46 protein-coding genes, 1 rRNA gene and 1 other annotated feature are annotated in these 54436 nt (G+C 41.8%); of the genes, 31 read left to right on the top strand and 16 right to left on the bottom strand.

The window, feature by feature from the left end; all coding sequences use genetic code 11:
* Positions 1-242: 242 nt before the first annotated feature.
* The 6 genes from brnQ to F9817_RS15770 all read left to right on the top strand — a co-directional run bounded on the left by brnQ (position 243) and on the right by F9817_RS15770 (position 6933).
* Positions 243-1559 carry a branched-chain amino acid transport system II carrier protein gene (gene brnQ, locus F9817_RS15790; RefSeq protein WP_161157131.1) on the top strand — a complete coding sequence of 439 codons (1317 nt, stop codon included), beginning with the start codon at positions 243-245 and terminating at the stop codon, positions 1557-1559.
* Positions 1560-1849: 290 nt separating this feature from the next.
* Positions 1850-2948, top strand: a protein-coding gene (gene prfB, locus F9817_RS15785; protein WP_161157130.1) for a peptide chain release factor 2 whose coding sequence is annotated in 2 segments (ribosomal slippage) — positions 1850-1924 and positions 1926-2948 — 1098 coding nt in all. Because the reading frame shifts where the segments join, the coding sequence is not laid out codon by codon here.
* A gap of 34 nt (positions 2949-2982) precedes the next feature.
* Complete coding sequence (lysS, locus tag F9817_RS15780) at positions 2983-4515, top strand: lysine--tRNA ligase (protein WP_161157129.1); 1533 nt, start codon at positions 2983-2985, stop codon at positions 4513-4515.
* A 299-nt stretch (positions 4516-4814) separates the two neighbouring features.
* Complete coding sequence (gene vpsR, locus F9817_RS15775) at positions 4815-6152, top strand: cyclic-di-GMP-binding transcriptional regulator VpsR (RefSeq protein WP_161157128.1); 1338 nt, start codon at positions 4815-4817, stop codon at positions 6150-6152.
* Positions 6153-6422: 270 nt separating this feature from the next.
* Positions 6423-6548 carry a hypothetical protein gene (locus F9817_RS24305; RefSeq protein WP_268982040.1) on the top strand — a complete coding sequence of 42 codons (126 nt, stop codon included), beginning with the start codon at positions 6423-6425 and terminating at the stop codon, positions 6546-6548.
* Positions 6549-6678: 130 nt separating this feature from the next.
* Positions 6679-6933 (top strand): DUF1127 domain-containing protein, encoded by a 255-nt coding sequence (locus tag F9817_RS15770; RefSeq protein ID WP_161157127.1) that lies wholly within the window; start codon positions 6679-6681, stop codon positions 6931-6933.
* A gap of 387 nt (positions 6934-7320) precedes the next feature.
* Here F9817_RS15770 and F9817_RS15765 read toward each other — a convergent pair whose 3' ends face one another.
* Positions 7321-8355, bottom strand: coding sequence for an NADP(H)-dependent aldo-keto reductase (locus tag F9817_RS15765; protein WP_161157126.1), 1035 nt, complete (start codon positions 8353-8355; stop codon positions 7321-7323).
* Positions 8356-8575: 220 nt separating this feature from the next.
* Here F9817_RS15765 and F9817_RS15760 point away from each other — a divergent pair, with 220 nt between their 5' ends.
* A complete protein-coding gene (locus F9817_RS15760) occupies positions 8576-8878 on the top strand; it encodes a DUF6482 family protein (protein ID WP_161157125.1) in 303 nt (100 codons plus the stop codon).
* A 12-nt stretch (positions 8879-8890) separates the two neighbouring features.
* Here F9817_RS15760 and mutH read toward each other — a convergent pair whose 3' ends face one another.
* Positions 8891-9556 carry a DNA mismatch repair endonuclease MutH gene (gene mutH / locus F9817_RS15755; protein WP_161157124.1) on the bottom strand — a complete coding sequence of 222 codons (666 nt, stop codon included), beginning with the start codon at positions 9554-9556 and terminating at the stop codon, positions 8891-8893.
* A 596-nt stretch (positions 9557-10152) separates the two neighbouring features.
* On the opposite strand from mutH, the gene rppH reads away from it, so the two are divergent.
* The 7 genes from rppH to F9817_RS15720 all read left to right on the top strand — a co-directional run bounded on the left by rppH (position 10153) and on the right by F9817_RS15720 (position 17052).
* Complete coding sequence (gene rppH / locus F9817_RS15750) at positions 10153-10671, top strand: RNA pyrophosphohydrolase (protein WP_161157123.1); 519 nt, start codon at positions 10153-10155, stop codon at positions 10669-10671.
* A gap of 9 nt (positions 10672-10680) precedes the next feature.
* Positions 10681-12918, top strand: coding sequence for a phosphoenolpyruvate--protein phosphotransferase (gene ptsP, locus F9817_RS15745; protein ID WP_161157122.1), 2238 nt, complete (start codon positions 10681-10683; stop codon positions 12916-12918).
* Between the two features lie 12 nt (positions 12919-12930).
* Entirely contained in the window at positions 12931-13725 is a 795-nt protein-coding gene (locus F9817_RS15740) for a sulfite exporter TauE/SafE family protein (RefSeq protein ID WP_161157121.1), read from the top strand.
* Between the two features lie 33 nt (positions 13726-13758).
* Complete coding sequence (gene lgt / locus F9817_RS15735) at positions 13759-14577, top strand: prolipoprotein diacylglyceryl transferase (protein WP_161157120.1); 819 nt, start codon at positions 13759-13761, stop codon at positions 14575-14577.
* A 9-nt stretch (positions 14578-14586) separates the two neighbouring features.
* Positions 14587-15438, top strand: a complete 852-nt coding sequence (locus tag F9817_RS15730) for a thymidylate synthase (protein ID WP_161157119.1) — start codon at positions 14587-14589, stop codon at positions 15436-15438.
* A gap of 169 nt (positions 15439-15607) precedes the next feature.
* Entirely contained in the window at positions 15608-16498 is an 891-nt protein-coding gene (nhaR, locus tag F9817_RS15725; protein WP_161157118.1) for a transcriptional activator NhaR, read from the top strand.
* A gap of 251 nt (positions 16499-16749) precedes the next feature.
* Positions 16750-17052: an ArsR/SmtB family transcription factor gene (locus F9817_RS15720; protein WP_161157117.1), complete on the top strand. Its 303-nt coding sequence runs from the start codon at positions 16750-16752 to the stop codon at positions 17050-17052.
* Between the two features lie 127 nt (positions 17053-17179).
* On the opposite strand, the gene rpsT is transcribed toward F9817_RS15720, so the two are convergent.
* Positions 17180-17440 (bottom strand): 30S ribosomal protein S20, encoded by a 261-nt coding sequence (gene rpsT, locus F9817_RS15715; RefSeq protein WP_161157116.1) that lies wholly within the window; start codon positions 17438-17440, stop codon positions 17180-17182.
* 259 nt (positions 17441-17699) lie between these two features.
* On the opposite strand from rpsT, the gene murJ reads away from it, so the two are divergent.
* The 6 genes from murJ (at position 17700) to ispH (ending at position 25295) form a co-directional block, all read left to right on the top strand.
* Complete coding sequence (gene murJ, locus F9817_RS15710) at positions 17700-19262, top strand: murein biosynthesis integral membrane protein MurJ (RefSeq protein ID WP_161157115.1); 1563 nt, start codon at positions 17700-17702, stop codon at positions 19260-19262.
* 70 nt (positions 19263-19332) lie between these two features.
* On the top strand, positions 19333-20268 hold the full coding sequence (ribF, locus tag F9817_RS15705; RefSeq protein WP_161157114.1) for a bifunctional riboflavin kinase/FAD synthetase: 936 nt from the start codon (positions 19333-19335) through the stop codon (positions 20266-20268).
* A 62-nt stretch (positions 20269-20330) separates the two neighbouring features.
* The gene (gene ileS, locus F9817_RS15700) at positions 20331-23174 is read left to right on the top strand and encodes an isoleucine--tRNA ligase (RefSeq protein WP_161157113.1); all 2844 of its coding nucleotides are present in this window, start codon (positions 20331-20333) and stop codon (positions 23172-23174) included.
* A gap of 15 nt (positions 23175-23189) precedes the next feature.
* Positions 23190-23696: a signal peptidase II gene (gene lspA / locus F9817_RS15695; protein WP_161157112.1), complete on the top strand. Its 507-nt coding sequence runs from the start codon at positions 23190-23192 to the stop codon at positions 23694-23696.
* Between the two features lie 173 nt (positions 23697-23869).
* Positions 23870-24301: an FKBP-type peptidyl-prolyl cis-trans isomerase gene (gene fkpB / locus F9817_RS15690; RefSeq protein WP_161157111.1), complete on the top strand. Its 432-nt coding sequence runs from the start codon at positions 23870-23872 to the stop codon at positions 24299-24301.
* 31 nt (positions 24302-24332) lie between these two features.
* Positions 24333-25295, top strand: coding sequence for a 4-hydroxy-3-methylbut-2-enyl diphosphate reductase (gene ispH, locus F9817_RS15685; RefSeq protein WP_161157110.1), 963 nt, complete (start codon positions 24333-24335; stop codon positions 25293-25295).
* A 77-nt stretch (positions 25296-25372) separates the two neighbouring features.
* Here the strand turns inward: ispH and F9817_RS15680 are convergent, their stop codons facing one another.
* Positions 25373-26845 (bottom strand): carbon starvation CstA family protein, encoded by a 1473-nt coding sequence (locus tag F9817_RS15680; RefSeq protein WP_161157109.1) that lies wholly within the window; start codon positions 26843-26845, stop codon positions 25373-25375.
* A 236-nt stretch (positions 26846-27081) separates the two neighbouring features.
* On the opposite strand from F9817_RS15680, the gene F9817_RS15675 reads away from it, so the two are divergent.
* Positions 27082-27420, top strand: coding sequence for a DUF2799 domain-containing protein (locus tag F9817_RS15675; protein ID WP_161157108.1), 339 nt, complete (start codon positions 27082-27084; stop codon positions 27418-27420).
* A 29-nt stretch (positions 27421-27449) separates the two neighbouring features.
* On the top strand, positions 27450-29288 hold the full coding sequence (locus F9817_RS15670; RefSeq protein ID WP_161157133.1) for a cation:proton antiporter: 1839 nt from the start codon (positions 27450-27452) through the stop codon (positions 29286-29288).
* 44 nt (positions 29289-29332) lie between these two features.
* Here the strand turns inward: F9817_RS15670 and murQ are convergent, their stop codons facing one another.
* Together murQ and F9817_RS15660 are read right to left on the bottom strand one after the other, a co-directional pair.
* Positions 29333-30259, bottom strand: a complete 927-nt coding sequence (murQ, locus tag F9817_RS15665) for an N-acetylmuramic acid 6-phosphate etherase (protein ID WP_161157107.1) — start codon at positions 30257-30259, stop codon at positions 29333-29335.
* A gap of 17 nt (positions 30260-30276) precedes the next feature.
* Complete coding sequence (locus F9817_RS15660) at positions 30277-31389, bottom strand: anhydro-N-acetylmuramic acid kinase (RefSeq protein ID WP_161157132.1); 1113 nt, start codon at positions 31387-31389, stop codon at positions 30277-30279.
* 105 nt (positions 31390-31494) lie between these two features.
* Here F9817_RS15660 and nagZ point away from each other — a divergent pair, with 105 nt between their 5' ends.
* Entirely contained in the window at positions 31495-32478 is a 984-nt protein-coding gene (nagZ, locus tag F9817_RS15655; RefSeq protein ID WP_161157106.1) for a beta-N-acetylhexosaminidase, read from the top strand.
* Between the two features lie 5 nt (positions 32479-32483).
* Here nagZ and btsR read toward each other — a convergent pair whose 3' ends face one another.
* Both btsR and F9817_RS15645 read right to left on the bottom strand, forming a co-directional pair.
* Positions 32484-33206 carry a two-component system response regulator BtsR gene (btsR, locus tag F9817_RS15650; RefSeq protein WP_161157105.1) on the bottom strand — a complete coding sequence of 241 codons (723 nt, stop codon included), beginning with the start codon at positions 33204-33206 and terminating at the stop codon, positions 32484-32486.
* The gene (locus F9817_RS15645) at positions 33199-34896 is read right to left on the bottom strand and encodes a sensor histidine kinase (RefSeq protein ID WP_161157104.1); all 1698 of its coding nucleotides are present in this window, start codon (positions 34894-34896) and stop codon (positions 33199-33201) included. Before F9817_RS15645 ends, btsR begins: the two co-directional genes overlap by 8 nt.
* Positions 34897-35139: 243 nt before the next feature.
* On the opposite strand from F9817_RS15645, the gene F9817_RS15640 reads away from it, so the two are divergent.
* Positions 35140-36216 (top strand): 3-deoxy-7-phosphoheptulonate synthase, encoded by a 1077-nt coding sequence (locus F9817_RS15640; RefSeq protein ID WP_161157103.1) that lies wholly within the window; start codon positions 35140-35142, stop codon positions 36214-36216.
* 13 nt (positions 36217-36229) lie between these two features.
* Complete coding sequence (gene tyrA, locus F9817_RS15635) at positions 36230-37357, top strand: bifunctional chorismate mutase/prephenate dehydrogenase (protein ID WP_161157102.1); 1128 nt, start codon at positions 36230-36232, stop codon at positions 37355-37357.
* Between the two features lie 52 nt (positions 37358-37409).
* On the opposite strand, the gene F9817_RS15630 is transcribed toward tyrA, so the two are convergent.
* A complete protein-coding gene (locus F9817_RS15630; protein WP_329604794.1) occupies positions 37410-37772 on the bottom strand; it encodes a PilZ domain-containing protein in 363 nt (120 codons plus the stop codon).
* Positions 37773-37942: 170 nt separating this feature from the next.
* Positions 37943-39610 carry an energy-dependent translational throttle protein EttA gene (gene ettA / locus F9817_RS15625; protein WP_161157100.1) on the bottom strand — a complete coding sequence of 556 codons (1668 nt, stop codon included), beginning with the start codon at positions 39608-39610 and terminating at the stop codon, positions 37943-37945.
* Between the two features lie 285 nt (positions 39611-39895).
* Between ettA and F9817_RS15620 the strand changes: the two genes are divergently transcribed.
* Positions 39896-41839: a transglycosylase SLT domain-containing protein gene (locus F9817_RS15620; protein ID WP_161157099.1), complete on the top strand. Its 1944-nt coding sequence runs from the start codon at positions 39896-39898 to the stop codon at positions 41837-41839.
* 54 nt (positions 41840-41893) lie between these two features.
* Positions 41894-42196: a trp operon repressor gene (gene trpR, locus F9817_RS15615; protein ID WP_161157098.1), complete on the top strand. Its 303-nt coding sequence runs from the start codon at positions 41894-41896 to the stop codon at positions 42194-42196.
* Positions 42197-42244: 48 nt separating this feature from the next.
* Here trpR and yjjX read toward each other — a convergent pair whose 3' ends face one another.
* The 6 genes from yjjX to bamD all read right to left on the bottom strand — a co-directional run bounded on the left by yjjX (position 42245) and on the right by bamD (position 49134).
* A complete protein-coding gene (gene yjjX / locus F9817_RS15610; RefSeq protein WP_161157097.1) occupies positions 42245-42775 on the bottom strand; it encodes an inosine/xanthosine triphosphatase in 531 nt (176 codons plus the stop codon).
* A complete protein-coding gene (locus F9817_RS15605) occupies positions 42738-45095 on the bottom strand; it encodes a putative bifunctional diguanylate cyclase/phosphodiesterase (RefSeq protein ID WP_161157096.1) in 2358 nt (785 codons plus the stop codon). The genes yjjX and F9817_RS15605 overlap by 38 nt, the downstream gene beginning before the upstream one ends.
* On the bottom strand, positions 45079-46122 hold the full coding sequence (locus F9817_RS15600; RefSeq protein ID WP_161157095.1) for a polyamine ABC transporter substrate-binding protein: 1044 nt from the start codon (positions 46120-46122) through the stop codon (positions 45079-45081). Before F9817_RS15600 ends, F9817_RS15605 begins: the two co-directional genes overlap by 17 nt.
* A gap of 184 nt (positions 46123-46306) precedes the next feature.
* Positions 46307-47482, bottom strand: coding sequence for a prephenate dehydratase (gene pheA, locus F9817_RS15595; protein ID WP_161157094.1), 1176 nt, complete (start codon positions 47480-47482; stop codon positions 46307-46309).
* A 14-nt stretch (positions 47483-47496) separates the two neighbouring features.
* Positions 47497-47618 (bottom strand) — a sequence feature (Phe leader region).
* A 105-nt stretch (positions 47619-47723) separates the two neighbouring features.
* On the bottom strand, positions 47724-48038 hold the full coding sequence (hpf, locus tag F9817_RS15590) for a ribosome hibernation-promoting factor, HPF/YfiA family (protein ID WP_161157093.1): 315 nt from the start codon (positions 48036-48038) through the stop codon (positions 47724-47726).
* 367 nt (positions 48039-48405) lie between these two features.
* Positions 48406-49134: an outer membrane protein assembly factor BamD gene (gene bamD / locus F9817_RS15585; RefSeq protein ID WP_161157092.1), complete on the bottom strand. Its 729-nt coding sequence runs from the start codon at positions 49132-49134 to the stop codon at positions 48406-48408.
* A gap of 158 nt (positions 49135-49292) precedes the next feature.
* Here bamD and rluD point away from each other — a divergent pair, with 158 nt between their 5' ends.
* The 4 genes from rluD to F9817_RS15565 form a co-directional block, all read left to right on the top strand.
* The gene (gene rluD, locus F9817_RS15580; protein WP_161157091.1) at positions 49293-50267 is read left to right on the top strand and encodes a 23S rRNA pseudouridine(1911/1915/1917) synthase RluD; all 975 of its coding nucleotides are present in this window, start codon (positions 49293-49295) and stop codon (positions 50265-50267) included.
* 24 nt (positions 50268-50291) lie between these two features.
* On the top strand, positions 50292-51020 hold the full coding sequence (gene pgeF / locus F9817_RS15575) for a peptidoglycan editing factor PgeF (RefSeq protein ID WP_161157090.1): 729 nt from the start codon (positions 50292-50294) through the stop codon (positions 51018-51020).
* Positions 51021-51140: 120 nt separating this feature from the next.
* The gene (gene clpB, locus F9817_RS15570; RefSeq protein ID WP_161157089.1) at positions 51141-53714 is read left to right on the top strand and encodes an ATP-dependent chaperone ClpB; all 2574 of its coding nucleotides are present in this window, start codon (positions 51141-51143) and stop codon (positions 53712-53714) included.
* A gap of 491 nt (positions 53715-54205) precedes the next feature.
* Positions 54206-54436: ribosomal RNA gene (locus F9817_RS15565) — 16S ribosomal RNA — on the top strand; the annotation flags it as partial.

Raw genomic sequence — 54436 nt, 5'->3', positions numbered from 1 at the left:
TTCTATTTGGGTGTGTTTTTATCTTAAAATTAACCAGAATTTTATTCTGAATATAACCCAATTATTTAGATATATAAACTGGCTTTTAGCTAAAAATGTAAATTAATCTAGCGATTTTTTCTTTGGGGTTGCTAAAAATTATCAATTTGTTCATTATTCTGTCCTTCATATAAGTGATGTAAATCACAAATTATTCACTGTGTTGCACACAACATCTAACAAAAATTTACTAAGGATTATCTGTGAATCAGCGTTTAAAATTAACAGATATTATTGCTATTGGTTTTATGCTTTTTGCATTCTTTTTGGGTGCAGGCAATATTATATTTCCACCAATGGCTGGACAATTAGCCGGTCACAACCTTTTGCCATCAATGGGTGGCTTCCTTTTGACTGCTGTTGGTCTTCCTCTCTCTGGTATTATCGCCGTGGCTATTGCTGGTGGTAGCTGGGAACATCTAACGAAAGATCTACCAGTTAAAGTATCGACATTAATGGCGTCACTGATCTTTATTATTATTGGTCCTGCGTTTGCCGCTCCGCGTACAGGTCTGGTTGCGTATGAAATGGCAGTTAAACCATTACTAAGTAATCCTGATAAAGTGTCGCTGGCCATCTTCTCCGTAGTTTTCTTTGCTATCGCTATGTTCTTCTCTTGGTCGCAAGGCAAATTGATCGACATGATTGGTAAGATTCTGACGCCTGTGCTGTTTTTATGCTTAGCAATTTTAGCTATCGCCGTATTTGTGGCCCCTCAAGGGGATATTATGGTGGCACAAAAGGCTTATGCGATTGCGCCATTTACCACTGGTTTTTTTGAAGGCTATAACACGATGGATACCTTTGCGTCTTTGATGTTCGGTATCTTGGTGGTAGAAGGTTTAAAAGGAAAAGGCATCACAGATGCTAAAGCCACGACAAAATATTTAATCAGTGCTGCAGTCATCGCTGCTGCGGGGCTGGCATTTGTTTATATTTCTTTGTTTTACCTTGGTGCGACGAGTGGCAGTATCGCAGCTCATTCAGCTAACGGCGGTGAGATTTTAAGTATCTATATCCAAGCGCTGTTTGGCAGTTACGGTCAAATCGTTCTATCTATTATCGTGGCATTGGCTTGTTTGACTACGGCTATCGGTCTTCTTTCTTCTGTATCTGATTACTTTAGTGGAATTACACCAATCAGCTATCGTCAATGGGTCGTAATTATCGGTATTGTTTGTGCCGTTGTTGCTAATGTTGGTTTAAATCAGCTGATTTCACTATCTGTTCCAGTGTTGTTTGCTCTTTACCCTGTAGCGATTGCGCTTGTCGTGCTGGCTTTTGTTCGCAAATTCTTACCAAATCCAACACTGGCGTATCGTGTAGTCCTGCTGGTTTCACTGCTATTTGCTTTGGTTGATGCTGCTAAACAGATTGGTGTAAATGTTTCTGTATTTAACTTCCTTCCATTGTTCCAAGACGGTATGGGATGGGTGCTACCCACAGCGGCGGCTTTAGTGGTGGCTATGTTTTTAAGCCCTGAAGAAAAGTCAGAGAAAGTGAGTCAAGAAATCGCGTAATTTCTGACGACACAACATTGATTAATCTAAAGGCAGTGATGGTGATATCACTGCCTTTTTTATTTTCAGCGTAGAATGACTTTATCTTCAAATCAGTGTCTTGCCTAAGAGCTTATCGATTGTCGCAGAAGCTGTATCTTGAGGAGACTTGGGGATAACGGTTTATAAAACAATGAAAAGTGGCGCTAACTTAGGTGGAAAGGGCGAATTCCTCGATTTTTTCCTGTATCTTAAGGTTGTTTTTCAGTAGAATTCTGCGGTTAAATTCTATTCATAAATATTAAGAAAATATGTTTGAAATCAATCCAATTAAACATCGTCTTCAGGATGTGCAAGATCGCACTAATGTCCTGAGGGGGTATCTTTGACTATGACGCGAAAAAAGAGCGTCTTGAAGAAGTCAATGCAGAATTAGAACAACCAGATGTGTGGAATGAGCCTGATCGCGCACAAGCGTTAGGTAAAGAACGTTCTGCACTTGAAGCTGTCGTTGAAACCATTAATCTTTTAGATCAAGGGGTTGATGATGTTGATGGTTTACTTGAATTAGCTGTTGAAGCGGAAGATCAAGAAACTTTCGATGAGATTGGCCCTGAATTAGAAGAGTTGGAAAATAAACTCGCACAGCTTGAATTCCGTCGTATGTTCGCTGGTGATCATGATTCTTCTGATTGTTATGTGGATCTTCAAGCAGGCTCCGGTGGTACAGAGGCGCAAGATTGGACATCAATGTTGCTTCGAATGTATTTGCGTTGGGCTGAAGCGAAAGGTTTCAAGACAGAAGTTATCGAAGTTTCTGAAGGGGAAGTCGCAGGATTAAAATCTGCAACAATCCGAGTATCTGGTGAGTATGCTTATGGTTGGTTACGTACCGAAACTGGCGTTCATCGCCTAGTTCGTAAATCGCCATTTGATTCAGGCGGTCGTCGCCACACTTCGTTTGCTTCTGCGTTTGTTTATCCTGAGGTTGATGACAACATTCATATTGATATTAACCCGGCAGATTTGCGTATTGACGTATATCGCGCTTCTGGTGCCGGTGGTCAGCACGTTAACACCACTGAGTCTGCGGTACGTATTACCCACTTACCGACCAATATTGTTGTTCAATGTCAGAACGATCGTTCCCAGCATAAGAACAAAGATCAGGCGATGAAACAACTTCGTGCAAAATTGTTTGAGTATGAATTACAGAAGCAAAATGCTGAAAAACAAGCAAATGAAGATGCGAAATCAGACATCGGTTGGGGTAGCCAAATTCGTTCATACGTACTAGATGACTCCCGAATCAAAGATCTACGCACAGGTGTTGAAAACCGTAATACTCAAGCGGTTCTCGACGGTGATTTAGACAAATTTATAGAAGCTAGCCTTAAATCTGGCCTTTAAGCTTTTTACCGACAAATAACAGGATACATGCAAAATGACTGATGCTGTTCACAACGAAAAGAGCCAAGCTCAAATCGCGCAAGAAGAAAACAAACTAATTGCAGAACGTCGTAGCAAGCTGGAGCACATCCGTAAAGACTCAAAGGCGAATGGTCACCCAAATGACTTTCGTCGCGACAGTCTAGCGGGTGATCTTCAGAAAGAGTTCGGTGAAAAGACCAAGGAAGAGCTAGAAGAACTAAACCACATCGTTGCAGTTGCTGGCCGTGTTATGGCAAAACGTGGTCCATTCATCGTGCTTCAAGAAACATCTGGCCGTATTCAAGCATACGCGGCTAAAGATGTGCAAAAAGAGCTTAAAGCGAAATACCAAGGTTTAGATATCGGTGACATCATCGGTGTGAAAGGTGCGCTTCATAAATCAGGTAAAGGCGATCTTTACGTGAACATGGAAGAGTATGAATTGCTAACGAAAGCACTTCGTCCGCTCCCAGAAAAATTCCACGGCCTAACCGACCAAGAAATGCGCTACCGTCAGCGTTACGTTGACCTAATCGTGAACGAAGATTCTCGTAATGCGTTTATCGTTCGTTCTAAATTGGTGGCTGCAATTCGTCAATTCATGACAACCAAAGGCTACCTAGAAGTTGAAACGCCAATGATGCACGTGATTCCTGGCGGTGCAACTGCACGTCCATTCGTGACTCACCACAATGCATTGGATATCGACATGTACCTACGTGTTGCCCCTGAACTTTACCTAAAACGTTTGGTAGTGGGTGGTTTTGATCGCGTATTCGAAATCAACCGTAACTTCCGTAACGAAGGTCTTTCTGTTCGTCACAATCCAGAATTCACCATGATGGAATTCTACCAAGCTTACTCTGACTACAAAGATCTGATGGATCTGACAGAAGAAATGCTAAGCTCAGTGGCAATGGAAGTGCTAGGTGCAACTGCGGTACCTTACGGTGACGAAATGGTTGAGTTCGGCGGTCAATACGCACGTATGACCATGCTAGAAGCTATCAAGAAATACAACCCAGACCACGCTGAAATTCAAGCAATGACTGAAGATAGCGTGCAAGATCGTGACCTAATGGTTCGTATAGCGAAATCTGTGGGTGTTGAAGTTGAATCATTCTGGACTTGTGGTCAGCTTCTTGAAGAAACCTTCGGTGAAACAGCGGAACCTCAACTGATTCAACCAACCTTCATCACTGGCTACCCAGCAGACATCTCTCCACTGGCTCGTCGTAGTGATGACAACCCATTCTTCACTGACCGTTTTGAATTCTTCATCGGTGGCCGTGAAGTGGCAAATGGTTTCTCTGAGTTGAACGATGCAGAAGACCAAGACTCTCGTTTCAAAGCACAAGTTGCGGCGAAAGATGCGGGTGATGACGAAGCAATGTACTACGATGCAGACTATATTACTGCGTTAGAACATGGTCTTCCACCAACAGCGGGTCAAGGTATCGGTATCGACCGCCTAGCTATGTTATTTACTAACTCACACACTATCCGTGATGTGATTTTGTTCCCAGCAATGCGTCCGCAGCACTAATCACCAGCCTTTAAAAATATAAGGCAAACACCTCGTTGATAACCGTCTTCTGTCAAGAAGGCGGTTTTTTTGTTTTCGCATGATAATCGGTAAATATATGGGAGTTTATCTAGCTATCTATCTGTCTATGCAGAAAATTTAGAAAAACTTAGTTTTTGTGTGGAAAAGTCAGTAATTGCCTACTAGTCTTAAAAGTGAGACAGATATCTGTCTCAAGTCTCGTTATTGTAACGGTTTACCGTTAAATACAAATGCCAAAAGTTAGATAGCAACATTTAGTTTAAAAAAGGAACTGATTCATGGGGAACAACTTTCGGATGGATTCAGCACCGGGTTCATTAATTCTCGTCGGGGGAACATACGAACCTTGGTTGTCAGTGCTTGAACAAGCAGGATGGAGCTGTAAGCTGTGTTCGGATCTGCGCAAGGCTGATACGCTTTTTACAGAAACCGGTCCGTGTATTGGGATTGTTGATTTGAGTCAAGACGAGTTTAGTCTTAACGGAATCGCAAACCTGGTGAGTAGCCACAAACAAGTGCGTTGGCTCGCTTTCATTCGAGAAACTCAATTGAGTTCCGATACTATCTGCCAATTTATCGTTAACTTCTGTATCGACTTTTTTACCGCTCCTATTCCAGATGCTCAGCTGCTAAGTACTATTGGTCACCAACTGGGAATGCTTAAATTAGAGAAGAAGGTATGGCCGAGCTATGGCTCAATAGGCAATATGGGGCTATTGGGTGAATCGACAGCGGTGAAACGCTTAAGAGATCAAATCAAACGGATTGGTCCAACCGATGTGAGTATTTTGATTTATGGCGAAAGTGGCTCAGGTAAAGAAACGGTTGCCAAAGCTATTCATAAAACATCGTCACGAGCACAAAAGAACTTTATTTCGGTGAATTGTCGAGCGATGTCTGAGCAGCGCCTAGAAAGTGAATTATTTGGTATCGGTAATGCAGATCCTAATACCATCCTTCCACTGCAAGCCGATGGTGGCACCATCCTACTCAATGATATTTTGACCTTACCAAAACAGCAGCAGATTAATTTATTACGTTTTCTGCAAGAAGGCATTATTGAAACTCCGGAAGGTTCTAAAGAAGTCGATGTCCGCGTATTAGCGGCTAACTCATCGGATATTGAAAAGGCATTAATTGATGGAGATTTTAATGATGAACTCTATCATTACATTAATGTACTGAGGATCAATGTTCCTAGTTTGAAAGAGCGAGCGGCTGATATTTCGCCATTAGCGACGCATTTCTTACAAATCTATTCTAAAGAATATAATGCACAGGCTCGCAGTTTCTCAGAGGACGCCTTAAGAGCTTTAACTCGTTATTACTGGCCTGGCAATGTTCGTGAATTGATGAATCAAATTAAGCGTGTTGTGTTGATGTCTGATAGCGTCATGCTTAAAGAAGATGACTTAGATCTGCCCAAGCGTATTGATGGTAAGCGTAGCTTGAAGAGCATTCGTGAACGCTCTGAACGCGATGCATTACTGTTAGTTCTGGAGTCTAACGCTGGACAAGTTTCTTTAGCCGCAAAAGAATTAGGAATATCTCGGGCCACTATGTATCGGCTATTAAATAAACATAAATTAATATCTGATACTCATTACACGTCATAGTTGATTACTTATATCACTAAAATATAAATAGTTAACGTTATATAACAATATTAATTTTATCTTTTGCAGAGTATTGCACTGATTTATTAGTGAAACGCTCTGCATATCCCCTGAATTAAGGGCTTTTTCTGATTATTCATGGAGTGATTGGTTGTTTTTTGGATAACTGATGATTATCGGTTGAATAATCATCGTTGTGGGTTATTATTTATTCGTGAGCTTAACTCACTGAATTTAAATATTTTTGGATTAATTTTCGCTAGGAGGCGCATGATGAAACGATTTACCGCAATCAAACCGCATGCGTCTGCAATTAAACGTTCACCCAAGAACGTTCTTACCTGTCAGTTAGTTTCTAAGCTAGCGATGGATAAGGGTAACTACGCCGAAGATTAGTCCGTAACCTCTTTTTAGGCTGCGGAAACAAGCAGCTGAACAAGGGGTTATTGTATCTATAGCTTTTCCCTTTATTAGGCTTTCGCCTGTTTCCCCAGCATCCTTAACCATTAAATGCTGGAGAGCAATAATGTCTCAATCAATCTATCTAAAAATTGCTGTATTGTTTGTTCGCGCGGATCTACGCCGTGAAGAACGTCAATGGCGACGTCAAGTTCGTCGTAGTGCCTATGATGTACCATGGGATAATGCCTATTTACTGCGCGATATTGGTCTTGAACCTGATGGTCGAGCTATTGGTACAGTCAGTATTCCGGACTCTGTTAAAGCCGAACGTCGTATTCGTCATATCCGTCGGGTTTTAACATCGCGAATACCGACGTGATCGTCAGCCAATCTCGAGGAGAATGACATCATTATCGAGGTTGGCGTTATAGAAATAGGGCTAGCATTTGCTAGCCCTATTTGATTGATCGTGTATTCATTTATACCCAAGTAACCTCAAGATGCTGTTTCAGCGAGAATGTATTCGCTCTTAGGCAAGGCTTTGATTTGAAGACATAGTCATTCTACGTTGAAAATCAGTAACACAGCATAAGAGCGAATAAAACTCGCCCTTCGGGAGCTCATCAACAAACCTATTTCTGCGCTCAATCACGTTGAAAGGGAATAGCCATTCCTACCGTGATTGGGCTTGACCTAGGCTCGTTGATGAAGCTCTGAATCCTGCATCTTGAGGTCATTTGGGTATACTTATGGGTAAATAAAATATCTATGGACAAGGGTTAGAATAAACCGCTGCTATTTCATCGATTTTTTGTAGTAACTCATTACTCAAAGTAACATCTAAGCTATCGATATTTGCTTTCAATTGTTCCATGGTGGTTGCACCTATAATGTTACTGGCAACAAATGGACGTTGATTCACGAATGCTAGTGCCATTTGAGCGGGATCAAGGCCAAACTCGTTGGCTAAATTGACATAGGCTTCAGTGGCTTTAATACCTTGTGGTGTGAAGTAACGTTGGAAGCGTTCGAATAGGGAACACCGAGCGCCTTTAGGCCGTGCTCCATTAAGGTACTTACCACTTAAAATGCCAAACGCCATTGGAGAGTAGGCGAGTAACTTGACGCCTTCATAATGAGAAACTTCAGAAAGCCCCACTTCAAAGGTCCGATTTAATAAATTGTAAGGGTTTTGAATCGATACAACTTTTGGTAAATCGTGTTTATCGGCAAGACGAAGGTAAGACATCAAACCCCAAGGTGTTTCATTAGAAACACCGATATAACGAACTTTCCCCATTTTAACGACATCATTCAGTGCTTCTAATGTTTCAATCAGGCTCACTGAACTTTGTTCTTCTTGATCGGGGAAGTTCAAAGTACCAAACATATTCGTATTACGTTGTGGCCAGTGAACTTGATATAAATCGATATAATCCGTTTTGAGGCGGCGTAAGCTATCGTCAATAGCTTGATGGATATTCCGATGATCAAGTGCCATATTGTCGCGGATATGATTGACCCGACTAGGGCCTGATACTTTAGTCGCGAGAACAATTTTTTCACGCTTTCCCGATTTTTCTAACCAATTTCCGATGTACTCTTCTGTTTTTCCTTGAGTTTCTGTTTTAGGCGGTACGGGGTACATTTCTGCTGTATCGATAAAATTGATTCCACGTTCTAATGCGTAGTCCAGTTGTTGAAAAGCATCTGATTGACTATTTTGTTCACCAAAAGTCATGGTGCCAAGACAGATAGGGCTGATTTCTAAACTTGAGTTGGGCAGTTTTGTATATTGCATAGCACTTCCTTGTCACAAGGACAGATTCGAACGGTTGCTCACCGTAAAGTGAGTATCCGTTTGTTGGTATTGTTCTCTAGCCGTTTGATATATCGACTACTTTTTCAGCGTAGTACTCACTATAAGCGAATAACAAGAAAAAAAGAAAACAGAAATGTGCCCAGAGTCGATCTTTGGCACGTATAAATGTGTCGACACTGGTTTATGTTGGAGCGAAGAAATGGAAAAGGCACAATTTAATCAATGGTTACGCAATCAACAGAATGAGGATCAACCCAAAGTTTTTATCATGGGGTGCGCTGATGCTCGGCAGTACAGTATTTTAGTCGAACACAAACATCATTTAGAACCATTAAGAGATCGTGATGTAACGTTGCACTTTTCATCACTCGATGAAGCGAAATTACAGTTAATGAAGTTTGGTTTAAAAAGTGCTTACTTACGTTTGTCTACACCGTATGAGGAGTGTGGTATACCGGGAGATAACAAATACAGTGATATTCCGTTGCCATTGTACTCATAATTGTTTTCACGATTATGCGTAGTAATTTTGCAATATATTAGCCGTGAACTGAGTACGTAAATAAAAGCCACGTGGTAGGGTGCGAATCGGCTTGCCGTTTGAGCCATAGGCTTCGGTGAGTACCCGACCATTTGCTGCTTTAGGGCGTAGCTGCAGTACTTCACCATGCCGAGCGGTAACTTTATCGTACTGACCAAGAACAATGAATTCCATCAGTTCTTCCCAATCGGCTTTCAATTGAGCTTCTTCTTGTTCTGAAGGACTCCATATAAGCGGCATTCCGACACGACGTTGATTTAATGGAATTTCTCTTTCTCCTTCGACGGGGACCCACAATACTCGTGATAACTTATTACGGACATGACTTGTTTCCCACGTTAAACCGTGAATACCTGTGAGAGGGGCTACACAGACGAAAGTGGTTTCTAGTGGTGTTCCGTGATAACTGATCGGAATACTTTTCAGTTCGATCCCTAGATCGGCGAAATCTTGGGTTGGTTTACTGCCAGCTGTCGCGCCTAAATGCCACTCAAGTAGTTGTCCTACCCATCCTTTATCGCGACGTAGATCGTTTGGGACAGTCATTTGTGCTTCTTCAGCTAACTGTTCAAAGGAGCTTCCTGCAATCGCACGAGCTCTTTCCATCAGTTCTTGTTCGGATTGTGGTTCTGGTTTCATCTGTTCATTAATGTTTAACAATGTCTAGAGAGGATCGTACACGATTGCTGGTTGGTGTGAATAGGATCCTAAATAAAAAACTTATCCACAACTTAGGCACTGTTATGTGGTTAATTACTCTTTCCATGTATGAATAAACAGGGGTTTAGTCGGACGAAAATAGTTGAAATTTGCTAGCGTTGTGGTGCCCCTTTTTTATAAATGTGGATAACCCGCATATTGATGGATCTTTGTTCGATTTTTGTATTGAAATGATCTTTACAAAAAAGAGCACATATATCATGCCTTATTTTTGTTTTAACTTTATGTTTATTAATGATTATTTATATTTATTCTATATATTGGAATAGGATCTTTTTTGTTCGTATTGGTGTTTTTTCAATCGAAAAACAGGCTTCTTCACACACTTATTCACAGAAAACGTGAATAAATGTGGTCTAGGTCTCATTGCGTTGTTGATAAGTAATAATCGCTGCGAAAATGTGGAGTTTTTGCCATGTCGCCCATAAATATTGCCGGAAATTTACGAGTTAGTTTGCTCCGGCTGGGGATATGTGGAAAAATCACTGTAATTAAAATTTATTAGAGGTTTGCCAGTGATAGATGGCGATGGTTACCGACTTAATGTTGGTATCGTGATATGTAACAACCATGGTCAGGTATTCTGGGCGAAACGATATGGACAGCACTCGTGGCAATTTCCTCAAGGGGGGATTGACGATGGTGAGACTCCCGAGCAAGCGATGTTTCGTGAGCTTTATGAAGAAGTCGGTCTAACGAAAAAAGATGTGAAGATCATAGCGACAAGTCGTCATTGGTTGCGATATAAATTGCCCAAACGCCTTGTTCGATGGGATTCGCAACCTGTCTGTATTGGACAAAAACAGAAATGGTTTTTACTGCGTCTTGAATGTGATGAATCAAAAATCAACATGCAGAGCGGTTCAACCCCTGAATTTGATGGTTGGCGCTGGGTAAGTTACTGGTATCCAGTAAGGCAAGTCGTCTCTTTTAAGCGCGATGTGTATCGTCGTGCCATGAAAGAGTTTGTATCGATAGCGATGCCTTTCAAAGAACGTAAGGTGAAAGGTAAACGTAAATTCCGAAGAGGGTAATCTAACAGCATGCTTTCTCAGCTAAGGGATATAGTTGAACAGGTTTCTAAAGTTGAAGATGTCCACCTAGCTTTAGATACATTTGTTAAGCAGACATGTGCCGCAATGGGCACTGACTGTTGCACTGTGTACTTAGCTAATGAAGAGCAGCAACGTTTGGAATTAATGGCGACGCAAGGCCTAAAGTTCCAAGGTGATAAGATTCATATAGGCTTCGATGAAGGTTTGGTTGGGTTAGTAAAACGCTCAGCTGAACCTTTAAATGTCGCGGAAGCCTCAAAACATCCCAACTTTAAATATTTCAAAGAGCTTGGAGAAGAAGTTTACAACTCCTTCCTTGGCACTCCTATCATTCATCGTAAACAAGTTCTTGGTATTCTGGTTGTTCAACAGAAGAAACCACGCTTGTTTAGTGAAATGGAAGTTTCCTTCTTAGTTACATTAGCCGCTCAGTTGGCTGTTATCGTGACTCATGCTCAAACTCAGGGCCAATGGTTACTCTCTAAACAAAAAACAGTCAGTGGTATCCCTGCCTCACCAGGCGTGGCTATCGGCGATTTTTGGTGGGACGACTCTCAACCGCTTTTATCTGATGTATTTCCTGCATCCACCGTTGATATTAGCCGTGAGCAGGAATGGCTTAACCGAGCTATTGAAAACGCTTTAGCGGATTTTCGTAAAATGCGTAAGCGGTTGGATAGTGAAATACACAAAGAAACGTTAGCGATTTTTGATTTATTTACTCACTTGTTAAATGATCCTATGTTGCGTAAGGATCTTAAAGAACAAGTGCAAAAAGGCGATCGAGCTGACTGGGCGTTACGCCAAGTGGTCGAAGCGTATTCTAATCGTTTTGCTCGAATGTCCGATGTATATTTGCGTGAAAGAGCACAAGACATCCGTGAATTAGGTCAACGTTTACTCTACTTTTTATACAATTCTGAACAAGAGCAAAACCTTAAAAAGCCAATTATTTTAGTGGTACGTGAGCTAACTGCTTCACTGCTCGCTACTTTACCTAAAGATAAATTACTCGCGGTAGTTTCGCTTGAAGGTGCGGCAAACTCACATGCTGCGATTTTATCTCGGGCGTTAGGTGTCCCTGCGATTGTGGGAGTTAAACTTAATTTAAAAGAGTTAAACGGCAAGCGTGGCATTGTTGATGGTTACAGTGGCAAGTTATTTATTTCGCCTAATCGACAAGTATTACGTGAGTACAAAGCGTTAGCGAATGAAGAACGCGAACTGGCGAAAATAGTCAATAAGACCGTTTCTGAACCCGGAATTACCCAGGATGGTCAGCGTATCGAGTTATTACTCAATGCGGGGTTAACTGGTGAATCCAATGTTGCGATTAGTCAGGGAGTAGATGGGGTCGGGTTATACCGAACTGAAATTTCTTTCTTGATGCAGCATCGTTTCCCTTCAGAAGAAGAACAAATTCAGCTTTATCAAACTGTATTAGCGTCTTATCCTAAAAAACGCGTCGTTATGCGTACGTTAGATGTAGGCGGAGATAAACCATTACCGTATTTACCAATAGAAGAAGATAACCCTTTTCTTGGTTGGCGTGGGATCCGTTTTACACTCGATCATCCTGATATTTTCCTAATTCAGCTGCGCTCTATGCTTAAAGCGAGTGCGGAACATCAAAATCTTTCCATCATGTTACCGATGATATCTAACGTCAAAGAGCTTGATGATGCTTTAGGTTTATTACATCAAGCATACGAAGATGCCGTACAAGCTGATGAGCGCGTTGTCATGCCCAAAATTGGCATTATGTTAGAAGTGCCTTCTATGCTGTATTTATTGCCTAATGTTGCGAATAAGATCGACTTTGTGTCTGTCGGGACTAACGACCTGACACAATACCTTTTAGCCGTCGACCGGAACAATACGCGCGTTGCTGATGTCTATGATCCTATGCATCCAGCCGTATTAATGGTTTTGCAGCAAATTCAAAAGACCTGCGAACAGTATCAGCTACCAGTTTGTATATGTGGTGAGTTAGCTGGAGACCCAATGGGCTCATTACTGTTGACTGGACTGGGATTCACGTCATTGAGTATGAACACGTCGAATGTGGCCCGCGTTAAATATTTGCTGCGTAATTCCGATCTAAATGATCTGAAGAAACTCTCTGAGCAAGCCTTAATGCAATCATATGGAAAAGACATTTATAATATGATGTTAATGTACTTTGAAGAAAAAGGCTTTGCGGGTTTTGTGCGCGCAGGTAAATAATAGGAATACAGTTTGAACTTAGAATTGCTGGCTCTAATGTTGTGTTTAGGGTCTATTGTTGGTGTCCTTGCTGGTTTGTTAGGAATTGGTGGTGGGCTCGTTGTTGTTCCTGCCCTTGTGTTTATTCTTCCTTTTGCTGATGTTTCTCAAAATCTTGTCATGCATTTGGCATTAGCGACATCTTTAGCCACTATTATCGTGACTTCTGCTTCTTCCTCCTTTAATCATTTTCGGTTAGGTAATGTCGACTTTTTTGTCGTTAAATGGTTAATGCCCGGGGTATTAATCGGTGGTTACATAGGAGCAACACTGACTGAGTGGATTCCAACCCAATATTTACCGAAAGTATTTGGTGTGATTGTGTTTGTGTTAGCGGTGCAAATGTATCGTTCTATTAAAACGGTGACGCAAGGTTGCATGCCCAATGCCCTAATCACTTCACTTTGGGGAAGTGGTATAGGGATTATTTCTAGCCTAGCCGGAATAGGTGGAGGCTCACTATCTGTGCCATTTCTTAACCGGCACGGAGTAGAAATACGTCAGGCTGTTGGTTCTTCTTCCGTATGCGGTTTTGGTATTGCTTTGTCGGGAATGTTAGGGTTCATTTTCCATGGTTTTCATGTGGAAGGCTTGCCTAAATATAGTGTTGGATATGTGTATATACCTGCGCTGGTGGCGATTTCCATAACGTCAGTATTCACGACTCGTATTGGAGCAAAACTAGCAACCCGTTTACCAGCCCCAGTACTGAAGAAGTTTTTTTCATTATTTTTGATATGCGTTGCGACCAGTATGCTGGTGCAATAATCAGTTGTAGACTAGTAAAAGAGAGCTTTATTTATGTCGCAAGACTATTTCCATTTTCCCGATTTTGATCCTGTCATTTTTTCGATTGGACCCGTATCTGTGCGTTGGTACGGATTAATGTACTTGGTCGGTTTCCTCTTTGCTATGTGGTTAGCCAACCGTCGTGCAGATAAACCAGGAAGTGGTTGGACTCGAGAGCAAGTATCCGACTTACTGTTTGCTGGTTTTCTCGGTGTTGTCATCGGTGGACGTGTTGGGTATGTCTTGTTTTATAACTTAGGGCTTTTTATTGATAACCCACTGTACTTGTTTGAGGTTTGGACTGGTGGTATGTCATTCCATGGCGGGTTATTAGGTGTTATTACAGCAATGTTCCTATATGGCCGTAAACACAAGCGTTCGTTCTTTAGTATTGCCGATTTTATCGCACCACTTGTTCCATTTGGCTTAGGGGCAGGGCGCATGGGTAATTTCATCAATGGTGAACTTTGGGGCCGTATCACCGATGTTCCTTGGGCGATGATCTTCCCTGGCGGCGGTCCATATCCTCGTCACCCGTCTCAGCTCTATGAGTTTTGCTTAGAAGGTGTGGTGCTGCTGCTTGTACTCAATGTGTTTATTCGCAAGCCTCGTCCATTAGGTTCTGTTTCTGGTCTGTTTTTGATGCTTTATGGTATATTCCGCTCCTTTGTTGAATTCTTCCGTCAACCTGATCCGCAATTAGGCTTGTTTGATGGGGTTATTTCAATGGGACAGATACTCTCTATCCCTATGATTATTTGTGGATTAGCGTTGATTATCTGGTCATACAAACGTGGTGTATACAAAGATGCACCCGCAGTAGAAAAGTAAGGGTTAAATGTGAAACAGTATTTAGAGCTTTGCCAACGTATCGTTGATGAAGGGCAGTGGATTAATAATGAACGTACCGGTAAACGTTGTCTAACGGTTATCAATGCGGATTTAACCTATGACGTTGCTGCTAATCAGTTTCCATTGGTGACAACCCGAAAAAGCTTTTGGAAAGCAGCAGTCGCAGAGTTGCTCGGTTATCTACGAGGCTATGATAATGCTGCAGATTTTCGCAAGTTGGGGGCGAAAACATGGGATGCCAACGCTAACCAAAATGATGCATGGCTAAATAATCCTTACCGTAAAGGTGAAGATGATATGGGGCGTGTATACGGCGTTCAGGGACGCTCTTGGGCGAAACCTGATGGTGGCCATATTGATCAACTGAAAAAAATCGTTGATGACCTTACTCGAGGTGTTGATGATCGTGGTGAAATTCTAAATTTCTATAATCCTGGTGAGTTTCACATGGGGTGCTTGCGTCCATGTATGTATAGCCATCATTTCTCTTTATTAGGTGATACTCTATATCTCAATAGCACTCAGCGTTCTTGTGATGTGCCGTTGGGGTTGAACTTCAATATGGTTCAGGTTTATGCCTTTTTAGCCATTATGGCTCAGATTACAGGGAAGAAAGCGGGTCATGCCTACCATAAGATAGTCAATGCACATATTTATGAAGATCAATTAGAATTGATGCGTGATGTGCAACTCAAACGTGAACCTTTAGGTGCGCCTCAGTTTAAAATTAATCCAGATATCAAAACCTTAGAAGATATTGAAACATGGGTGACATTAGATGATTTTGAGGTTATTGGGTATGAGTACCATGAACCCATAAAGTATCCGTTTTCTGTTTAATAAAAAAGCGCCATGGTTGGCGCTTTTTTATTATATAATCAGTTTCATAAAATACCATTTAATAGCTAGGCTTATTTATTAGATAGCAATTATTGAATTTATTATTGCTTAATAGCTGTGTTTTATTACATATAAATTATATTTAATAACAATACTCGGAAGAAATAGGATGTCTCACCTTAATTATAATCACCTTTACTATTTTTGGATGGTGTGTAAGCAAGGCTCAATAACGAAAGCTGCTGATGCATTATTTCTCACTCCTCAAACGGTGACAGGGCAAATAAAAGCCTTAGAAGAAAGAATGAGTGGTAAGTTAACTAAACGTAATGGTCGGAGTATTGAACCCACAGAATTAGGCCAATTGGTATTTAAATATGCCGATCGCATGTTTGGCTTAAGCTATGAAATGATGGATATTGTGAACTACAGTCAGCGTTCTAATATATTATTTGATGTTGGCGTAGCGGATTCATTATCTAAACGACTTGTCAGTAAGGTTCTCAGCACGGCTATACCAGAAGATAACCGTCTCCACCTACGATGTTTCGAATCTACCCATGAAATGCTGTTAGAACAGCTCTCACAGCACAAGTTAGACATGATTCTTTCCGACTGCCCAGTCGATTCAAGTCAAAGTCCTGGTCTATTTAGTAAAAAACTAGGTGAAGTTCATATGAGTTTCTTTTCTCGCTCTCCTATTGATTCAGGAAGCTTTCCTGAAATATTGGAAAATAGCCGTTTATTGATTCCTGGTAGTCGTACTGCAATGGGGAGAAAAGTTCATCAATGGTTTGATCGTCAAGGTATTAACCCGAATATTTTAGGCGAATTTGATGACGCAGCATTAATGAATGCCTTTGCTCGTTACCAACCGAATACTTTATTTCTTGCGCCATCATTTTACGCACAAGAAATATCAGACGAAACACCATTAATTAAACTAGAACAAATTGATGAGTTAAAAGAAGAATACTATGTAATATTTGCTGAAAGGATGATTCAACACCCGGCAGTAAAAAACGTGTGCGAACGAAATTTTATTAATTTATTCGATTAATTCATTTATTAGAGCGAATAAATCGATTAATATCTCTCTACCCAATAAGGAGTATCATTAATTCCCCATAATGATGCATTTATTACTGGTTTGTTGTTACGCCTAGTGTTCGGGTCAGTGAGAGGTCGTTATTTAAGTCTTAGGTAGTACTCCCCGATTACTTAAGTCTTATTTGTATTTTCAATTACTTCAGAAACTTGGGCCCGAATGAACGGTGTTTTTAACAGTTGTCCTATGAGGCCTTTATACTGATGAACTTACAAGAAATAGAAAGCAAATCCGCCGAAGCAGTCGTATTACTTAAAGCGATGGCAAATGAAAGACGTTTACAGATTCTTTGTATGCTACATAATCAGGAACTCTCTGTGGGAGAGTTGTGTGGTAAATTGTCTTTGAGTCAATCGGCACTATCTCAACATTTAGCATGGTTACGTCGTGATGGGTTAGTTGAAACCCGTAAAGAAGCGCAAACTGTGTATTACACATTGAGTAGTGTTGAAGTCCGTTCTTTAATGGAAGCGTTGCACGGATTATATTGCGTGGCAGAAGCGTAATAAAACGATACCAGTCACAGTGGTAAGCACCACAACATCATTGTGATTGGTATATTTTTTTAGACAGGCAGAAATAAAAAAACCGGCGTGAGCCGGTTTTTTTTATCACTGTAGTATCTGACTCTGATTAAAGAGCTTTGATAGCAGCAGCGAAACGAGACTTATGGCGTGCAGCTTTATTCTTGTGAATAAGGCCTTTAGTTGCCATACGGTCAAGGATTGGTGTAACAACAGCGAATGCTGCAGTTGCAGCTTCTTTGTCGCCTGCAGCGATTGCAGCTACAGTTTTTTTCATGTAAGTGCGCATCATAGAACGGCGGCTAGCGTTGTGCTGACGACGTTTTTCAGATTGGATAGCGCGCTTCTTAGCAGATTTATTATTTGCCAAGGGTCTAACTCCCAAAAACTTTAGTTCGGTGACAATTTAAGGGCCGGAAATATCCCTTATTTGCACTCAAATGTCAAATGATTTGTGCAAAAACCCGCCTAAGCCAAACAAGTTTGGATTCGGAAGAGCTTCGCGGTTAAGATGGCGTGGATTCTAACAGTATTTTTTTTCCATTGCTAATACTTATCTAATCAGGAACTGACATTCTTTTTTATCTGATCACGATAATGTGACTTTAGCGGTTTTTTTCGAGGTAGCTGTGAGTAGACGCTTGCTCAAGTCTGGCATTATTGTCAGCGCTATGACGTTGATTTCTCGGGTGCTTGGCCTAGTTCGTGATGTTGTGGTTGCGAACCTAATGGGTGCTGGCGCGAGTGCTGATGTCTTTTTCTTTGCCAATAAAATTCCTAATTTTTTACGCCGTCTTTTTGCTGAAGGCGCTTTTTCTCAAGCCTTTGTTCCTGTTCTCACTGAATATCATGCCTCGGGAGACATGGATAAAACACGTGAACTGGTTGCTCGAGCTTCTGGCACATTAGGTGTCATTGTTAGTCTCGTCACTATTTGTGGAGTACTGTTTTCAGGTGCGGTGACTGCTGTATTTGGTGCTGGGTGGTTTATCGATTGGCTCCATGGAGGACCGGCTGCTGCTAAATTTGAGCTGGCGAGTTTATTACTTAAGATTACTTTCCCATATTTGTGGTTCATCACTTTTGTTGCTTTATCTGGCGCTATTTTAAATACGATGGGGAAATTTGCGGTCTCGTCATTTACCCCGGTATTTCTCAATGTGATGATCATTGGTTGTGCACTATTTTTGTCACCTCAGTTAGCTGAGCCCGAAATTGGCTTGGCGATCGGTGTGTTCTTAGGCGGCATGGTGCAGTTCTTCTTCCAATTGCCTTTCCTAATAAAAGCGGGCGTGTTATCTCGTCCTAAATGGGGATGGCGAGATCCGGGAGTGGTAAAAATACGAACCTTGATGATCCCAGCTCTGTTTGGTGTTTCCGTCAGTCAAATTAATTTACTGTTCGACACTTTTATCGCTAGTTTTCTTCAAACCGGCTCAATTAGTTGGCTCTATTATTCTGATCGTTTACTTGAATTCCCTTTGGGAATGTTTGGCATTGCGATTGCCACTGTGATTCTTCCAGCTTTGTCTCGCAAGCATGTTGATGCTCAGCGTTCGGGGTTCTCCGAAACGATGGACTGGGGAGTAAGGATGGTCACGCTATTAGGTATTCCTGCCATGTTAGGCTTGATGGTTCTAGCTAAGCCAATGATCATGGTGCTTTTTATGCGCGGTTCATTCTCTCCGGAAGATGTTCACCAAGCTTCGCTGTCACTATTAGCTTATGCATCGGGCTTACTTAACTTTATGTTGATCAAAGTCCTAGCTCCTGGTTACTACTCACGGCAAGATACTAAAACTCCAGTGCGTTACGGTATTGTCGCAATGGTCACTAACATGGTTTTGAATGCGATATTTGCTTGGTTCTTTGGTTATATCGGCTTAGCTATCGCTACTGCGTGTTCGGCATTTGTGAATATGGCCTTGCTGTATCGTGGTCTTCATCTGCAACGAGTCTATATTGTGACTCGCAAAACGATTGGCTTTATTGTACGTTTGATTCTTGCTGGTGCGCTTATGGTCGCAGCAGTGGAATGGCAATTAGCTGATATGTCTGTTTGGTTAACCTGGGATTTATTGCACCGAGCGTCAATGCTAATCGGATTAATTGTACTTGGTGCTGGTGTGTATATTGTTTCAGCTCTTATATTGGGTGTTCGCTTAAAAGATTTAAAAGCGGCGACAGATTAAGGTGCTTTAGGGTATAATCCGCCAGTTTCACGCTCTAACAATAATAAAAGTAGGTTTTAAACAGATTCTGATGGAATTCGTTCGCGGCATACATAATATCAAATCACACCATCATGGCTGTGTATTGACGATAGGGAACTTTGACGGTGTTCACCTTGGGCATCAGCAAGTTCTTCGTCAGGTTTCACAACGAGCTGAGCGACTTGGGCTCGACTCTGTGGTGATGACATTTGAACCGCAACCTATGGAATTGTTTGCAAAAGATCGAGCTCCCGCTCGACTGACGCGCTTACGAGATAAGTTCGTTCAGCTCGATAAACTGGGGATTGATCGTTTGCTATGTGTGAATTTTAATTACCATTTTGCTTCTATGACGGCGGAAAGCTTTGTCCATGACTTGTTGGTCAAGCAATTGGGTGTTAAGTTTCTCGTAGTAGGTGATGACTTCTGCTTTGGCCGAGAAAGACAGGGCAACTTTGCCATGTTGCAGCAAGCAGGCCAACAATATGGCTTTGAAGTCGTCAGTACGCAGAGCTTTTGCCTATCCAGCTTACGAGTAAGTAGTACCGCAATTCGTGAAGCACTTGCTAGTGATAATTTGGCCTCTGCAGCCGATATGCTAGGTCGTGATTACAGTATTAGTGGTCGAGTGTCTCACGGTAGAAAACTTGGAAGAACAATAGGTTTTCCTACTGCGAATATACCATTGAAACGCTGTGTTTCTCCCGTTTCTGGTGTTTATGTCGTAGAAGTAAAAGGGCTCGGGAATACTGCGATTGGTGGCGTGGCTAATATTGGCCAACGACCAACAGTTAACGGTGTCCGCCAACAATTAGAAGTTCATTTATTCGACTTTCATGACAATTTATACGGTAAACAGTTAGAAGTTCTCCTTTTGCATAAATTGCGTGACGAAGTAAAATTCGCGTCGTTTGATGAACTAAAACAACAGATCGAATTGGATGCTGAGGCAGCAAGGGTGTGGCTGCGTCAGCGTAAGGGTTGATTGGAAATATCTACCTTTCAACATAATGTCTAACTTCGCCCAACTAACGGAATTAAGAATCGATGAGTGAGTATAAAGATACCCTGAACCTACCTGAAACAGGGTTTCCGATGCGTGGCAATCTGGCCAATCGTGAGCCAGAAATGCTTCAGCGTTGGTATGAAGAAGATCTTTACGGTGCGATCCGTAAAGCCAAAAAAGGCAAAAAATCTTTCGTATTACACGATGGCCCTCCGTATGCTAACGGTGACATTCATATTGGTCACGCACTGAATAAGATTCTTAAAGACATTATTATTAAATCCAAAACACTTTCAGGTTTTGATGCTCCATATATCCCAGGTTGGGACTGCCACGGCCTACCTATCGAATTGATGGTAGAGAAAAAATTTGGCAAACCAGGCAAGAAACTGACTGCCGCTGAATTCCGTGAAAAATGTCGTGAATATGCAGCGGGCCAAGTTGAAGGCCAAAAAGAGAGCTTTAAGCGTCTTGGAATTACGGGCGATTGGGATAAACCATATCGCACTATGGATTTTGCTACAGAAGCTAACATTATTCGTGCTTTAGGTAAGATTGCGGATAATGGCCACCTACACAAAGGTTTTAAACCTGTTCACTGGTGTACAGAATGTGGTTCTGCTCTAGCGGAAGCTGAAGTTGAATATAAAGATAAGACATCGCCATCGATTGATGTTCGCTTTAAAGCGGCTGATGAAGCAGCACTTCTAAGCAAATTTGCTTTCGAAGGTGAACAAGGGGAAGGTGATATCTCAATCGTTATTTGGACGACGACGCCATGGACTCTTCCTGCAAACCGTGCGGTTTGTGTTCGTGAAGACCTTGAGTATGTGTTGGTTCAAGTCGAAGGCGATAACCCTGAGCGTATTATCGTTGCAACAGAGCTACTTAAAGATGTGATGGCTCGCGCGGGCATCGAAAATTACCGTGCACTTGGTTATAGCAAAGGTGTTGATTTAGAATTACTGCAATTCCAGCATCCATTCCTAGCATTTACAGTACCTGCGATTCTTGGTGATCACGTAACGACTGATGCTGGTACCGGTGTGGTTCATACTGCGCCAGGACATGGTCAAGAAGACTTTGTTGTTGGTCAAAAATATGGTCTAGAAGTAGCGAACCCAGTTGGTTCTAACGGTGTTTATCTACCTGATACTGAGTTCTTTGCTGGTCAACATGTCTTTAAAGCTAACCCTGCTGTGGTTGAGCTACTAAAAGAAAAAGGCGCGTTACTTCATTACGAAGAGTTTGTGCACAGCTACCCTCATTGCTGGCGCCACAAAACGCCAATTATTTTCCGCGCAACGCCACAGTGGTTTGTCTCTATGGACCAAAATGGCCTGCGTAAAAATGCCCTTGAAGCGATCAAAGGCGTAAAATGGATGCCTGATTGGGGTCAAAACCGTATTGAAGGTATGGTTGAAGGTCGCCCTGAATGGTGTATTTCTCGTCAGCGTACTTGGGGTACTCCAATTACTCTATTCGTACACAAAGAGACTGCTGAACTACACCCTGATACGCTAGCTATTATTGAAAAAGTAGCTCAACTCGTTGAAGAAAAAGGTATTCAAGCATGGTGGGATGTTGAGCCAGAAACGTTAATTGGTGCCGATGCTGAGCAATACGAAAAAGTATTGGATACTCTAGACGTATGGTTTGATTCTGGTGTTACTCATTACTCAGTTGTGGATGCTCGTGAAGAGTTCAACGGTAATGAACCTGACATGTACCTTGAAGGTTCTGACCAACACCGTGGTTGGTTCCAATCTTCTTTGATTACTGCTGTAGCAACGAAAGGCAAAGCACCTTACAAAGAAGTATTAACGCATGGTTTCGTGGTTGATGGTCAAGGCCGTAAAATGTCTAAGTCCATCGGTAACGTGGTTGCACCAAAAGATGTAACGAACAAGCTAGGTGCAGACATTCTTCGTTTGTGGGTTGCTTCAACGGATTATACCGGTGAAGTTGCTGTTTCTGATGAAATTTTAAAACACAGTGCTGATGCATACCGCCGTATTCGTAATACAGCGCGTTTCTTCTTGGCTAACCTAAATGGTTTCAACCCAGAAACTGACGTTGTTCCTGCTGATGAAATGGTTGCGTTGGATCGTTGGGCTGTTGGCCGTGCACAAGCGTTCCAAGATGACATCATCAAAGCATACGAAGAATACAACATGCACAATGTTGTTCAACGTTTGATGCATTTCTGCTCAATTGAAATGGGTTCTTTCTACCTAGATGTAATCAAAGACCGTCAGTACACAGCAAAACAAGGTGGTCATGCACAACGTAGTTGTCAAACTGCCCTGTACTTCATTGTCGAAGCTCTAGTTCGTTGGATGGCACCTATTATGTCGTTCACTGCTGATGAGATCTGGAACGCAATGCCAGTGAAACAAGCAAATGGTGAAAACCGTGCTAAGTATGTTTTCACTGAAGAGTGGTTCGATGGTCTATTCGGCCTTGCCGAAGGCGAAGAGCTTAATAATGAGTTCTGGACGGAAATTCAGCATGTACGTGGCTCTGTGAACAAACTATTGGAAGCGGCACGCAGTGAAAAAGTGATTGGTGGTTCTCTACAAGCAGAAGTGACCTTGTTTGCTGATGATGCTTTAACTGAGAAACTCAATAAGCTTGAAAACGAATTGCGTTTTGTTCTTATTACCTCTGGTGCAACAGTAAAACCTCTTGCAGAGAAAACCTCGAACGCTCAAGAGACTGATCATGAAGGTCTGTTTGTTGAAGTGGTTAAAACTGAAGCTCATAAATGTGAACGTTGCTGGCACCATACCGACGATGTAGGCACAATTAAAGGCCACGAAACTATTTGTGGTCGTTGTGTGTCTAACGTTGAAGGCGAAGGTGAAGTACGTAAGTACGCATAATAAAAGACGGTATTCATGACAAAACAGGCTATAACGCTCAAACAATCGGGAGTGCGCTGGTTAGCGCTAGCGCTACTCGTATTCATAGCTGATATTGCTATTAAATTCATAGTAATGGGCTCTGTAGGCTATGGCTGGGAAAACCACGTGTCGGTTTTACCATTTTTTAACATAGTGTATGTGCATAACCCTGGGGCTGCTTTTAGCTTTTTAAGCAACCAAGCAGGTTGGCAGCGCTGGTTATTTACGCTTATAGCCTTTGCTGTGGTGGTCTTTCTCATTCTGACGATGCGTCGTTCAGAGGCCAAAGAAAAGTGGAGTAACATCGCTTACGCACTGATTATTGGTGGCGCTGTGGGTAATGTGTTTGACCGCATAGTTCATGGGTATGTGGTGGATTACCTTGATGTCTTTTGGGGAAATTACCATTGGCCAGCCTTTAATCTTGCCGACAGTGCTATCTGCATTGGGGCGGTAATGATCGTATTAGATGGCTTTATTGGGAAGAAAAAAAGCCAGTGATATCGCTGCGTAAAATGAAATAACCACAAGCGCTGTCCGTTGATTCGGATGGCGCTTTTTGTTAGAAGTGATACGTCGCCTCTGTTTTGTTTATTTGATAATACTCTGTACTACAATTGGTATTTTGGTAAACATAGGCGGTATACACTCCGCATAACGCAAGGACATTTCTCGTGACAGCGATAACTGAGCATTCTGTAGTCACCCTACATTTCACTATTAAGTTAAAAGATGGTTCGATAGCTGATAGCACCCATAACATGGGAAAACCGGCCCAATTTGTCATTGGCGATGGCAATATCAGTGATAATTTTGAACGTCATCTGATAGGGATGAAAGCTGGGGAAACAAAAGCGGTTGAGCTCAAAGCAGCTGATGCATTTGGTCAACCTAACCCAGATAATATTCAATATATGGATAGAGCTAAGTTTGTCGGTGAAGCGCAAGTTGAGATTGGCACCATTATGGCTTTTAGTGGCCCCGATGGTCATGAGATTCCGGGCATCATTACTGAAATTGCGGGTGATTCTGTTACGGTGGATTTCAATCATCCACTTGCTGGGCAAGATGTTATCTTCGATGTAGAAATTTTATCTGTTGAGTAACTTACCGTAGAATACCAGCCAAAATATAACCATGAGCAAAGAAATGAAAATACTGTTAGCAAACCCACGCGGATTTTGTGCGGGTGTTGATCGTGCCATCAGCATTGTTGAACGCGCTTTAGAAATCTATGAGCCACCTATTTATGTTCGTCATGAAGTGGTTCACAACCGTTTTGTGGTGGAAGGCTTAAAACAACGTGGCGCTATCTTCGTGGAAGAATTACATGAAGTTCCAGACGATAATATTGTGATTTTTTCCGCTCATGGAGTATCGCAAGCCGTGCGTCAGGAAGCAAAAGAACGTGATTTAACCGTGTTCGATGCAACCTGTCCACTCGTGACTAAAGTTCATATGGAAGTGGCTCGTGCGAGTCGTAAGCATATGGAAGTCGTATTGATTGGTCATGCTGGTCACCCTGAGGTGGAAGGTACGATGGGGCAGTACACCAGCGATGAAGGTGGAATGTACCTTGTAGAGAACCCTGCGGATGTGGATGCATTACAGAAAAAGGTGAAGCACCCAGATAATCTTCATTATGTGAGTCAAACGACTCTATCTGTAGATGAAACCGCAGACGTTATTGATCGATTACGCGTAGTCTTTCCTAAAATTCAGGGGCCGCGTAAAGATGATATTTGTTATGCGACCCAAAACCGTCAGGATGCGGTACGTGCGTTGGCGTCTCAGGTTGATGTCATGATAGTGGTTGGTTCGAAGAACTCATCAAATTCCACGCGTCTAAAAGAGTTATCAGAAAAGTTAGGCACCCCTGGATATCTCACTGATTGTCCTGAAGATATGGAACAGCATTGGTTTGATAGTGCGCAACTGGTTGGTGTGACAGCTGGGGCCTCAGCACCAGAAGAATTAGTGGATCAAATTCTTGATCGTATTAAGGCTTACGGTGCTACAGCTGTAGAAAATGTATTAGGCCGTGAAGAAAATATGTTCTTTGAAGTGCCTAAAGAGCTGCAAATAAAGCAAGTTGATTAACCTTGAGTTAAAGACTAAAGAGGACGTCACAAAGTGACGCCCTCTTGCTTTTCTAAACAAGGTTACTTGGGTATACATTACGCGTGTTTAGATTCTGAAGCGTTCAATTCATCAGAATTGGCTTTAGATTTTGAAGTGACCATCACATACACCATCGCGACTAAAGATAACCCAGTACCAATTAGTGTAGAAATCGTCATTGGCATACCAAAGCCTAGAGTATGGTTATTTAAAATAAATGTGATACACACGGCGGTCATAAATACTGCTGGAATGGTGCAGATCCAGTGAAGCTTATTGTGTTTGAGCAAATAAGCTGACGCAGTCCAGAGCATCATTACCGCTGTTGTTTGGTTCGCAAAACCGAAGTAACGCCAGATAATGCCGAAATCGACTTGAGTCAGGATCCCACCGATAATAAATAGTGGCACAGCCATCAAAAGACGATTGCGCAGTGTCTTTTGCTCCATATTGAAGTATTCAGCCAAGATGAGACGACTGGAGCGGAATGCGGTGTCACCCGATGTGATCGGCAGAATAACCACACCTAAGAAGGCCAGCACACCACCAAATACCCCAAGTAAACCAAATGAAGCTGAGTAAACAACATTACCAGGCCCACCGTGTCGCACAGCATCGGATAAATTGTCTAATGAGCCGAAGAATGATAGCGCCACTGCACACCAGATTAACGCAATGATTCCTTCGCCTATCATGGCACCGAAGAAAACAAAGCGACCATTCTTCTCGTTTTCCATACACCGAGCCATCAAAGGCGATTGAGTGGCATGGAAGCCTGAAATAGCACCACAAGCGATAGTGATAAATAGCGCTGGCCACAATGGCATATCGTGAGGGTTAAGGTTATGGAACATGTCACTGACTTGGAAGCCAGCTAGAATTTGGTGCTGATCTGATACCGCAATGGCACCAATCAACCCAACCGACATGAAGATTAATAGGGCACCAAATAGTGGATAAAAACGGCCAATAATTTTATCGACTGGGACAATAGTCGCCAAAATATAATAGGCAAATATCACGATGACCATTGAGGTCATACTAACATGAAATCCAGTTTGTTCATTGATCAGGTTTGTGATCATACCGGCTGGTGCTGAAACAAAAACCACGCCGACAAGCAGCAATAAGACAATGGCAAAAATGTTCATGAAATGTTTGGCGCCATTACCTAAATATTTACCTGTAATGCTGGGTACAGAGGCTCCGTCATTACGAACAGACAGCATGCCTGAGAAATAATCATGTACTGCTCCCGCGAAGATACAGCCAATGACAATCCATAACATTGCCGCTGGGCCATACAGTGCGCCCATAATAGGGCCGAAAATCGGACCTACACCCGCAATATTCAGTAATTGAACCAAGTATACTTTAGGAGTCGACATCGGAACATAATCAACACCGTCAGCTTTGGTATGGGCTGGTGTTAAACGTTTTTCGTTGATGCCAAATACTTTTTCTACAAAGGCGCCATAGATAAAGTAGCCGGCAATCAAAGCTGCTACACAGGTAAGAAACCACAACATAGTAAGACCTTTTGTTTTATTAGATTGGTACAGAGTTGATTTTAAAACTGTTAAATAAAGGTTACATTTGATTTTAATGTGAGTGGTCGAATAGTCATTTAAACGGTTTTTCAGCCCATTGAATGGTTGTAACGGTGGTGTTTGTCATAAAACGATACACTATTGCAATGTAAGTTTTCCTAAACAGAAAAACGAGATGGTAAGATATTGCGTTACCAAGAAGAAAAAGGTTCGGTATGAAGAAACTATTGAGCGTGTTAGTTGTGTTATTAGCGGGTTGTGTGTCTAGTGAGACGCAATTGGCCGCGGATGGAAATTGGCATCAGATAGGTTATCAAGATGGTGTAAAAGGGCACACCGAGCGCTCATATCGAGCTTTAAGCAAGCTAGGTGCAGCGAATCAAGCTGAATATGACCAAGGTTATGAAGAAGGCATCCTTGAGTACTGTAACCCTAATGTGGCTTATCAAATAGGTTTGAATGGTCAGGAATATATGGGAGTGTGTGATCATTTAAAAAGTGGTCAAAAATTTAGAATGGAGTGGCAGCGTGGTTGGCGCGACTATAATCAATAAGTTAAACAACAGTTTTTAAAGGAGTGATGATGCACGGAGAGATGATTGCATTGTCGGTTGCAGGTATTGGCGTGGTTGGTTTGGCTTGTCAGTGGTTGGCATGGCGCTTACGTTTACCTGCTATCTTATTTCTACTACTCGCAGGCATTATTGTCGGCCCTGTAGCGGGTATTCTCAACCCTCAAACATTATTGGGGGATCTGCTTTTCCCTCTAATTTCACTAGCGGTTGCTGTCATCCTGTTTGAAGGGAGTTTAACGCTCAACTTTAAAGAGATACGCGGTGTAAGCCATACAGTGTGGACAATTGTCACTGTTGGAGCATTGATCTCTTGGGTGTTGACCAGCGCAGCAACACACTATTTTATTGGTTTAGATTGGACTCTTGCATTCTTATTCGGAAGCTTAACGGTCGTCACTGGGCCAACGGTTATCGTTCCTTTGCTGAGAACGGTCAGACCCAATGCAAGGTTATCTAATTTTTTGCGTTGGGAAGGCATCCTCATCGATCCATTGGGCGCTTTGTTTGTCGTCATGGTTTACGAGTTCTTAGTCTCAAGCAGTGAAGCTCATAGCCTTCATGTTTTAGCGATGATATTGGCAGTTGGGTTGATCATCGGCGCTATTTCCGGTGCATTCGTCGCGTTTGCGTTGCGACGCCGTATGATTCCCGAATACCTTCAGCCATTTGCTGTACTGAGTATTGTATTAGGCGTTTTTGCTATTTCTAATGCGATTGAGTCTGAGTCTGGATTATTGACTGTTACGGTGATGGGGATGTGGTTGGCAAACGCAAAGGGTGTCAACATTCGTCATATTCTGCACTTTAAAGAGCACCTGACGGTATTGCTTATTTCGGGGCTTTTCATTTTACTGGCGGCACGTATTGATCCCGATGATTTCCTCGTCTTTGGCTGGGGCGCTGCGGGTATGTTTGTATTTATGCAGCTTATTTCTCGTCCAGTATCGATCTTTTTGACCACGATTGGCAGTAAATTGTCACTCAATGAAAAAGTGTTCCTCTCTTGGGTAGCTCCTCGAGGCATTGTTGCTGCCTCTATTTCATCACTGTTTGCGATTAAATTGGTTAACCTTGGTGTTCCTGGGGCGAAAATGTTAGTGCCGCTAACGTTTATGGTGATTATTGGTACCGTTGTATTACAAAGTGCAACGGCTAGACCATTTGCTTTGTGGTTAAAAGTGGCTGAACCAGCACCAAAAGGCTTTTTGATTATTGGTGCAAACGATGTAGGGCGCTTAGTCGCTGATGCTATTCGGAAATATGATTGCCGAGTCGTTGTGACTGATTCTAACTGGGATTATATTCGTCAAGCTCGCATGATGGGCTTAGAGCATTACTATGGAAATCCTATCTCGAGCCATGCTGATAACTACTTGAATTTAATTGGTATTGGTCACGTAGTGGCTATAACAGCGGATAAGCATTTTAACGCAATGGCTTGTATGCAGTTTTTGCAGGATTTTGGTGAAGAACGGGTATTTTGCTTACATGATAAAGTAAAATCGGACCCTAATGATAAGCACAATGTGGCGCAAGAATATCATGGGTTACCTTTCTTGGGTGGTGATGTAAGTTACAAGAAATTAGCGAGTTTGGTGAACCAAGGCGCTGAAATTAAACACACTCGCATTAGCGATGAATTCACCTATCAAGATTATCTGCAGAAACATAAAGATCGTTACTTTTTGCCGCTATTTTTGGTTAATGGGAAAGGCCGAATCAAGATGTGTTATGACATTCCTACGTTTGCTCCTGTGACGGGAGATACCGTAGTGTCATTAATGACGTTACCAAAAGGAAGCAATAATGGTGGTAACAGCAATGATGATGGTCATGGTGGTAAATAAATAATGAGTAAAACGAAAGCCTGATTAAGGCTTTCGTTCATGATTCACTCAATCTCATCCGGTTCGATTGCACGGCGAAGAAAACCATCTGAGTCGTGCAATTTTTCTTCTGCTTCAGCATAACTGATGCCCGTTAGGTGCATTAGTATGGCTGCTTTTGCGTTATTATGGCTCTGTTCTAAAAGGTTTTCTGCTTCAGTTCTTGAACAGTCGGTAGCCTGCATAACGATACGTATTGCTCTTGCGACAAGTTTTTTATTGGTTGCTTTTACATCAACCATTAAGTTCTGATAACTCTTACCCAAGCGGATCATACTTGCTGTTGTTAGCATATTAAGTACGAGCTTCTGCGCGGTACCAGATTTCAATCGTGTTGAACCGGTTAAAGCTTCTGGGCCTACCACTGGAGAAATTGCAATATGGGCAATATCGGCGATAGGCGAGTTGGGGTTACACGATAAAGCGATAGTTGTTGCGCCAATTCGTTTTGCATAATCTATTGCACCAATTACATAGGGTGTGCGACCACTCGCTGCGATTCCCACTAAAATATCATTCGCATTGAAGTTGATATTTTTTAACTCTGTTTCCCCCAAGACGGCTGAATCTTCAGCACCTTCTTGAGCTTTAAACATGGCTTCTTTGCCGCCAGCAATTAACCCCACAACCATTTCATCACTAACGCTAAATGTCGGAGGACATTCTACAGCATCGAGAACGCCTAAACGCCCACTCGTACCAGCTCCAAGATAAATCAGGCGGCCACCTTGTTTAAATGCTTCGGTAATGGCATCGACACCTTGAGCAATTTGAGGTAACACTTTCTCAACGGCTAACGGTACGAGTTTATCTTGTTGGTTGAGGCGAGATACGATTTCTTGTGAGCTAAGCAGATCAATATCCATAGTGTCAGGATTACGTTTTTCTGATACTAAATGGGAGAGTGCTGTCAGCAGCGCATCATTAGTCATAAGTGTCCTTGTCTTTTTCAATCTGGGTAATAAATTACGCCCAATGAGGCTGGGCGACAAGCGCCAGTGACACTGGGTAGATTGCTTGGTTGGTTATGAATTCTTCTCTCTGCTAACCAAGCGAAGGCCATTGCCTCCATGGCATCACTATCTACGCCTTGTTGACTGGTTGTTGTTATGTGCCAATTGGGTAGCAATTGCGCTAGTCGTTCCATTAATAATGGGTTTTGAGCGCCTCCACCACAAACATAAACAGAAGGGTGATCTCCTGATTGATGCGGCTGAATTTGCTCTGCAACCGTTAATGCAGTTAATTCACATAGTGTTCGTTGTACATCAACTGGTGAGTAACTCTCTAGTCCCATATGCTGTTCTAGCCAACCTAGATGGAAGTATTCACGCCCTGTGCTTTTGGGTGAGGGTAACGCGAAATATTTGTCTTGCATAAGGCGCTGTAATAATTCAGGAATAATTTGACCCTGCTGAGCCCATTTAGCGTCTTGATCAAAAGGGTGGTTATGATGCTTTAGGCACCAAGCATCCATAAGCATATTGCCTGGCCCTGTATCAAAACCAAGTGCATGTCCTGTTGTTTCCAAAATGGAAATATTGGCGATTCCACCTATATTAAGAATCACAACGTTGGAGTGATTTTGACCAAATAAATGTTGATGAAATGCAGGAACTAACGGCGCACCTTGTCCGCCCAATGCCATATCTTTGCGTCTAAAGTCAGCGACAGTAGTAATACCAGTTTGGGCTGCGATGAGATTCGCATCACCTAATTGAACGGTAAAACGGTGTGGCCCTAGCGGCTGATGAAATACTGTTTGCCCGTGACAGCCAATGGCAGTAATGTCTTTTGGTGTTAGGTTCGCTAGCTTGAGAATGTGCATAACAGCATTACTGTATAGCAGGCCTAATTGATGATCTAACATGCCTATATTTGCAATGGTAGAGGGTTCATTTAGGGCGATACTGAGTAACCCGGCTTTTAAGGTTTCAGGGATAGGCAAACAATCGCTGGCAACTAACGAGATTGCCTTTGAGTCAATGGCGGTGATGGCAACATCAATGCCATCAAGACTGGTTCCTGACATGAGGCCGATATAGAGTTCGCGCTGCATGATTATGTCATCCCTTCGTTATAACCTTTACCAAGGCATTGTAATTGAAAAACAAACTAAATAATCTTCCTGAGTGTTAAATATTTCTCAGATCACCAAGGAGCAATTATGGGTCCGTTATGGCTCGATGTTACTGGCTTTGAATTGGATGCGGAAGAGCGTGAAATGCTCGCTCATCCTACTGTAGGTGGCGTGATACTTTTTTCGCGTAACTATCATGATCGTGGCCAGCTATTGGCGTTAAACGAGAGTATTCGTAAAGCGGCAAAACGTCCAATACTCATTGGTGTAGACCAAGAGGGTGGACGTGTACAGCGATTTAAAGAAGGATTCTCTCGCTTACCTCCTGCTGCCTTGTACCATTCAGTACCGGAAGGAGAAAAGCTTGCCGAACTCGGTGGTTGGTTGATGGCAGCAGAGTTAGTGGCTCACGATATTGATCTTAGTTTTGCTCCTGTACTAGATAAAGGCTATGAGTGCCGCGCTATTGGGAATCGTGCATTTGGTGAAGATGTTAAAACGATTATTGCGCATAGTTCAGCATTTATGCGCGGGATGAAAAGTGCGGGAATGGCTACTACTGGGAAACATTTTCCTGGCCATGGTGGTGTTGTGGCTGATTCTCACCTAGAAACACCCTACGATCACCGTGATTCTATTATGGCGGATATGGAAATATTCCGTCATCAGATTGAACATGAACTATTAGATGCGATGATGCCGGCCCATGTCATTTATCCCGCTTATGATTCACAGCCTGCAAGTGGTTCAAAGTATTGGTTACAAGATGTATTACGCCGAGAGCTGAACTTTAGAGGTGTGGTTTTTTCTGATGATTTGAGCATGGAAGGGGCTGCGATCATGGGCGGGCCCACTGATAGATCACAGCAGGCGCTCGAAGCGGGATGTGATATGTTACTGATGTGCAACAATCGTAATTCTGCAGTAGAAGTTCTCGACCACTTGCCAATCACCGAAGTAGATAAAGCAATGCGCTTAAGAAAAACACAATCGATACGCTACTCTGATTTGGTTCATACAACGCTCTGGAAAGCGGCTACCGCCGCCTTAGCACCGTATTGTGAGCAATAGTCTCTTCAAAAGCCGAGCCTTTCTTTGAGTTCTTTGAAGTATCGGCGGCTTACTGGAACGGTGTGGTGGGAATGGGTGACGATTTCTGCCAGACCGTTATCAATCAGTTTAATTTCTTTAATGGCTTTTAAGTGAATAAGGTATTGCCGATGGCAGCGCATAAGCGGTGTCTTCTCTTCTAATACCTTCAACGTGAGTTGAGTTGTCAATTTTTGATCCATGGTTTGGATTTTTACACCACCGACTTCACTGCAAGCAAATTCGACCTCTGCGATATTGACCAACATAATTCTTTGATGACCTATGCATGGAATCTGTTCAATATATTGTGGTGTGATAGTTTGATAGTTAGGCTGAGTGTGACGCGTTTCCTGAAGTCGATGAAGTGTTTTATTCAAGCGTTTGGGATCGATAGGTTTGAGGAGATAATCAAAGGCATTATCATCAAAAGCTTGTACAGCATATTGATCGTACGCGGTAACAAAAATAATCTTGGGCATGACTTCAGGGTCAAGCATTGCGATCAGGTCAATCCCTGTCACCATTGGCATTTGAATATCTAAAAATACGACATCAGGCTTTAGCTGGTGGATTTTTTTTAACCCTTCAATCGCATTAGTTGCTTCACCTATTACCTCAATATCGTGGCTTTCTTGTAGTAGGTCGATAAGTTCTTCACGTGCAAAGTGCTCATCATCAATGATTAGAGCAGAAAATTTGTCATTCATTGTGAGGTTGTCCTACATGAGGAATGATAAAACTCATTTGGGTGTAATATCCTGGATTTACAAAAGGTTGTAAATGAGCAACTGGGCCAAACTGGTTGGTCAGACGCTTATCCACAATTTGTATTCCAAGCCCGCTATGTGCAGCCTTGAGTTCTTTGTGGCTATCATCAAAACTACCGGCATTATCTTCAACGATGATCCTTGTGCCTTCATCATGGGGTTGGCTATATATCCGAATATGTCCCCCTTCAAGTAAGTTTGATATGCCGTGTTTTACCGCGTTCTCAACTAATGGCTGTAAAGTAAACGTGGGGAGCTTCCGGTCTAATACCGATGCATCAATATCAATGTCTACACTCAATCGGTCAGCAAAGCGGGCTTGCTCTATCGCTAAATAAGAACGCACATGGTCTAACTCCTCACGTAAAGAAACCGATTCAACGTTTTGTTTAAGATTACTTCTGAAGAAGTGAGACAATTGCTGAATGAGTTCTCGAGCTGTATCTGGCTGACGACGAATAACAGCACTAATGGTATTTAACGCATTAAACAAAAAATGAGGATTAACTTGAGCTTGCAGTAATTTTATCTCAGCACGAGACAACAACATCTGTTTTTGTTGGTACTCACCATACAAAATCTGACTCGATAGGAGTTGTGCAATGCCTTGCGCCATTGACATATTGATTGTTGAGAAAAGCTTACGGCGCGGTTCGTACATCTTTATGGTGCCAATGACACGATCACCAGCACGTAAAGGAATAATTAGCGCAGATCCAAGTTTACAGTCTGAACGAATCGAACACTGGTAAGGGTGTTCTTTACCATCTAAATAAATAATTCGATTCATTTTAATGGCTTCTGTTGTACTTGAAGAAGAAATAGGTCTGCCTGGAATATGGTGATCATCACCGATACCAATGAACGCAAGAATTTCTTGTGTATCGGTGATAGCGACGGCACCTACGTTCGTTTGCTCATAAACAATTCGTGCAATCTTTTTAGCGTTATCTGGGGTGAATCCTTCAGATAGGATTCCAACTGAACGTTCAGCTACGTTCAGTGCTCGTCTTGAGAAGGCGGCCGAGTACTCTTCGAAAATGGTTTTACGGTCAACTAAAATACTCATAAAGAGCGCGGCACCAATCGAATTCGTGATGATCATTGGGGCGGCAATTTTTTGTACTAAATGAAATGCTTCATCGAAAGGAGGGGCAAGTAATAGAATGATTGCCATTTGAGCGATTTCTGCCACAAGTGTGATGACAAATACGATCACCGGGCTAAATAATTTTTCAGATTTATTACGATAAATAAAGTAGGAATGAAACACTCCGCCAATGATACCTTCAACCGTGGTTGAAACTGCACATGCGACATCAGTAAACCCACCTTGCATGTAACGATGAATGCCCCCAGTAAAACCAACGGTAAAACCGAGTAAAGGTCCACCAAATAGCCCTCCCATAATGGCACCAATCGCACGTGTATTAGCAATTGCATCATCTATCTGTAGACCAAAGTACGTTCCAGTGATACAAAATAAGGAAAATAGGATGTAAAGGCAGAATCTATGGCCTCTTCGATAGGAAATATTGAGAAGAGGAAGAAAAATAGGAGTTTTACTCAGCATGTATGCTAAAACTAGATACACACACATCTGCTGCATTAAAGAGAGTATTAACTCCATAAGATAGATCGAGTCCTTATTAATAAGAGTGCTTATTGTAAATAACTTACGGAAGAGAAAATATTAAAAGAGCACCATTTTTAACAGATAGCAGTAAAAATTAAATGTAAATAATTTTGTACACCATATGTTTTTTGTTATTTACACTTGCAATGTTTTAAAAGACTGATAATTTGTTTGCCTATAGAGTTTGAGGAACTAATGTTTACAACTGAGTGTAAAAAAAATATTACAGGTATCGAGATGAAAAAAAGTGATTTAAGTGATATCCATATCGTTGATGAAGAGATATTGATCACTCCAGACGTACTAAAAGCGAAAATTCCATTGAGTGATAAGGCGCGACGTTTTATCCGTCAATCTCGCCAAGAGATTGCAGACATCATTCATAAGAAAGATCACCGCTTATTAGTGGTTTGTGGTCCATGTTCAATCCATGATATTGAAGCCGCTAAAGATTACGCTCGTCGCCTGAAAGCTCTATCGGAAGAATTGAAAGATCAAATTTACTTAGTGATGCGGGTTTACTTTGAAAAACCACGTACCACAGTAGGTTGGAAAGGATTAATTAACGATCCTCGTTTAGATGGGACCTTTGATATTGAACAAGGTCTGCATATTGGTCGTCAGTTATTGGTTGATTTAGCCGAAATGGAAATCCCGCTGGCAACAGAAGCACTTGACCCAATCAGTCCTCAATATTTGTCAGATACCTTCAGTTGGGCTGCGATTGGCGCTCGTACTACTGAATCACAAACTCACCGTGAAATGGCGAGTGGTTTATCCATGCCAATTGGTTTCAAAAATGGTACTGATGGTAGCTTATCTACAGCCATTAATGCGATGCAAGCTGCTGCTTCTAGTCACCGTTTCATGGGCATTAGCCGCGAGGGGCAAGTTGCGTTATTGACTACTCGTGGTAACCATAATGGTCATGTGATTTTACGTGGTGGTAAACAGACCAATTACGATTCAGTGTCTGTGGCTGAGTGTGAACAGGAGATGCGCGATTCAGGTTTGGAACCGTCATTAATGATTGACTGTAGTCATTCAAATTCACGTAAAGATTACCGTCGTCAACCTTTAGTGGCGAATGATGCATTCAAACAAATTCGTCAAGGTAATACTTCTATTATTGGTTTGATGATTGAAAGTCATATTAATGAAGGTAGTCAATCTGCAGATCTTTCTCTAGAAGATATGGAATATGGTGTTTCTATTACTGATGCGTGTATTAATTGGAATACAACTGAAGAGCTATTACGTTCAGCACATCGTGACCTAACACCAGTATTAGAAGATCGACTAAAGAATAGTTAAGGAAGTAGAAAACATGGCCGAACAGTTACGTGCATTACGCGATCAAATTGATGCAGTAGATAAACAGATGGTTGAATTGCTCTCTCGCCGTTTAGCATTAGTTGAACAGGTTGGAGTGGTTAAAAGTCAGCATGGTTTACCTATTTATGCACCGGACCGTGAAGCGGCCATGTTAGCTTCTCGCCGTGAAGAAGCGGATCGCCAAGGTGTTCCACCACAATTAATTGAAGACATTTTACGCCGTACAATGCGTGAATCTTACTCAAGTGAAAAAGATTCAGGTTTTAAATGTTTAAAACCTGAGCTGCGTTCAGTTGTTTTAATTGGTGGTCGAGGACAACTTGGAACGTTATTTGGGCGAATGTTCCGTTTGTCTGGTTATGAGGTGAAAGTGATCGAAAAAGATGACTGGAGCCAAGCCGATGAAATTTTGCACGATGCTGGGTTAGTGATTGTGACCGTGCCAATTCACCTAACCTTAGAGGTGATAGGTAAACTAAACAAACTTCCCAAAGACTGTATTCTTGCTGATTTTACGTCGATTAAGTCTAAGCCACTAAAAGCGATGCTCGATGTGCATGAAGGTCCAGTGGTCGGATTGCATCCTATGTTTGGACCAGACGTCCCAAGTTTAGCTAAACAGGTGGTCGTTTGTTGTGATGGCCGTGGGGCAGAGCATTATCAATGGCTGCTTGAACAGTTGGGTATTTGGGGCGCTAGTATTTGTAACATTGCCGCAGAAGATCATGATCATGGGATGACTATGATTCAAGCGCTGCGCCACTTTACGACGTTTGCTTACGGTGTTCATTTATCCAAAGTGAAACCGAATATGGCTCAATTACTGCAATTAAGTTCACCTATTTATCGTCTTGAGATTGCTATGGTTGGGCGCTTGTTTGCACAAGATCCTAATTTATATGGAGATATTATTCTTTCCTCTCAAGAGAACGTGGATATGATAGAACGTTTTCATAAGAGTTTTACTGAGTCGGTTGAACTGATTAAGCGTGGTGACAAGCAAGGGTTTATCGATAATTTTGGCAAAGTCAGTGAGTGGTTTGGTGATTACTCTGAACAGTTTATGCGTGAAAGTCAGAATTTATTGAAACAGGCCCACGATGCGATTCATCGAGGTTAATGGAACAATTCATAAAAAACGCTGCTTTGAGCAGCGTTTTTTATTGCATCTTTTAGCTATCTTGGTCCATTAAATGGTCGAGGTCGCGATGTAACATATCGTCATTTCCCATATTAAGTTCGACTAACCTTTTCAGGTGAGCAAGGCTTTCTAAATCAATATGATCGACTTTTAAACGTAATATATTAGCTTTTAAATCGACAATGTTAGCAATAAGATTAATCTCAACATCACTGTCCGGGAGCTGTAATGATACTTCTATTACAGTGTCTGTCGATAGTGATTGTGGAGCCTCACAATGCACCAACATGCCGTGTAAGGAAATATCTCTTACCATTGCTGGGAAAGTAAGATCGCCTTGTTTTAAAGTCACTGGGGCTTGATAAATTACACGTAGAAAGCGACGTCTTTCCATCAAGATTCTATCCTCTAACTTAAGCTTTTTATCGAAAGATACAAATCTACTCACCTAAGCATAGCAAAGTTATTGCAAATAGAAGGTCTTATTTACATGTCTTCGGTTAGGTATTTTCCCGATATAAAAAAGGCTGCAATAAATATGCAGCCTATCTTTATTTCATAATATTACTTGGTAATACGTTTGTATTTAATACGATGAGGCTCAGCTGCTTGAGCGCCCTCAGTGGCTTTTAGCCATTCCATATACTCAGTGTAGTTACCTTCATAGAAGTTAACTTTGCCTTCATCACGGTAATCGATGATGTGAGTAGCAATACGGTCTAAGAACCAGCGGTCATGCGAGATAACCATGGCACAACCAGGGAACTCAAGTAACGCTTCTTCTAGTGCACGTAGCGTTTCTACATCAAGATCGTTGGTTGGTTCGTCGAGTAGTAATACGTTACCACCTGCTTTCAGCAATTTTGCTAAATGCACACGGTTGCGTTCACCACCAGATAGTTCACCGATGATTTTTTGTTGGTCGACACCTTTAAAATTGAAGCGAGAACAGTAAGCGCGCGCTTGAACTTCGTAATTGTTGATACGGATGATGTCGTTTCCTTCAGAAATTTCTTGGAAAACGGTTTTCTTATCGTCCATGCTATCGCGGAACTGATCAACTGATGCCAGTTTCACAGTATCACCCAATTCGATAGAACCTGAATCTGGTTGTTCTACGCCACTCAGCATTTTGAACAGCGTCGATTTACCTGCACCGTTGGCACCGACGATACCGACAATGGCACCTTTAGGCATACTGAATGAAAGATCATCGATAAGAACGCGGCCATCAAATGATTTAGTGAGGTTATTCACCTCGAGTACTTTATCACCTAAGCGTTCACCTGGTGGAATAAAGAGTTCGTTGGTTTCGTTACGTTTTTGGTGATCTGTGTTTTGCAATTCTTCAAAGCGCGCCATACGTGCTTTTGATTTTGCCTGACGACCTTTAGGGTTTTGACGAACCCATTCCAGTTCTTTCTCAATGGTTTTTTGACGAGCTTTCTCTTGAGCGGCCTCATGCTTCAAACGAGCGTCTTTCTGTTCAAGCCAAGAGCTGTAGTTACCTTCCCATGGAATACCTTCACCACGGTCAAGCTCTAAAATCCATCCAGCTGCGTTATCAAGGAAATAACGGTCGTGGGTGATCGCCACAACGGTACCAGAATAGTCAACAAGGAAGTGTTCCAGCCAAGCAACAGATTCGGCATCAAGGTGGTTGGTTGGTTCATCAAGTAACAACATGTCTGGCTTTTCGAGCAGTAAGCGACAGATGGCTACACGGCGACGTTCACCACCAGAAAGGTGTTGAATTTTTTGGTCCCACTCAGGAAGACGTAGAGCGTCTGCTGCGCGTTCCAATGAATTTTCAAGATTATGACCGTCTTTGGCTTGAATAAGTGCTTCTAGTTCGCCTTGTTCTTTAGCAAGAGCATCAAAATCGGCATCTGGCTCTGCGTATGCGGCATAAACTTCATCAAGGCGAGTTAGTGCTCCAGCCACATCGGCCACTGCTTCTTCAACGATTTCGCGAACTGTTTTGCTCTCATCTAGTACAGGTTCTTGAGGTAGATAACCTACATTTAGACCGGGTTGCGGACGAGCCTCACCATCATAATCTTTATCAATACCTGCCATGATGCGTAATAAAGTTGATTTACCCGCACCATTTAGACCTAAAACACCGATTTTAGCGCCCGGGAAAAAGCTCAACGAAATGTCTTTTAGTATTTGACGCTTAGGCGGCACAATTTTGCTCACCCGAGACATGGTATATACGTATTCAGCCATTGCCGATCGTTCCTAATCTTTTCAATAAAATAAAACCGTCATTCTATACTATACCCAAACAACCTCAAGGTGCTTATTGTTAGCATAATGGTAATTCCACTGTGTCTTCACAGCGATATCTCACCATTAAATACCTTAGATGAAGATTGAAAATAAATTGGACAATCATCAATAAATGTAAGCAATGTCCAATTCTTTACATCAAGTTAACTTCCCACGTGTTTACTTTTTTTCCTATAGTTTGCGTAATGGATGGTCTAGTAAAGGAGTTAAGGATTTTATTTCATGTCATTACTCTCTGTGTTCCGGCTGCCAAAGGTAGTACCGGCCTTATTTGTTTGTGGCCTGGTTTTTAGCAGTTCGTCATCTGCAGCAATCTCTCTTGAACAGCAGAGAAATTTGTACGATCAAGCGCAAGATTGGCTTGATGAAGACGATGTCGCTGCATACCAAAAAGTACGCGCAAAACTAAAAAACTATCCACTCGCGCCATATCTCGATTATCGTGCGATGTTGGTTAATATTGGGAAAAAATCTCCGCAACAAGTTCGGGAATTTGTTCACAATTATCGAGATTATCCATTTTCAGCTCGTATCAGTGCTCCTTATTTAACAGCGCTTGCCAAAGAAAAAAAGTGGCAAGAATTTTTAGCATTTCAGCATCATGAACCTATCGGAGAGTCATTTCAGTGTGATTACTATTACGCTAAATGGGTGACCGGTGATCAGAAATCTGCTTTTCGCGGTGCGCGAGCTTTATGGTTAAAAGGCGATAGTATTGCTGATGAGTGCGATCCTCTGTTTCGTGCTTGGGCACAATCTGGTGGACGTACTGATGCGTTAATTTATCAACGGATGCTGTTGGCGTTTGATGCCAGAAACCCCAATTTAATCAGTTATCTTGCTCAAAAACTGCAAGACCAAGATATGATGCAATGGGGGATGAATATGTTAGAGCTATATTCTCACCCACAACGAATTGTCTATTTTGCTAAGCGGTTTCCACATACTTCCCAGCTTGGCGATTTAATCGAATTGTCCATCAAGAAAGTTGCTAGAAGTGATGCAAAGAAAGCGAGACGATTGCTCAATAGCGTTAAAGAGCTGCCACATTGGCGTGAAAAACAGACCCATAATTTGGCGCGATATATTACCTTACAATTACTGCATGATGATGACCAAACCTTAGTTCAATGGCGCGACAGTGTCGTTGCTGCCAGCAAAGATCCGCTGTTAGTACAAATACGGACCCGCCTTGCCATTCGACATGCTGATTGGCAGGGAGTTAAAGCATGGATCAGCTTATTACCGAAACATGAGCAAGAATCGCTTCGCTGGCAATATTGGTTAGGTCGTAGCGATATGGAGTTAGGTTTAAAAGCGCAAGGAACCAAGCGATTAAGTAAGGTCATTGGTCAACGCAACTTTTACAGTGTCGCAGCGGCAAACGCATTAAAACAGTCGATTCATTATCCAAACCACGAGGTGAATTACAGAGCGGGGGTTGTTGCTCCATATACTAAAGCTCTTGACCGCATTGATGAACTCATCAAGCGGGACAAAATTGCTGCCGCTAAGCGTGAGTGGGGGTGGTTACTGGATCGTGTCAATCATACCGAAAAGGAGATGCTTGCTGTTTATGCGGCAAACCAGCATTGGTATCACCTCACTGTGACAGCGTCTATCTCTGCAAGCCTATGGGATAATATTGAATTGCGTTTTCCATTAGCCCATCAATGGTGGTTTAAGTTTTGGGGCAATAAGCACAATGTCGATCCTATTACTTTAATGTCGGTTGCGCGCCAAGAAAGTGCATTAGATGCGGATGCCCATTCCTCTGTTGGGGCAAGAGGTATTATGCAAATTATGCCTTCAACTGCGCGTTATACAGCGAAAAAATACCAACTCGATTATTCGGGAGCCGATGAACTTTATGATGTAGGTAAAAATATTGAAATAGGTAGTCATTACTTCAAAAGCCTATTAAAACGGTATGATAAAAATCGTATTTTTGCTCTAGCTGCATACAATGCAGGTCCCGCAAGAGTTGATCGTTGGCGCTCAGAAACTCAAGGTAAACTCGGTCCATATGCTTTTATTGAATCTATCCCTTACAAAGAAACGCGTGGTTACGTACAAAACATATTGATGTTTGAAGTTTACTATCGTGATTTGACTGGCACGCAAGGGCGGTTTTTAACTTCAATGGAGACGCAAGCAAGATATTGATTCTTTAGGTCGGTCATCTACAATAGGCTGATATATCAATTTATGAGAACTGTTATGTCACAACAACCAGAATACACTGAGTGGCAGCAGTTGATGGCATTAGTTGAACGTGCGGCCAAGACTGGACAGCACGAAATGTTATTAACCATGCTGATGACTGCTGATGAAAGAGATGCTTTGATTGCTAGAGTAAATATCTTCAGCGAATTAATGAAAGGTGAGTTGTCGCAAAGGCAGATCAGCCAAATGCTGGGAGTTGGTATTGCAACAATCACTCGAGGTTCGAATGAATTGAAGTCTTGCTCTGAAGAAGATAAAAAAGTTCTTGATAGCTTGATAAAGCAACCAGAAGCTTAAATAAAAATGGCTAACGATGAGTTAGCCTTTTTTATTAGAAAAATACCTTTATACGAGGTTTGCAGGGAAATAAGCGGGATTAAGAAAAGGGACTAACGCTAAGATCAGTGCTTGGTGATATACAGAACTTCGCGTTAATTGAAATTGAGTCAAAAGGCCTATTGCTCCCCCTTTTTGCTTGATGTTTTCGGTAGCAAAAAGTTCGTCCATTACATCACCAAGTTCATGGGCCTTGGCTAATTTGGCTAGAACCAAAGGAGGAAGCTCTAAACTTGCTGAGCGAGATTCACCACGATTCTGTGAATTTTCAATAACCATCCAAGCAAATGTTGCTTTCCCTTCAATGCCAGCTTCAATACCAACATAAAAATCAGCATCAGGTTGAGCTTCTTTAGCGTTGCGGACTCTATTGATGGCTCCAAGATGAGTCTCACGATCACTCATCGGTTGATCAGAGACTTCGCTAGGTACGCTGACACCACTAAACTCAAACATATTTCCGGGAAATACGGTTTCGAAAGCCGTTTGAACCGCACTGATTTTAGCTGGATTGAGTGATGAAATGATGACCTTTTGCATTATTTACCGTTTCTTGTTTATTAGTGTGCCACTCAATTATGCCACTGTAAGACATGGGTTGGGCATAAAAATAGCCTTGTAGATAGTCACACTGGTGGGAAGATACCCAATGGTGACTATCGTAATTTTCTACTCCCTGAGCTGTTACCGTCATGCCTTGTGAATGGCACAGTTCAATCAGTGGTTTAATCACACTCTGCTTATTCTTCTCAGACAATGTCTCTAGGAAGTGTCGACCAAACTTAATATTCTTCACGGGATATTGAAGTAGCTGTGCTAAAGAGGTGTGATGGACACCGAAATCATCAATTGTCAGACCAAATCCTAAGTGATTCAATTCGGTCAGCAGTAAATAGTTCTGTTTATCTGCTGTAAAAGTCTCAGTGATTTCAAATGCGACCATATTAGGTGATATTTGATGCTTATGAGCCTGCTTATCAATAAAGTTTGCCAACTCAAGTGAAGTTAGTGTTGCTGTTGATAAATTAATTGATAGCTGAAGTGATTCATTAAGTACTTTCCTTAACGTAGTATATTGGCTAAAGGCCGTTTTGATTACCCAGCGGTCAAGTAAATTGAACAAACCAGTTTGCTCTGCCACAGGGATAAACTCTTTCGGTGAAACATCACCTAGATGCTTGGAATGCCATCTTAGCAGTACTTCTACACCGGCTATCATGCCATCAGTTCGAGAAAAATAAGGCTGATAATAAAGTGTAAACTCGTCATCAAAATTTCCTGAACGTAGAGCGCGTTCGATACGATTACGGCGTTGTACTTCTTTATCCAGTTTTCTGGAATAGAAAGAAATTTGGTTTTTACCTGAGTTTTTAGCCTGATACATGGCCGCATCGGCATGTATTAATAGTTTATCTATATGATCGCCATCTTGAATATAGGTGGAAATCCCCACACTGGCCGTTATCGGGAGGTTAGACAAAGCGGTACTTGATTTATTTAAAATCGGTTCCAACAGTAGTTCTGCAAACTTTTGCGCTGAGTGCGGCAATCTATGTGGACTACAAATGATAATGGCAAATTCATCTCCAGATAACCGTGCAGGAATACTGACCACACCATCTTCTCGCTGGAATTCATCACAAAGTAGCCGCATGTGAGTGGCAAAACTAATGAGAAGAGAATCTCCAACCTGATGACCATATTTGTCGTTTACATATTTAAAATTATCTAAATCTATATATAGCACCCAAGCGTGGTGCTTTGGTGGCAATTCGGCTAGAGCTTTCTGCGCTTGAACTTGGAATTGGTGGCGGTTAGCTAGCTTAGTCAGGTGATCATTTTCTGCCAGAATTTTAGTACGTTGATAAGTACTTTCTAATTCGGTGTACATGACATAAAAACGAGTCGATAAACGCCCAATTTCATCATTTGTGTTGAGCTTTTCTATGTTACGTCGCTGTTTATTTTCCACTTCTTGGAGCTGAGAATCGAGACGTAAGATTGGGTTAATCACGTGACGATAGAGCAATATCAAGAGTAGCAATACTGTGACAAAGGCTGAAACGCTAAAAGAGACCAAAAGATCTTTTTGAATCGAACTCAGCTGGTTTTTTAACAACATTGGGGCAGGGTCAAATATCGCATATAGCCCTGGTTGTAATTCAACACTTTGTAATAATGGGTAATTGTGTTTCGGTGGAGTATGGGCGAAATACACAAGGGTTTTATTGTCATACTCCATCTTGTGCCTTAAGGCGTTGAACTGATCAAGTTTGACATAAACCACAACAAAGAACACTTCATCACGATTGTAGCTCAGCGGCGTTTCTAACGTTTGTGTATCAAGGACATCATAGCGAACTAATACGCCATCTCCTGAAGAGTTAGTGGTAAAACTCACATCCGATGTTCTGCGTGTTTTCTCAAAGCGCGCATCAACGTATTTTTTTACCGTGGGGTCTATTTGAGCAAATGGATCATTGCTGTTCTCAGCGTAATAAAGCACCTTTTTGTTGCCATCGAGAATGGATAATGCAACAAATTTTTGCTCACTTGGCTGCAAAATATGCAGTGTTTCATGCATATTGTCGACAAGTTCTAGCTCTCGGTAAGGGTTTTGTTTGTGAGAGAAGTAGTAACGAATAATGTCACTTTTGGCTAAGGTGAATGAATAGCTACTGACCAGTGCTTTCGTTTGACGAAAGTGGCTGGCCAGTTTTTCCATATTCAATTGAAGATAACTATCCGTACGTTTGATTAACGCATCTTTTTGACTGTTATATATGATGTAATTTGACGCAGCCGAACTCAGTAGAATAACCGGAGCGATCAACAAAAGTATTCTATGGTTTAGCTTCATGTTGATTGATTATACTATTTATAATTTTTGCTCTGACGTTTAAATTTGCTGGTGAAAGTTCACTGTCGATAAGACCACCGCCTTGTGCTGCAGCGGGAGGAAAAATAGATTTATCATTCACATATGACTTTGGCAATATTTTTAGGGCTGCAGTATTAGGTGTTGCAGCTCGAATATCCAGCGCGTTTATTTTTGCTATTTCTGGATCCATTAAGAATTCCAAAAACTCTTTTGCTTCTTTCTTGACGTGAGAATTACTGTTTATTGCCATACAGTCAATCCATAAATACGGTTCTCCATCCGGTGTCACAAAATCCCAGTCATCATTGTCAAAAAAACGATTTAGAGAGTACTGATCACCGCTGTAGGCGACGGCCAAATGCAATTTATCACTGTTTTTATGGCTGCGAACGTAGCTAAGTAAATATTCAAATGTCAGTATATTCGGGTTTGCTTTCAGCATTTTCTGATAAGCTTGTTTTAAAGCGTTTTCATTATCAGTAATCGGTGAGTAATCAAGGCTATAAAGAGCGGGTAGTAGTGTTTCTACACTATCTTGAATCATGCCCACATGGCCTTTTTGCTTGTCCGACATTTGTACGACGTCATTCCATTTTGTTGGAATATGGTCGACCTTGCTTTTACGGTATGCAATACCCACTGAACCCCAAAAATAAGGAATGGCGTGAGTACCACAGGCTTGATTCCAGCGAGGAAGGTTGTTTTTGCGATTAGGCAAATCTTTCAAATTTTCGAATACATTCTGACGGGAAAAAAGATGAGCAGAAATGTTATCTAATACCACAATATCAAAAGGTAGTTGTAAACTTTTTAGCATTAATAAACTACGTTCATCATCGTTATCAAAATGGTATAAATTTAATTTTACATTGTGACTTTCGTTCCATTTGTTTATAACGCGTTTCGATAACGTGTCTTCCCATAAATAAATGTTAAGTTCAGTCGCAGTAGCAAATTTCACAAACAGCAAACTTGCTAGTAAGGAAATGATAACACCCTTCTTCATAATAAAGTTGTTTAACCTTTTAAAGTAGACAGCAATTAGAGAAATGATCAGGAGTGAAAGGTGCCAATTAAAGAAAATCTGACACAAAACCCATTGATACCAAGTTACTTTTATGCAAACGATTGTAAAGTAAGCAATGTGTTCGTGTCAGCATTTTTCTTATTCTATATTGATATACCAACTATTAATTCAATTTAATTTGTGTCGGTTTAACGTTTTCAATTGGGTATGAGCCAAGTACTTTTAAATGCCGAGTTAATTTAGTTAGTTCACTTAAAGCTTGCTGCATTTCAGGTGATTCTAAATGAGATTCTAAATCAACATAAAACATTTCTTCCCATGGGTTGCCCATTATTGGGCGTGATTCTAATTTAGTCATATTAATTCCATAACGTTGTAGAACTAATAAAGAAGAAACGAGAGAGCCAGCTTCCTGACCCGTTGACATTATCAAGGTTGTTTTAGCCGGTATTTGTGATGAGACATCGACAGGTTTACGTGCCACAACAATAAAACGAGTGTAGTTTTCAGTTTGATTTGAAATGTGTGATTTTATTGGTTGTAACCCATACAGTTTACCACTTGCAGCACTACCAATTGCTGCCACTTCAGGGCGATTTATTTCGTGAACTTTCTTCATTGCGTCGGCAGTGCTTGCGCAGGATTCCAGTTGAACATCTTTCATATGACGCAAAAATTCACTGCATTGTTGGTGTGGCTGGGGATGAGAATAGAGAACTTTAATATCTTCTAAACTTACATCAGCAGTCGCGAGTAGGCTGTGTTCGATCGGCTGAGTTATTTCACCCACAATATAAAGGGTGGTGTGCTGTAGAATATCGTACACTTCATTGATAGAGCCGGAACTGGTGTTTTCTATTGGCAAAACACCAAAATCAGCATGACCTGCTTCAACGGTTTCAGTGATATCTCGGAAATGTTGGCAGTTCAATTCTATGAGTTCTGTTTGCTTACGACTGAAATACTCACGTGTTGCTAAATGTGAGTACGAGCCTTTTGCTCCCAAAAAGGCAACTCGAGCTAAAGGTTTACTGTAATTCGGGTTGGCCAATTCTTGTAAATAGGATTGCTGCAATAACACGGAATCTTCAATAATTGTGTGGAAGATCTTTGTGATGTATTGAGCGTCTAGGGCGTAGTGTTCTTTACCTTTGTTGATAAGTTTTACTAACAGTTCTTGCTCTCGTTTTGCATCACGAACAGGTTTTGATGTTTTGACTTTGCTTTTGGCTACTTCAATGCTTAATTGACGGCGTTCCGATAGCAGAGAGAGTAGTTGATCATCCAGTTCATTTAGGCGCAATCTAATCTCCTCTAAGGAGTAAGATTTGTCTGTCATTGTAAATTATCCTTATAAAAAAAGCCTCCCGTTTGGGAGGCTTTCTGTTCGCTTTTGACTTTCTTTATGCCAACGACCAGCCTCCGAGCATTAGCGGAGAAAAAAGAAGTCAAAAAAGAACAGGCGATGATTCATATTGTTTATGAAATCCAAATTTGGTTAGTACCCTCACAATAAGCAAGGCCAGTTAAAGCGTCAAGCAAAAAAATAGCGCCAAAAGGCGCTATTGCTAAAGTATTCGTTATAAAAGAGCCGTCGGTGAAGAGCGTCTGGCTTCTGGTTTGTGACGCAACTTATTGAGTTGGCGTTCCAATTTTTGTTCTACGTCGTTAATGGCGACATAGAGGTCTTCATGAGTCGAAGATGCATTCAACTGACCTTTTGGGATACTCACATTAGCATCGAATTTTTTCTGTTTATTCGGTGCTTCACTAAAGCTTGCTTGGCAGCTAATTATGTCCACTTGCCATTTTTCTAGCTTTTTAAATTTACTTTCAATGTGATTACGGATGGCAGAGGTAACGTCGATGTTTTTACCAGTGATGTTCAATTGCATAAAAATTTCCTCTGTTATGTCCCTTATTGGATGACTCCAGACTGCAGGATGTAATACTGGATTTATGTGATATAGATCACTTTATAACATGGAGTTTTGGGGTTTGAAACTGAACGTGATCTTCCGCAAGGAGTGGCCAAAAAAGAAGTAGAAAAAGCTTGAGATCCACAAAATACGGGTTACATTGGTGTAAGTAGAGACTAAAAATCCCTGATTATTTAGTGGATTGTCTCGTGCTGAAAATAAGGTTGTGCAAGAAATGCTCGCTGATAAAACGTGATGTTTATCACTTTTTATCACAGAGTATTTCATAAAAAGGGCCACTTTTATAAGTGGCCCTTTTCTATTTTTTGAATCTGAATACTAATTAAATTTCAGGATTTAATTGTATTAATTTCTCTGTGCGTTGCACTGCTTTAGTTAATCCTAACTTTTTGTAGGCTTTCGCTTCTATTTCTAGTGACTTACGCGCAGCTTCAGTATCTGGATAGGTTTTTTGGATTTCCTGACAACGATTGATCGCTGCTATCCAAGCTTCGCGACGTAAATAAAAATCAGCCGTTGCCAAATCATAGTCGGCTAGGCGGTTTTTAAGTGCGAACATACGTTTTTCAGCGTCTTTAGCATAAAGGCTATTAGGGTAACGTTCTAATAGCTTCTTAAAATCTGCAAATGCTGATTTAGCGGGTTCTGGATCACGATCACTACGATCAATGCCAAATAAACTTTGCATGAAGTTGCTATCTTGTGCCATGTAAGTAAGACCGCGCATGTAAAGTACCCAGTCCATTTGCGGATGAGTTGGGTTTAAACGGATAAAACGTTCAATAGCCGCACTTGCCATAGCAAGATCATCGCTTTTGTAATAGGCGTAGATAAGGTTGAGCTGGACTTGTTCTGAATAGGCGCCAAAAGGATAGCGAGAATCCAAGGCTTCCAGTTTGGAAATCGCAGTTTCCCAGTTACCAGACTGTAGGGACTCTTGAGATTCTGAGTAAAGTTGTGAAGGTGGTACATCAGGAACTACTTTCTTGCTACTTGAACAGCCAAATAAAAGTGTAACAGCGAGTAGGCCCGTTATAGTCTGATATTTCATGTCAGGAGATGCTTCCTTGAAATTAGTGCTTCTTAAACATTAGGAGCGAATGTGCTCCGTAAAACGTGACGTTACTTTCTTAGCAGTAACAGATACAATGGCGTCATATATTATCCATACTAGTGGCATTAGTCCCACGGTTTTTGAAAAAGTTCGATATGGCGCAACAGATTCAACTTACACAAACAGTAAAAGAAAGCCAACTTGGTCAACGTTTAGACCAAGCTGTGGCTGAACTCTTCAGTGATTTTTCACGTTCTCGACTTAAAGATTGGCTACTTGAAGGCAAAATCACGGTCGATGGCGAAGTCGTCACTAAACCAAGAACCAAAGTTCTTGGTGGTGAAGTATTAACCGTATTAGCTGAGCTAGAAGATGAAGAACGTTGGGAAGCGCAGGATATCCCATTGAACATTGTTTATGAAGATGACGATATTATTGTTATCAATAAACCTCGTGATTTCGTTGTTCACCCTGGTGCTGGTACTCCTGATGGTACTGTGCTTAATGCATTGCTTTTTCATTACCCGGCAATTGCAGAAGTACCACGTGCGGGTATTGTGCATCGTCTAGATAAAGACACGACTGGTTTGATGGTGGTGGCTAAAACAGTTCCTGCTCAAACATACTTAGTGAGAGAGTTACAAAAACGTAATATCACTCGTGAATATGAAGCCATTGCTATTGGTAGCATGACTGCAGGTGGTAAGGTCGATAAGCCGATTGGTCGTCACTCAACTAAACGAACGTTAATGGCAGTTACTCCAACGGGTCGTCACGCAGTCACACATTATCGTGTTGCAGAGCATTTTCGTGAACATACGCGTATTCGTCTTCGCCTAGAAACAGGACGTACTCACCAGATTCGTGTCCATATGTCATATATCCAGCATCCATTGTTAGGAGACTCTGCATATGGTGGTCGAGCTAGAATTCCTAAAGGCGCTTCTGAAGAACTAACCGCTATGATTCGTGGCTTTGATCGCCAGGCTCTCCATGCAGCTATGCTGCGTTTTGATCACCCTATTACAGGTGAGCTTTTGGAGTTCCATGCTCCAGTCCCTAATGATATGGTGGTTATGGCAGAAGCATTGCGTGAAGATGCAAAGCAAAATCCATTAGAAGAATACTAATTACTTGATGAGACGTTGACATTAATGATACACATTATCCCTAATTGGCCAGCCCCAAATTCTATTAAAGCATTTGCTTCTACTCGTATTGGTGGATGCTCTAAAGCCCCTTACCAAGGGCTGAATTTAGGGTTGCACGTTGGGGATGATCCAAATGTTGTTGAGCGTAATCGGCAAGTAGTAGAAGCGGAGGCAAATATGCCTTCCGCTCCTGTATGGTTAAATCAAACTCACTCAACTCAAGTTGCAATATTGCAAGCACCAACAACGCAGATTCTTGATGCCGATGGTAGTGTGACAGATAAGCCTAATGTGGTTTGCTCTGTGATGACAGCAGATTGTTTACCTGTCTTAATTACTAATCGTTCAGGTTCACGTGTTGCTGCTGTGCATGCCGGATGGCGAGGACTTGCTGGTGGTATTGTTGAACAAGCTCTGCGTCATTTTTCCGAGGACCCCATGGTATGGTTGGGACCGGCGATTGGACCTAGGGCATTTGAAGTTGGTGAGGATGTTCTTCAGGCATTTACTTGTGAGCACTCAGAGACTGAGCAAGCCTTTAAACCAGGTAATAAAGCGGGTAAGTGGTGGGCTGATATGGACTTAATTACCCGAATCCGTTTAAAAGCATTGGGTATCACGGATGTTTATTCCTCGAATCTGTGTACTTATGAAAATGCAGAGCAGTTTTATTCTTATCGCCGCGATGGTGTCACAGGTCGGCAAGCTACTTTTATTTGGATTGAACAATAAAGTCACTTATCTAGTTCACTAAATGTAAATAAATTCGTCCATTTCCCTTGAAATTGTCTTGTCGGGTGACCATTTTCCTAACGTAATCAATTTAACTCATTTGAGGTTAGGAAGGTTGTTATGCGTCTTGATAGATTTACAAGTAAATTTCAAGTAGCCATTTCCGACGCTCAGTCACTCGCACTTGGGCGGGATCATCAGTACATCGAACCAGTACATTTGATGGTAGCACTGATGGATCAAAATGGCAGTCCAATTCGTCCTTTACTCACCATGCTTGACGTCGATGCAATGCAGTTGCGTTCTAAACTCGGTGAGATGCTCGACCGTTTGCCAAAAGTGACTGGCATTGGTGGTGATGTTCAGCTTTCTAACAATTTAGGCACTCTATTTAATGTTTGCGATAAAGTCGCTCAGAAACGTAAAGATGCGTATATCTCTTCTGAAATATTTTTGTTAGCGGCATTACAAGATCGTGGTCCATTAGGGGACCTACTAAAAGAGTTCGGTCTAACCGAAAAAACAGTGAGTGCCGCAATTGAAAAAATCCGCGGTGGTCAAACTGTCAATGATCCAAATGCTGAGGAATTAAGACAAGCATTAGAAAAATATACTATCGATCTGACTGAACGAGCTGAACAAGGCAAGCTAGATCCTGTTATCGGCCGTGACGATGAAATTCGGCGTATTATCCAAGTATTGCAGCGTCGTACGAAAAATAACCCGGTTATCATTGGTGAACCAGGGGTTGGTAAGACTGCAATTGTTGAAGGGTTAGCTGAACGTATCATTAACAATGAAGTGCCAGAAGGACTACGGGGTCGTCGTGTATTGGCGTTAGATATGGGAGCACTGGTTGCTGGTGCTAAATATCGCGGTGAGTTTGAAGAACGTTTGAAATCATTACTTAATGAACTTTCGAAAGAAGAAGGTAATGTTATTCTGTTCATTGACGAACTCCATACTATGGTCGGCGCGGGTAAAGGCGAAGGCTCAATGGATGCTGGTAATATGCTTAAACCAGCACTGGCTCGCGGTGAACTTCACTGTGTGGGCGCGACAACATTAGATGAATATCGTCAATACATCGAAAAAGACCCAGCATTAGAACGTCGTTTCCAAAAAGTGCTGGTGGATGAACCAAGTGTTGAAGATACAGTTGCCATCTTACGTGGCTTGAAAGAGCGATACGAACTGCACCATCATGTGGAAATTACCGATCCAGCAATTGTGGCTGCTGCAACGCTATCTCATCGTTATGTTTCTGATCGTCAGTTGCCTGATAAAGCGATTGACTTAATTGATGAAGCGGCTTCTAGCATTCGTCTACAAATAGATTCAAAACCAGAAGCGCTCGATAAACTGGAACGAAAAATTATCCAGTTAAAAATCGAACAGCAAGCATTAACTAACGAGCATGATGATGCGAGCGAAAAACGCTTAGGTATTTTAAACGAAGAGTTAGAAGAAAAAGAGCGTGATTATGCAGAGCTAGAAGAAGTTTGGAATGCTGAAAAAGCTGCATTATCAGGTACACAGCATATTAAATCTGAGTTAGAACAAGCTCGATTGGATATGGAAGTTGCTCGTCGTGCCGGTGATTTAAGCCGCATGTCTGAATTACAGTATGGGCGTATACCTGAGTTAGAAAAGCAACTCGACTTAGCCGCGCAAGCAGAAATGCAAGAGATGACCTTGTTGCGTAACAAAGTAACAGATGCGGAAATAGCGGAAGTGCTTTCTAGGCAAACGGGGATTCCGGTTTCGAAAATGTTGGAGGCAGAAAAAGAAAAACTGCTACGCATGGAAGATGTTCTGCATGAGCGTGTGGTTGGTCAGGTAGAGGCTGTTGAAGTTGTCGCTAATGCTATTCGTCGTAGCCGTGCAGGTTTATCTGATCCGAACCGTCCAATTGGTTCGTTCCTATTCTTAGGTCCAACTGGGGTAGGTAAAACTGAATTGTGTAAGACACTCGCTAACTTTATGTTTGATAGCGAAGATGCCATGGTTCGTATTGATATGTCCGAATTTATGGAAAAACATTCAGTGGCTCGTTTGGTTGGTGCGCCCCCAGGTTACGTCGGGTATGAAGAGGGCGGCTATTTAACTGAGGCCGTGCGTCGCAAACCTTATTCAGTCATCTTACTTGATGAGGTGGAAAAGGCTCACCCAGATGTCTTTAATATCTTATTACAAGTACTGGATGATGGTCGTTTGACGGATGGTCAAGGTCGAACTGTCGATTTTCGTAACACAGTCGTGATCATGACGTCTAACTTGGGGTCAGAGCGCATTCAAGAAAGTTTCGCTCATGTTGATTATCAGGGAATGAAAGAACAGGTAATGGAAGTGGTTACTCAGCATTTCCGACCGGAGTTCTTAAACCGTGTGGATGAAACCGTCGTGTTCCACCCATTAGGCCAAGAGCATATTCGTTCTATTGCGTCTATTCAGCTTGACCGTCTACGTGCTCGTTTGCTTGATCGCGACTATGAATTGAAAGTTGATGATGAAGCATTAGCATTGATTGCCGAAGTTGGATTTGATCCAGTTTATGGTGCGCGTCCATTAAAACGTGCAATTCAACAAAATGTGGAAAACCCACTAGCAAAATCAATGTTGGCAGGGGAGTTTGTTCCAGGACAACCTATTTATCTGAGTGTTAAAGATGGGCATATAGACGCGAGACAGTAATATTTGCCTGTTATAACCGCAGCAAAGGAAGGGCTATTAGCCTTTCCTTTGTTGTTTTTAGGGGGATAAATGAACGTTTTGAATATCCTTTAACCATTCAGACTGAATTCTGGAATAATTTAGCAATTAGCTATTGCCAAGTATTAGAAAGTCCCTATAATTCGCTTCCGTTGTCAGGCACAAGATAGTTATCTCGCCTACAACAAGACGGTTTTTAAGTTTAAGAAATTAAATGAAAAAAGTGGTTGACTGAAAAGAATTAATCGCTAGAATAATCGTCCGCTTTGAGAGAAAATTTCTTGAAAAGCAAGCTCTTTAACAATTTAAACCTATCAATCTGTGTGGGCACTCGTTGATGATAATCAAATGAGAAACTTCGGTTTCCAATTGGTTTCAATGAACTGAGTGACCAATCAAGACCTCGGTCTTGGCACAGTCAATTCAACATTACTTAGTAATGTATTCAGTATTCATTGAGCCACAAAAAACTTTAATTGAAGAGTTTGATCATGGCTCAGATTGAACGCTGGCGGCAGGCCTAACACATGCAAGTCGAGCGGCAGCGACATAAACAAACCTTCGGGGGCGCTTATGGGCGGCGAGCGGCGGACGGGTGAGTAATGCCTGGGAAATTGCCCTGATGTGGGGGATAACCATTGGAAACGATGGCTAATACCGCATAATAGCTTCGGCTCAAAGAGGGGGACCTTCGGGCCTCTCGC

Origin of the sequence: Vibrio eleionomae (assembly GCF_009874545.1) — a bacterium.
Classification (GTDB): Bacteria; Pseudomonadota; Gammaproteobacteria; order Enterobacterales; family Vibrionaceae; genus Vibrio; species Vibrio nitrifigilis.
This window is presented reverse-complemented; position numbering and strand designations above follow the sequence as displayed.

What these genes read in the sequence shown, in the direction of transcription:
- trpR (WP_161157098.1), top strand. Translation starts at nt 41,894, where the DNA reads ATGTCACAACAACCAGAATACACTGAGTGGCAGCAGTTGATGGCATTA.
- clpB (WP_161157089.1), top strand. Translation starts at nt 51,141, where the DNA reads ATGCGTCTTGATAGATTTACAAGTAAATTTCAAGTAGCCATTTCCGAC.
- vpsR (WP_161157128.1), top strand. Translation starts at nt 4,815, where the DNA reads ATGGGGAACAACTTTCGGATGGATTCAGCACCGGGTTCATTAATTCTC.
- F9817_RS15765 (WP_161157126.1), bottom strand. Translation starts at nt 8,355, where the DNA reads ATGCAATATACAAAACTGCCCAACTCAAGTTTAGAAATCAGCCCTATC.
- lgt (WP_161157120.1), top strand. Translation starts at nt 13,759, where the DNA reads ATGTCGCAAGACTATTTCCATTTTCCCGATTTTGATCCTGTCATTTTT.
- F9817_RS15670 (WP_161157133.1), top strand. Translation starts at nt 27,450, where the DNA reads ATGCACGGAGAGATGATTGCATTGTCGGTTGCAGGTATTGGCGTGGTT.
- hpf (WP_161157093.1), bottom strand. Translation starts at nt 48,038, where the DNA reads ATGCAATTGAACATCACTGGTAAAAACATCGACGTTACCTCTGCCATC.
- F9817_RS24305 (WP_268982040.1), top strand. Translation starts at nt 6,423, where the DNA reads ATGATGAAACGATTTACCGCAATCAAACCGCATGCGTCTGCAATTAAA.
- yjjX (WP_161157097.1), bottom strand. Translation starts at nt 42,775, where the DNA reads ATGCAAAAGGTCATCATTTCATCACTCAATCCAGCTAAAATCAGTGCG.
- F9817_RS15640 (WP_161157103.1), top strand. Translation starts at nt 35,140, where the DNA reads ATGAAAAAAAGTGATTTAAGTGATATCCATATCGTTGATGAAGAGATA.
- ribF (WP_161157114.1), top strand. Translation starts at nt 19,333, where the DNA reads ATGGAATTCGTTCGCGGCATACATAATATCAAATCACACCATCATGGC.
- mutH (WP_161157124.1), bottom strand. Translation starts at nt 9,556, where the DNA reads ATGAAACCAGAACCACAATCCGAACAAGAACTGATGGAAAGAGCTCGT.
- F9817_RS15760 (WP_161157125.1), top strand. Translation starts at nt 8,576, where the DNA reads ATGGAAAAGGCACAATTTAATCAATGGTTACGCAATCAACAGAATGAG.
- F9817_RS15620 (WP_161157099.1), top strand. Translation starts at nt 39,896, where the DNA reads ATGTCATTACTCTCTGTGTTCCGGCTGCCAAAGGTAGTACCGGCCTTA.
- ettA (WP_161157100.1), bottom strand. Translation starts at nt 39,610, where the DNA reads ATGGCTGAATACGTATATACCATGTCTCGGGTGAGCAAAATTGTGCCG.
- F9817_RS15720 (WP_161157117.1), top strand. Translation starts at nt 16,750, where the DNA reads ATGAACTTACAAGAAATAGAAAGCAAATCCGCCGAAGCAGTCGTATTA.
- nagZ (WP_161157106.1), top strand. Translation starts at nt 31,495, where the DNA reads ATGGGTCCGTTATGGCTCGATGTTACTGGCTTTGAATTGGATGCGGAA.
- F9817_RS15600 (WP_161157095.1), bottom strand. Translation starts at nt 46,122, where the DNA reads ATGAAGAAGGGTGTTATCATTTCCTTACTAGCAAGTTTGCTGTTTGTG.
- pheA (WP_161157094.1), bottom strand. Translation starts at nt 47,482, where the DNA reads ATGACAGACAAATCTTACTCCTTAGAGGAGATTAGATTGCGCCTAAAT.
- pgeF (WP_161157090.1), top strand. Translation starts at nt 50,292, where the DNA reads ATGATACACATTATCCCTAATTGGCCAGCCCCAAATTCTATTAAAGCA.
- ileS (WP_161157113.1), top strand. Translation starts at nt 20,331, where the DNA reads ATGAGTGAGTATAAAGATACCCTGAACCTACCTGAAACAGGGTTTCCG.
- F9817_RS15680 (WP_161157109.1), bottom strand. Translation starts at nt 26,845, where the DNA reads ATGTTGTGGTTTCTTACCTGTGTAGCAGCTTTGATTGCCGGCTACTTT.
- ispH (WP_161157110.1), top strand. Translation starts at nt 24,333, where the DNA reads ATGAGCAAAGAAATGAAAATACTGTTAGCAAACCCACGCGGATTTTGT.
- lysS (WP_161157129.1), top strand. Translation starts at nt 2,983, where the DNA reads ATGACTGATGCTGTTCACAACGAAAAGAGCCAAGCTCAAATCGCGCAA.
- bamD (WP_161157092.1), bottom strand. Translation starts at nt 49,134, where the DNA reads ATGAAATATCAGACTATAACGGGCCTACTCGCTGTTACACTTTTATTT.
- F9817_RS15605 (WP_161157096.1), bottom strand. Translation starts at nt 45,095, where the DNA reads ATGAAGCTAAACCATAGAATACTTTTGTTGATCGCTCCGGTTATTCTA.
- F9817_RS15645 (WP_161157104.1), bottom strand. Translation starts at nt 34,896, where the DNA reads ATGGAGTTAATACTCTCTTTAATGCAGCAGATGTGTGTGTATCTAGTT.
- F9817_RS15770 (WP_161157127.1), top strand. Translation starts at nt 6,679, where the DNA reads ATGTCTCAATCAATCTATCTAAAAATTGCTGTATTGTTTGTTCGCGCG.
- F9817_RS15630 (WP_329604794.1), bottom strand. Translation starts at nt 37,772, where the DNA reads ATGGAAAGACGTCGCTTTCTACGTGTAATTTATCAAGCCCCAGTGACT.
- btsR (WP_161157105.1), bottom strand. Translation starts at nt 33,206, where the DNA reads ATGAATGACAAATTTTCTGCTCTAATCATTGATGATGAGCACTTTGCA.
- murQ (WP_161157107.1), bottom strand. Translation starts at nt 30,259, where the DNA reads ATGACTAATGATGCGCTGCTGACAGCACTCTCCCATTTAGTATCAGAA.
- rluD (WP_161157091.1), top strand. Translation starts at nt 49,293, where the DNA reads ATGGCGCAACAGATTCAACTTACACAAACAGTAAAAGAAAGCCAACTT.
- ptsP (WP_161157122.1), top strand. Translation starts at nt 10,681, where the DNA reads ATGCTTTCTCAGCTAAGGGATATAGTTGAACAGGTTTCTAAAGTTGAA.
- tyrA (WP_161157102.1), top strand. Translation starts at nt 36,230, where the DNA reads ATGGCCGAACAGTTACGTGCATTACGCGATCAAATTGATGCAGTAGAT.
- F9817_RS15675 (WP_161157108.1), top strand. Translation starts at nt 27,082, where the DNA reads ATGAAGAAACTATTGAGCGTGTTAGTTGTGTTATTAGCGGGTTGTGTG.
- nhaR (WP_161157118.1), top strand. Translation starts at nt 15,608, where the DNA reads ATGTCTCACCTTAATTATAATCACCTTTACTATTTTTGGATGGTGTGT.
- lspA (WP_161157112.1), top strand. Translation starts at nt 23,190, where the DNA reads ATGACAAAACAGGCTATAACGCTCAAACAATCGGGAGTGCGCTGGTTA.